General features: G+C 33.2%; 55 protein-coding genes (1 of these 55 only partly in view). 6 read left to right on the top strand and 49 right to left on the bottom strand.

The features are described 5' to 3' along the window. Positions 1-483: ExeA family protein (locus ACECE_RS27815; protein ID WP_010249194.1), on the top strand; the 483-nt coding region annotated here is incomplete at its 5' end. Between the two features lie 78 nt (positions 484-561). On the opposite strand, the gene ACECE_RS31210 is transcribed toward ACECE_RS27815, so the two are convergent. The 3 genes from ACECE_RS31210 to ACECE_RS0216335 form a co-directional block, all read right to left on the bottom strand. Beyond that, positions 562-1,773, bottom strand: coding sequence for a hypothetical protein (locus ACECE_RS31210; RefSeq protein ID WP_010249193.1), 1,212 nt, complete (start codon positions 1,771-1,773; stop codon positions 562-564). Between the two features lie 424 nt (positions 1,774-2,197). After that, positions 2,198-2,593 carry a phBC6A51 family helix-turn-helix protein gene (locus tag ACECE_RS0216340; protein ID WP_010249190.1) on the bottom strand — a complete coding sequence of 132 codons (396 nt, stop codon included), beginning with the start codon at positions 2,591-2,593 and terminating at the stop codon, positions 2,198-2,200. Positions 2,594-2,704: 111 nt separating this feature from the next. Next, on the bottom strand, positions 2,705-3,061 hold the full coding sequence (locus ACECE_RS0216335; RefSeq protein ID WP_162862565.1) for a hypothetical protein: 357 nt from the start codon (positions 3,059-3,061) through the stop codon (positions 2,705-2,707). Positions 3,062-3,221: 160 nt separating this feature from the next. Here ACECE_RS0216335 and ACECE_RS0216330 point away from each other — a divergent pair, with 160 nt between their 5' ends. Continuing rightward, positions 3,222-3,641: a hypothetical protein gene (locus tag ACECE_RS0216330; RefSeq protein WP_010249186.1), complete on the top strand. Its 420-nt coding sequence runs from the start codon at positions 3,222-3,224 to the stop codon at positions 3,639-3,641. Between the two features lie 142 nt (positions 3,642-3,783). Here the strand turns inward: ACECE_RS0216330 and ACECE_RS31205 are convergent, their stop codons facing one another. The 10 genes from ACECE_RS31205 to ACECE_RS0216280 form a co-directional block, all read right to left on the bottom strand. After that, complete coding sequence (locus ACECE_RS31205; RefSeq protein WP_162862564.1) at positions 3,784-3,921, bottom strand: hypothetical protein; 138 nt, start codon at positions 3,919-3,921, stop codon at positions 3,784-3,786. 93 nt (positions 3,922-4,014) lie between these two features. Continuing rightward, positions 4,015-4,377, bottom strand: coding sequence for a GIY-YIG nuclease family protein (locus tag ACECE_RS0216320; protein WP_010249184.1), 363 nt, complete (start codon positions 4,375-4,377; stop codon positions 4,015-4,017). A gap of 40 nt (positions 4,378-4,417) precedes the next feature. Continuing rightward, complete coding sequence (locus tag ACECE_RS0216315) at positions 4,418-5,026, bottom strand: GIY-YIG nuclease family protein (RefSeq protein ID WP_010249182.1); 609 nt, start codon at positions 5,024-5,026, stop codon at positions 4,418-4,420. 191 nt (positions 5,027-5,217) lie between these two features. After that, positions 5,218-5,394 carry a DUF5659 domain-containing protein gene (locus ACECE_RS32385; protein ID WP_407636671.1) on the bottom strand — a complete coding sequence of 59 codons (177 nt, stop codon included), beginning with the start codon at positions 5,392-5,394 and terminating at the stop codon, positions 5,218-5,220. Positions 5,395-5,396: 2 nt separating this feature from the next. Further along, positions 5,397-5,597: a hypothetical protein gene (locus ACECE_RS0216305; RefSeq protein ID WP_010249181.1), complete on the bottom strand. Its 201-nt coding sequence runs from the start codon at positions 5,595-5,597 to the stop codon at positions 5,397-5,399. A gap of 205 nt (positions 5,598-5,802) precedes the next feature. Next, complete coding sequence (locus ACECE_RS0216300; protein ID WP_010249179.1) at positions 5,803-8,556, bottom strand: hypothetical protein; 2,754 nt, start codon at positions 8,554-8,556, stop codon at positions 5,803-5,805. Positions 8,557-8,948: 392 nt separating this feature from the next. Next, entirely contained in the window at positions 8,949-10,670 is a 1,722-nt protein-coding gene (locus tag ACECE_RS0216295) for a DEAD/DEAH box helicase family protein (protein WP_162862563.1), read from the bottom strand. 66 nt (positions 10,671-10,736) lie between these two features. Further along, positions 10,737-10,925 carry a hypothetical protein gene (locus tag ACECE_RS0216290; protein WP_010249175.1) on the bottom strand — a complete coding sequence of 63 codons (189 nt, stop codon included), beginning with the start codon at positions 10,923-10,925 and terminating at the stop codon, positions 10,737-10,739. A gap of 757 nt (positions 10,926-11,682) precedes the next feature. Next, positions 11,683-12,354, bottom strand: coding sequence for a 3'-5' exonuclease (locus ACECE_RS27805; RefSeq protein ID WP_010249173.1), 672 nt, complete (start codon positions 12,352-12,354; stop codon positions 11,683-11,685). Positions 12,355-12,395: 41 nt separating this feature from the next. Then, complete coding sequence (locus tag ACECE_RS0216280) at positions 12,396-12,935, bottom strand: hypothetical protein (RefSeq protein ID WP_010249171.1); 540 nt, start codon at positions 12,933-12,935, stop codon at positions 12,396-12,398. 180 nt (positions 12,936-13,115) lie between these two features. Here ACECE_RS0216280 and ACECE_RS0216275 point away from each other — a divergent pair, with 180 nt between their 5' ends. Then, positions 13,116-13,328, top strand: a complete 213-nt coding sequence (locus ACECE_RS0216275) for a helix-turn-helix domain-containing protein (RefSeq protein WP_010249169.1) — start codon at positions 13,116-13,118, stop codon at positions 13,326-13,328. A gap of 23 nt (positions 13,329-13,351) precedes the next feature. On the opposite strand, the gene ACECE_RS0216270 is transcribed toward ACECE_RS0216275, so the two are convergent. The 7 genes from ACECE_RS0216270 to mgtE all read right to left on the bottom strand — a co-directional run bounded on the left by ACECE_RS0216270 (position 13,352) and on the right by mgtE (position 21,914). Next, positions 13,352-14,983: a recombinase family protein gene (locus ACECE_RS0216270; RefSeq protein WP_010249167.1), complete on the bottom strand. Its 1,632-nt coding sequence runs from the start codon at positions 14,981-14,983 to the stop codon at positions 13,352-13,354. A gap of 44 nt (positions 14,984-15,027) precedes the next feature. Beyond that, entirely contained in the window at positions 15,028-15,261 is a 234-nt protein-coding gene (locus tag ACECE_RS0216265; RefSeq protein WP_010249165.1) for a hypothetical protein, read from the bottom strand. A 365-nt stretch (positions 15,262-15,626) separates the two neighbouring features. After that, entirely contained in the window at positions 15,627-16,166 is a 540-nt protein-coding gene (locus ACECE_RS0216260) for a hypothetical protein (protein WP_010249163.1), read from the bottom strand. Beyond that, the gene (locus ACECE_RS0216255; RefSeq protein ID WP_010249161.1) at positions 16,159-17,157 is read right to left on the bottom strand and encodes a zinc ribbon domain-containing protein; all 999 of its coding nucleotides are present in this window, start codon (positions 17,155-17,157) and stop codon (positions 16,159-16,161) included. The genes ACECE_RS0216260 and ACECE_RS0216255 overlap by 8 nt, the downstream gene beginning before the upstream one ends. Positions 17,158-18,322: 1,165 nt before the next feature. Then, positions 18,323-19,054, bottom strand: coding sequence for a glycerophosphodiester phosphodiesterase (locus tag ACECE_RS0216250; RefSeq protein ID WP_010249160.1), 732 nt, complete (start codon positions 19,052-19,054; stop codon positions 18,323-18,325). A gap of 304 nt (positions 19,055-19,358) precedes the next feature. Further along, on the bottom strand, positions 19,359-20,213 hold the full coding sequence (locus tag ACECE_RS27800; protein WP_010249157.1) for a TerC family protein: 855 nt from the start codon (positions 20,211-20,213) through the stop codon (positions 19,359-19,361). A 360-nt stretch (positions 20,214-20,573) separates the two neighbouring features. After that, on the bottom strand, positions 20,574-21,914 hold the full coding sequence (gene mgtE, locus ACECE_RS0216240; protein WP_010249154.1) for a magnesium transporter: 1,341 nt from the start codon (positions 21,912-21,914) through the stop codon (positions 20,574-20,576). 264 nt (positions 21,915-22,178) lie between these two features. Between mgtE and ACECE_RS0216235 the strand changes: the two genes are divergently transcribed. The 3 genes from ACECE_RS0216235 (at position 22,179) to ACECE_RS0216225 (ending at position 24,364) form a co-directional block, all read left to right on the top strand. Then, on the top strand, positions 22,179-23,297 hold the full coding sequence (locus ACECE_RS0216235; protein WP_010249152.1) for a sodium ion-translocating decarboxylase subunit beta: 1,119 nt from the start codon (positions 22,179-22,181) through the stop codon (positions 23,295-23,297). 15 nt (positions 23,298-23,312) lie between these two features. Next, positions 23,313-23,564, top strand: a complete 252-nt coding sequence (locus tag ACECE_RS30685; protein WP_010249150.1) for an OadG family protein — start codon at positions 23,313-23,315, stop codon at positions 23,562-23,564. 164 nt (positions 23,565-23,728) lie between these two features. Further along, positions 23,729-24,364 (top strand): 3'-5' exonuclease, encoded by a 636-nt coding sequence (locus ACECE_RS0216225; RefSeq protein ID WP_010249149.1) that lies wholly within the window; start codon positions 23,729-23,731, stop codon positions 24,362-24,364. Between the two features lie 91 nt (positions 24,365-24,455). On the opposite strand, the gene ACECE_RS0216220 is transcribed toward ACECE_RS0216225, so the two are convergent. From ACECE_RS0216220 to ACECE_RS0216080, 29 genes are all read right to left on the bottom strand, one after another. Continuing rightward, complete coding sequence (locus tag ACECE_RS0216220; protein ID WP_010249148.1) at positions 24,456-24,695, bottom strand: YgiT-type zinc finger protein; 240 nt, start codon at positions 24,693-24,695, stop codon at positions 24,456-24,458. A 27-nt stretch (positions 24,696-24,722) separates the two neighbouring features. After that, positions 24,723-25,883 (bottom strand): CapA family protein, encoded by a 1,161-nt coding sequence (locus ACECE_RS0216215; RefSeq protein ID WP_456049026.1) that lies wholly within the window; start codon positions 25,881-25,883, stop codon positions 24,723-24,725. 209 nt (positions 25,884-26,092) lie between these two features. Next, complete coding sequence (locus ACECE_RS0216210; RefSeq protein WP_010249146.1) at positions 26,093-26,932, bottom strand: DUF4097 family beta strand repeat-containing protein; 840 nt, start codon at positions 26,930-26,932, stop codon at positions 26,093-26,095. 206 nt (positions 26,933-27,138) lie between these two features. After that, the gene (locus ACECE_RS0216205) at positions 27,139-27,741 is read right to left on the bottom strand and encodes a hypothetical protein (protein ID WP_010249145.1); all 603 of its coding nucleotides are present in this window, start codon (positions 27,739-27,741) and stop codon (positions 27,139-27,141) included. A 67-nt stretch (positions 27,742-27,808) separates the two neighbouring features. Continuing rightward, a complete protein-coding gene (locus tag ACECE_RS0216200; protein ID WP_010249144.1) occupies positions 27,809-28,414 on the bottom strand; it encodes a DUF6115 domain-containing protein in 606 nt (201 codons plus the stop codon). 78 nt (positions 28,415-28,492) lie between these two features. Beyond that, positions 28,493-28,798, bottom strand: a complete 306-nt coding sequence (locus ACECE_RS0216195; RefSeq protein ID WP_010249143.1) for a hypothetical protein — start codon at positions 28,796-28,798, stop codon at positions 28,493-28,495. 31 nt (positions 28,799-28,829) lie between these two features. Then, on the bottom strand, positions 28,830-30,464 hold the full coding sequence (locus ACECE_RS0216190; protein ID WP_010249142.1) for a DUF342 domain-containing protein: 1,635 nt from the start codon (positions 30,462-30,464) through the stop codon (positions 28,830-28,832). 60 nt (positions 30,465-30,524) lie between these two features. Next, positions 30,525-31,295, bottom strand: coding sequence for a FliA/WhiG family RNA polymerase sigma factor (locus tag ACECE_RS0216185; RefSeq protein WP_010249141.1), 771 nt, complete (start codon positions 31,293-31,295; stop codon positions 30,525-30,527). Positions 31,296-31,379: 84 nt separating this feature from the next. Further along, positions 31,380-31,784 (bottom strand): hypothetical protein, encoded by a 405-nt coding sequence (locus ACECE_RS0216180; RefSeq protein ID WP_010249140.1) that lies wholly within the window; start codon positions 31,782-31,784, stop codon positions 31,380-31,382. A 43-nt stretch (positions 31,785-31,827) separates the two neighbouring features. Further along, positions 31,828-32,313 carry a chemotaxis protein CheD gene (locus tag ACECE_RS0216175; protein WP_010249139.1) on the bottom strand — a complete coding sequence of 162 codons (486 nt, stop codon included), beginning with the start codon at positions 32,311-32,313 and terminating at the stop codon, positions 31,828-31,830. Then, a complete protein-coding gene (locus ACECE_RS0216170) occupies positions 32,313-32,933 on the bottom strand; it encodes a chemotaxis protein CheC (protein ID WP_010249138.1) in 621 nt (206 codons plus the stop codon). Before ACECE_RS0216170 ends, ACECE_RS0216175 begins: the two co-directional genes overlap by 1 nt. A gap of 5 nt (positions 32,934-32,938) precedes the next feature. Next, on the bottom strand, positions 32,939-33,403 hold the full coding sequence (locus tag ACECE_RS0216165; RefSeq protein ID WP_010249137.1) for a chemotaxis protein CheW: 465 nt from the start codon (positions 33,401-33,403) through the stop codon (positions 32,939-32,941). A gap of 15 nt (positions 33,404-33,418) precedes the next feature. After that, positions 33,419-35,509, bottom strand: a complete 2,091-nt coding sequence (locus ACECE_RS0216160) for a chemotaxis protein CheA (protein WP_010249136.1) — start codon at positions 35,507-35,509, stop codon at positions 33,419-33,421. Beyond that, positions 35,509-36,585 (bottom strand): protein-glutamate methylesterase/protein-glutamine glutaminase, encoded by a 1,077-nt coding sequence (locus ACECE_RS0216155; RefSeq protein WP_010249135.1) that lies wholly within the window; start codon positions 36,583-36,585, stop codon positions 35,509-35,511. Before ACECE_RS0216155 ends, ACECE_RS0216160 begins: the two co-directional genes overlap by 1 nt. A 3-nt stretch (positions 36,586-36,588) precedes the next feature. After that, positions 36,589-37,260 carry a flagellar brake protein gene (locus tag ACECE_RS0216150; protein ID WP_010249134.1) on the bottom strand — a complete coding sequence of 224 codons (672 nt, stop codon included), beginning with the start codon at positions 37,258-37,260 and terminating at the stop codon, positions 36,589-36,591. A gap of 54 nt (positions 37,261-37,314) precedes the next feature. After that, positions 37,315-38,226: a MinD/ParA family protein gene (locus tag ACECE_RS0216145; RefSeq protein ID WP_010249133.1), complete on the bottom strand. Its 912-nt coding sequence runs from the start codon at positions 38,224-38,226 to the stop codon at positions 37,315-37,317. Beyond that, a complete protein-coding gene (flhF, locus tag ACECE_RS0216140; protein WP_010249132.1) occupies positions 38,227-39,411 on the bottom strand; it encodes a flagellar biosynthesis protein FlhF in 1,185 nt (394 codons plus the stop codon). Between the two features lies 1 nt (position 39,412). Beyond that, a complete protein-coding gene (gene flhA / locus ACECE_RS0216135; protein ID WP_010249130.1) occupies positions 39,413-41,437 on the bottom strand; it encodes a flagellar biosynthesis protein FlhA in 2,025 nt (674 codons plus the stop codon). Between the two features lie 53 nt (positions 41,438-41,490). Further along, positions 41,491-42,693: a flagellar biosynthesis protein FlhB gene (gene flhB / locus ACECE_RS0216130; RefSeq protein ID WP_010249128.1), complete on the bottom strand. Its 1,203-nt coding sequence runs from the start codon at positions 42,691-42,693 to the stop codon at positions 41,491-41,493. Then, positions 42,690-43,475 carry a flagellar biosynthetic protein FliR gene (gene fliR, locus ACECE_RS0216125; RefSeq protein WP_010249126.1) on the bottom strand — a complete coding sequence of 262 codons (786 nt, stop codon included), beginning with the start codon at positions 43,473-43,475 and terminating at the stop codon, positions 42,690-42,692. Before fliR ends, flhB begins: the two co-directional genes overlap by 4 nt. Positions 43,476-43,536: 61 nt before the next feature. Continuing rightward, positions 43,537-43,806, bottom strand: a complete 270-nt coding sequence (gene fliQ, locus ACECE_RS0216120; protein WP_010249124.1) for a flagellar biosynthesis protein FliQ — start codon at positions 43,804-43,806, stop codon at positions 43,537-43,539. 28 nt (positions 43,807-43,834) lie between these two features. Next, positions 43,835-44,644: a flagellar type III secretion system pore protein FliP gene (gene fliP, locus ACECE_RS0216115; protein ID WP_407636670.1), complete on the bottom strand. Its 810-nt coding sequence runs from the start codon at positions 44,642-44,644 to the stop codon at positions 43,835-43,837. Further along, complete coding sequence (locus tag ACECE_RS0216110; RefSeq protein ID WP_010249119.1) at positions 44,598-45,104, bottom strand: flagellar biosynthetic protein FliO; 507 nt, start codon at positions 45,102-45,104, stop codon at positions 44,598-44,600. Before ACECE_RS0216110 ends, fliP begins: the two co-directional genes overlap by 47 nt. 53 nt (positions 45,105-45,157) lie before the next feature. After that, the gene (locus tag ACECE_RS0216105) at positions 45,158-45,520 is read right to left on the bottom strand and encodes a response regulator (RefSeq protein WP_010249118.1); all 363 of its coding nucleotides are present in this window, start codon (positions 45,518-45,520) and stop codon (positions 45,158-45,160) included. Positions 45,521-45,686: 166 nt separating this feature from the next. Further along, entirely contained in the window at positions 45,687-46,919 is a 1,233-nt protein-coding gene (gene fliY / locus ACECE_RS0216100; RefSeq protein ID WP_010249115.1) for a flagellar motor switch phosphatase FliY, read from the bottom strand. A 1-nt stretch (position 46,920) separates the two neighbouring features. Then, on the bottom strand, positions 46,921-47,910 hold the full coding sequence (gene fliM / locus ACECE_RS0216095; protein WP_010249113.1) for a flagellar motor switch protein FliM: 990 nt from the start codon (positions 47,908-47,910) through the stop codon (positions 46,921-46,923). Between the two features lie 13 nt (positions 47,911-47,923). After that, on the bottom strand, positions 47,924-48,433 hold the full coding sequence (locus tag ACECE_RS0216090; RefSeq protein WP_010249111.1) for a flagellar basal body-associated FliL family protein: 510 nt from the start codon (positions 48,431-48,433) through the stop codon (positions 47,924-47,926). Positions 48,434-48,623: 190 nt separating this feature from the next. Further along, positions 48,624-48,824, bottom strand: coding sequence for a flagellar FlbD family protein (locus ACECE_RS0216085; RefSeq protein ID WP_010249110.1), 201 nt, complete (start codon positions 48,822-48,824; stop codon positions 48,624-48,626). A 346-nt stretch (positions 48,825-49,170) separates the two neighbouring features. Beyond that, positions 49,171-50,189: the 3' portion of a flagellar hook protein FlgE gene (locus ACECE_RS0216080; RefSeq protein ID WP_010249108.1), read on the bottom strand. 301 nt of this gene lie beyond the right edge of the window; only the last 1,019 of its 1,320 coding nucleotides appear in the window; its start codon lies beyond the right edge, outside the window; it ends in the stop codon at positions 49,171-49,173.

Genomic DNA, 50,189 nt, shown 5'->3' with positions numbered 1-50,189 from the left:
CAGTTAACCCGTGAGCTATCGAACCTCATAGAAACACAAAAGAGGATACCAGTGATAATATCAGACGAAGCACATCTTTTATCAAGAGAAATGCTAGAGGAAGTACGGTTTCTCTTAAACTTTAAGATGGATTCATACAATCCAATGAGTTTAATTCTAGCGGGACAGAGTGAACTTAGAGATGTTCTGAAAAAACAGATATATGAGGCAATATGCCAAAGGATAGATATACGTTATCACCTTACCCCTTACGATCGGCAACAAACCGGAGAATACATCAAAAAGCATCTTGAATATGCAGGAGAAACCAGGGATATATTTACCGAGAAGGCTATTGGCGAAATTTATGACTATTCTCATGGAGTAGCAAGGAAAATCAATAAAGTATGTATAGCCTGCCTGATGCACGCAGCACAAAGGCAAACAAAGTTGATAGATGATCATGTAGTAAGGCTCATAATTGAAGATGAATTCAATTGGTAATTAATTACCCTGTTCGGTGAAGTATCGGACAGGGTTAATGAGCAAAATATACGGACACAAAATTTGGGCAAAGAGCGGTCAAACAGACCGAGCAGCGACATTTGTGAAAGTATGTGATTCTATTTCTTCAGGAGATTCTACACGATTTGATTTGAATTTCTTTTCACCGATATTAGAAGCATCATTCATTTTCTCTTGCATGAAAGACTCTTTGTTTTTCCAGTATTTAATAGCTAAATCATTAAACCTATCCCATTTATCTTCCCAAAGTATAGGGAAATCCATTTCTAATTTGTGTTTTAAATAAAACTGGTAACCATCTTCAACAGGATTTTCAAGCTTATTGTTATAAACAATTCTTTTACATTCAGCCCACAAACCAGTATCAAATATATCTTCAACTGTTTGATCAGGTTCTAATAATATTGCACGTCTTAACATTGTTATATAGTCTTTGGCTTGCATAAGTCTACTAATTAAACATGAGTTATGCATTATAGTACCAATACATATTATTTTTGTGGCTGATTTTATTTTTTTACCATCTCTAATTACTGCTGTATCACCAAACTCTTCTATTTCATCATTCCACTTTTTCCACTTCTTTTCCCTAGCTTCTTCTGATAATACATCGTTTGCATCTTGATAGTCATCAGCTATAAATACTGTTGGTCTAGTTCCTTTATAGTTCATACCTCTAACAGAACTTCCAGAAGATACAGCTTTAATACAAGTTTCATTAGTTAATTCAATTTCTTGCTTGTTTACTGTGCCAAACCTTTTATTTATTAGCTTCCCAAATGTATATTCTATATATGGGTTCTCTTCTAATTGCTTTCTCACGTTGCCAATAAATTGAAAAGCATCTTCTTCTTTTTTTGCACCTATAACAGTGAATTTAGACAATCCATAACAATGTAGCCAGACAGTTAATGCTAAGTCACATGTTGTTGTTTTTGCTGTGCCTCTAGGGATTATTATATTTGCTTTATCAAACTCATCTTTAATAAATTGTCTCTGTAATAGATCCCACACTTCATAATGTACTGGAGCTAATGAACGTTGACTATTATTATCTGAAGGTACAAAGGTATTTTGAAGGAACATTAAGCAGAAATATTCTATACTACGTTTACCAAGAGAGTAAGCTACTCCATATGGTTCCCAAAGATTGTTTTTGTGTTTTTCAAGGATTTGTTTTGCTTTTTCTGATCCATATATTTTTTTCAGGTATTGAATTAATAGTTGTTTATTGTATTTAGTATCAAATATATTTTGTGCTTGCTGCAATAGCTTACCTCCCTTCTTGGACATTAAAAAAAGATAGTCAGTTGACTACCTTGAAGTTGAAAATTTAATAAAAAAATTGTGGAAGTAACCCCACCCCTATTTCACTATTTGGGAAAATAGAAGTATACCCCTAATTTCCAGTTGAAATTAAAGAAAGACATATTACAATTACACGAAATGTTCATTTTGTATCTAATCTTTCAATCTCGATCTTGATTTAAGACGATTTAAAACCTTGAGAGCCGATTTATGTTATTTAAAACAATTAAAAAAACGTGCAAAATTACAAAAAACTGATCTCTATTTTTCTTTAATTTGCTTTGATTTGCTATATGATTTGTTCTTAAAAAACACTGCGTTTTACCAGTTTATGGTAAATTAATTGCGATAAATTTTCTATTTTATTCCATTATTTCCATCTGAATTATTGTTCTTCTTCATCTTCTTCAAAGTCTTCTAATATGTCTGAACCGGATATACTTTGTTTTGCTTCTGCTGTTATATCCAGCTTAGATGTAGTTTTCCCTAGAACCCTATCTATTAGATACTGTGCAGCATCTAGTCTTATCTTCTCTGACTCTGCTGTACTGGCTAATACATCAACAGTTTGGATATATTTGTATAGATTAGCTTTAATATTGTTTTCGCCGTAAGTTTTAATTTCTTGTAATCGTGAGTCTAGTTCAGTACTAAATTCCGTATTCTTCATCCAATCATATATACATTGCCTACTAACTCCCACAATTTCAGCAATTTCAGTCTTTTTTCTATTATTTTCTATCAACAAAGCAATCGCTTTTAATTGCCTTTCATCTAACATATTTCACTCACCTTCAATCTTTACATTTTTACAATTTTTCAATTAAAAAGACCTGCATTTAAGCAAGTCTTAATATAAATATATTTATTCTATTAATTTTCTTCATATATATTACTCATTCCACTTAAACTTAATATACTTATCATACTTTTGATTAAACTCTTTGATTAGTTCAAATATTCTAATCTTATCTTCAGCATTAATCATGTCCTTAACTATTCTATCCATATCATTGCTTTCATCATCTGATATATTACAATTATTCACAATATGTTTATTACAGATTTGTGCCGAATAAGCAGCTCCTGCTTTTACTTTCTCAATTTCTCCAAAATTAAACATATCAGTATTAGCTAATCCAGCTGGGTCTCCATACCTATTAATCATATTATAACTATTAATACTAAAAGCCTTTCTGATAAACATTTCAAATGTTAAATTCATTTCAGGTGTCATCTTATCCTCCACATAAACACACGTTCTTTTTCCATAATTATCATATCATTATGAAAATATAGTGTCAACATATGTTTTACTTATTAATCAAAAATGTATTAACTTCTATTTTTATGATATAATTCAATTGAATTCTATTGGTTAATACACATACAATTATGGAGGTCTTATTATGAAGCTTGAAATTAGATATGTAAATCAATTTAATCCACAAAACAGTTCCTTATTCTATATTATTGAATTATATATAGATGATAATAAGCATTTGTATCCATTTCATTATAATAATCTATTAAACAAACAATTTACCTGGATTAATGCCTTAAATTTATTATCTGAGGAATATTTAAAAAATAATAATATAGAGTACATAATTGAAGCTGAAACAAACGAATTAATCCCTATTGGTCTTGTTGACTTTATTAATAATACTGGTAACAGCACTTTACCTATTTTCACAGATTCTTCATCTTATTTATATAAAGTTGATCAAGTTATAAATAATATAATTAAAGCAATAAAAATAAAATATAAATCAGTAGAATTAGAAGAAAAATTTAAACAGAGAATAACTGATATTAAGGAAATCTAAAACAATAAGCCAATAGAATTCATTCCAGCTCTTTAAAGAAAAAGACCAGCCACGCCACTTCAGCCAGTCCTTTTCTATATGCAAAGTTTATCAAAACTTATAATAACATGCTTTTGTGAAGATTATGTGAACTTTAGAAAATTTATTTATTCTTTTTAAAATCTTCTCTACACTCATTAATCAATCTTAATAGTTCCCTATTATTTTCCATAATTTCATGTAGTAAATCTTTCATTTCTTTAGTATCATTTTTCAATTCTTCTTTATCTTGATTAGCCATAGCTTAAACATCTCCTTTATTTAGTGCATATTGCACAATAAAATTCTCCTTTTATTTAACACATTGCACAAATATACTTCTCCTTTATTTAAATCACAAATACTTCAATATATCTTTATCAAACTCAACAACTGGTTTACCTAAAGAAATATATTTCAATCCAACTTGAAACACAGCATTGTTGCAAATCGGTTTATGATGCAATATACATATCATTTCCGCAAAAAATAATCTTATCTTGCTATCATCCCAAGTCTGATGTATTAATTCAAATTCCAGATCCTTCAGATCTCTAACATTCTCATCAACATACTTCTGTAGTTTCTTTTTATGTTTGCCGGATTCCAGTTTCTTTAAATGCTCCTTAACACGTCTATTAAAATCATTCGAACTCCCTATGTACAACAATTTGCCTTTATGTTTGATAGAATACACCCCATAATTAAATTCTTTCATATATGACCTCACTAAAAAGGAACTGGAATAAACCCAGCTCCTAAAATCCTACAACATCAATAACTTCAATATTATTAATATCATCAACCTTAACAACATAATCTTCTAATACAACATGTGACCATTTAAGACTAGTTTTAATTTTTGAAACATAAACACTATTAACACCCATTATTTCAGCTATATCCTTATTTCTCATTCCCATTGCAAGCATAGCTTTAATCTTCACGATATTGCCTGTATCTGTATTGCAATGAGGATTATTAGTACCTTGATTAGCCAAACTTCTGTTAATACTTTCTCTAATTCTTGCTAATTCATCATTTTGATTTCTCAATGGTCTACCAGCTTTATTCTTATTGCAAATAGTTGCTTTATATTTTTTAATATAATAATCTTCAGCCTTTTTAATTTGAGGATTATTAATATCATTAGAAATATATCTTAATGTTTTATATTCTATTTTATCTCCAGCATCATAAGCATCCTGTAATATCTGTTTATTAGTGTTATTATAACCACCATTTTTCAACATTGTTTTGTGCCTAGATATACAATCTCTTATATCTCCAGAACCTACATATCTAATTACATCACCAACTACAACTGCATATACACCATACTGTTTAATATTTTTGAATTGTTTCATTAAATCCACCTTGACCCTTTCGTTTTTAACAGATTTGTTTGATTTGATAAAATAATTTGAAAATACCTATTGACAATTGAGCATAATAGGAGTAGACTAATTACAGTAGTTCATATTATGCACATTTTTAAAAAACAAAAAAAAATAAATAAAGAGTACTTTGGTAATTGAAGTACCCTTTTAACTATGTATTATTTAGTTAAATCACTAAATGCTTTCTGAAAAGCTTCAGTATTCCTAAACTTAAAAACATAAAACCTTTTATCCTTAATATTTCTAGTAATCATAGGTCTAAAACCTTGTAACATTAAACTGGCTGCATACCTCATATTATAAACATAAAAATAATCGCTATTATTCGGCTCCATTACTACACCTCATTATCATATTTATTCAAGAACTGCTCTAATACATCCAAACTACTGTCCCACAGATCTCTCTTATTTTTACGAAACCTTGATATAAGTGAAACATCCAAATCACACTGTTCACATACCCAACAGGCTTTTCGTCCTGATTTCTCAATGAATGAATTCAGCCTTTCCCTTATTTTTTGTTGTCTTTCTTCCATTTGTTTTACCTAACCTTTCTAAATTTAAATTTGATTAAAATATTTTTGTAAAAACTATTGCAATCACCAATCTAATTTGATATAATTAAAATGGGTAGTTATAATTAATTTACATTATATTCATATAGAAATTATAGAAAAAACCATGCAACCCTTAATATGACTAGATTACATGGTTTTTAATAATGCCAAATTCCGTAAATTTTTATAACGACTTAAAACAACTCATAAATTTTTCTCTGTGAGATTGATACAAACTATTCAACAACTTTCTTCTATATTTACTATTCATACCGTTTTTAGCCAATGCTTTGGAAATAAGTATTTGCATTGTTTTGGGTTTGATTTTTAACCCTGATATATAATTAACTACATCTTTTTGTAATAATTGCTCTTTCTCTTTCCACTTTTTGTCATCCTCTTTAGCATAACTATTTTTAGCTAAATCGTTATGTTTTTTAACTGCATCATCATATTCTTTTATTTTTGCTTTAATTCTATTCATCTGCCTATCTTCAGCTTTGCCACAAATAATATTTATAAAATTAACACTAGAAATAGTATCTTTAGTTTTACTAGCATTTTCTATATCCGAATCAAGAACATCTTGCAAAAAGTTCATTGGGCATGGACATTCAATTAAAATATCTTTTTTTACTTTAGAAGTTACATATTCCCAAAATTTAGGTTTGGCTTTTACCATCCTTTTAAATTCTTTACCTTGCTTATTTTTTCTTATAACTTCTATCTTTTTATTCATACACTTTAACTTACTAATTCTTACTATTTCTTTTCTAATATTTATGGCATATTTGCGTTTTGAATTATCTATTGCACATTGGGCAATTACAGACATAATGCATACAATTTCAGCCAAATCATTAGTTTTATCCATCCAATACCAACTCATAGCTAATTGTGCAAGATTAGAACTCAATCCAATATCATATTTTGATTTAGCCAATTCAGAATCAATAGTTATCAAGCTATCTATACTATTTTTCCAAGGTCTCTCTTCAGGCTTAATCTTATTAACAATACATGGAAAATTTCTAAATACTCTTTTTGCCGATAATACAGCTATTCTATTATTTGTAACATAACAAAAATCACTGTCCTGGTCTTCTCCATTCTTTAGGTCTTGTTCCTCTGTAGAAATTAGATTTACAGCCATTATATTATTGTTAAAATTAAAATACTTTTCCATTAATTCATGCTTGAAATTCTTATTATATCCACAGTTATTAGGCGAGTTATGAGGATTTCTAAAACTTGCAAGATATTCACCAGCTTCAAATAATGGGGCATAAACACTAATATATTCATCATTAATAGGTAATGTTATATCTTCATATCCTTCTTTTAAAACACCATCTTTAACTGGAACTTTGCCTATTGAATGTAAAAGCATAATATAGGGATTGCCTACAACTGTTAAATTATCTCCCGAACATAAAACTTTGCCATTACGAACGGTTTTAATATATTTATTTATGGTTTCATTTTTAAATGTTCTAAAAAATGCTGATTTATCAAACTTGTTTATATTTTTATATAAATCAATCACCATTTGATTAGCATTTAGTTCATTTGCATTTCTTTCAAGATACTGCAAAAAGTATTCATTGTCTGATTTTAGCCTATTAATAAATCGTATAGTATCCTGCAATAACTCCCTCATTTCATCAATCTCTTTACCTTTTTTCAAGTATAAAGTATTAACATGTTGGTAACTCATGCGTTGATAACATTTACCATCTTCAAATATGTTATTATACTTACTAACATGATCTACTTTTGCTACTCCAAATACATTACCATCTTCTGAAACTTTTTGTCTCCATAAATCATAACTAGCTCCAATATCTTGAAACTTTTCCCACTTCATAGAATTTTCTGTGGTTATTAATAGAATTTCAGATACCTTAATCTCATTGCCGTATCTATCAGTAACAGTGGCAGATTCATAATTATCTTTAAAAGAGTCTTTCATAAACTGAGTTATATATGTTCTAAATCCACAGGCCTTGAAAAAATGCTGTCTTAAAAGTTTAAAAGAAGAATTATCTGTTTCTAACCAAAGCGAATCATCAAGTAATGCCTGACCGTCAAATAAGGTATTAGATACTTTATACAATTCAGGAGAAACATAACATTCACCTTTATTAGTTTTAACTATATTACAATTTGTTTCAAAAAAGCTTACTATATCATCAACAACTAATATATTCTTATATGGATCTATAGTTATTTTATCAATAATATTTGAAGAAGTTAATGCTTCATAAGCTGTCATTTCAACAACTTTTGCTTCACCTTCTGGCAATTCCAACCCCATTCTTTGCCACTTTTTAATATCGTTATATAATTTTTTATTGATAAAAACTGCATCACCAACACGACTTTTTGAAGGCGTCCTATACCATAATGTATATTCAACAATATCTTTCTTATCAGAAATTTTACCTTTAAATTCAAGCTTAAAACCATCTTTATAAAGTTTATTTCTTATTTTATCTGTATTCATTTTGGCTTCAGTAACAACTACTTTATCTTCTATTTGCATAGTACTAATTTTTACTTTATTGTTTTTTAAACAGTCTTTTAATTTTTTTATTTCATCTATTTTTGCTCTTTTATCTGTTCTTTTGCTTATTGATTTCTTATCTTTTTCCAAAACTTTAATATCCTGTTTGATTTTTTTATTTTGTTCTTGTAAGTTTTTAATTTCATCATCATTGAGATTATCTATCAATGGAGTATAACCATATGTAAATTTAACGGTAACAATATCTCTAGTTGTTTCTTTATTTACTTTTAAACCTAAAGCAGTTAATTTATCCTGTAATAAGCTGTTTGTGAATACTCCGTTATATTCTTTTTTTATTTCTCTGCCTTCTAAATTATTTTTTAAAATATCACTACCTTCAAGATTCATTATTTTAATACCGTTTATCATATATATCCTCCTCAGAAATACACTATTTGTTAATTTCAACGAACAGCTTCAGCTGTGAGTTAAAGGTTTTGCCTTTCCTATGGCTTGACAGCGGAACATGAGATGTTCCTTGTCTGCTACGTGCGTTGCACTACGCATATATAAATTTTATTTATTTTATTATTTTGTAACAATTTATGGATAAAGCTCTTATACCGACAACTTAATTAAGATTAAAAAATCATATTGATTTAATGTTTGTATAAAAACTCCCACTGACTTCTTTAAAATAAATAAATTATTAAGAAGTGACTGGGACTTTTTTAACATTCATTTTGTGTTATTGTAGCGTAGCTACGAACATAGAATGGGTCTCCCATTCGCTTACCTTTGGTACAGTAGCGGTTGAAAATTTAAATTACATCAGAAAAATCAATTATTTGTCCTTTTGGTTTTATGTTGTGCCTTTTGAAATAATTTAAGACTTCTACATTATTTAGAACTAATTGAGAGAAATGTTTTGGAGATACCTTTATATATTCACACAATTTCTTTTTGCTATAGTATCCAAATTGCCACTCTACTTCTCCTTTACGATTCTTCTTCTGATGTTGTAAATCTGTGAGTTGTAATGACTGAATATCTTTGCAGACTTGAATGAACTTCATTGCATATGAGCTTTCTTTTCTTATTTGATTATATTCATCCATTTTTGTTTTCTCATATTCAACTTCACTATCTGTATATGTTACAGTGGTATTTTTGAACATTTTCATTATTCTATCAATCATTTTTATATCATTATTTAGAATTAAAACTTTAGATTCCTTAGACATATTCCTATTGATTCTCTTTATAGCTTGATATATTTCATTAGCATTTCTGCATTGTCTGTATTCTTCGAATTGTTTTTCTTTGAATCTATACACCTTTTCATCATTGGCTCCAGAAACTATACCATCCCATGAATTTGTATTTGTATATTTAATTTTTGAAAAGTAGATATACTCTAAGATATACATTCTGAACGGAATATTAGGATTGTGACCTATTAAAATATTTTGTAAATCCATATATTCATTGCTGCCAGTTACATTACCAAAATGATTAATATAGTTTGCTGTAATACTCTTTTCATCATCAATATTTCCAATGTATAATGTATTATCTACTCCTAAGTCATTTATTATATTGTTAATTACAGTATAGAAATTCAAGGCTCTTCTTTTGCCGGATGAAGTAGAATTAGATTTCATTATTTCAAAATCCCACTTACTGTAGTTTAATACTTTTGCTTGCTTTTGCAAATGAAATAATTCAGGATTTAATTTATATGCCATGTTCAGATTGCCAGATCCATCTAATATAATATTGTTATCCAAGAACCAATATTGATAATCTAAATTGATACAATACATAGTATTCCCTTCTACAACACATGTTTGTTTATAGAAGTTCTTTATATTATCAATTTTCTTGCACAATTCATTTTTAGTATAATTGATACTTTTACAATACTCTTTGCTTAGACTCGATCTTATTAATGTTTTCAGTTTGTTTGCTTTCTTATCAACGATTCCAAAATCTATCTTTGAATTAAAGAATGAATTCTTTTCTCTTGGTAGAAGCAAATAATCTTCTATTTCAGCTATTAATTCAGCAAACAAATCTCTTAATGTCCTATTGCCAAGTAGAGTTTCAAAAGAATTAATAAATTCCTTATTAATGAATAATTCATTACCTTTTGCCATGTTAAGAAACTCGTCTATTATTAATATACTTCTGCCTTTTGAAAACAATTTTTGTGCTTTTGGATTAATAGATAGCTCCTTGTATTTTTCGTGTGTAATAATGATTACTGGAAAATCTAACAAGTCCTCTGTTATTGCTTTTGTATTCTTACTGTGAATCGATTTTGCAATAATTTGCTTTGCCAAATCATTTATTCTTTTTGCTGAGTTATCACAGTCTTCAGTCCTTTCTCTTACAAATAGAACTTTTTTTATTGTTGTTGCCAATGCTTCTTCGGCTGAAATACTTTTTCCAGTACCACATTCCAAATCTATTACCTTAAAATAGTTTTTGTTATTGCCATTGAGGATTTCATTCTTAAGATATTGTTTTTGTTTATCCAACCTTTCTTGATTACAGTTAAAGATTACCATTTCGATTCCACCATTCCCCCTCTACAATATTAATAATTAGCTTATGGATTGTTTTCTATTTTCCGACCACTCTTTAAGAGCTTGATTGAACTTTGGAGTTTTAGCAAATTTCCAAATAGTCCACCCTTCTTTATTGATGAATACGTTGAAATATTCAAATCCTTTTCTCATTAAATAGTCTTTCAATTTCACACTTGTACAATTAAAAGTAAAATCTCTAAACATTCTTCCTCCTCAATTTATTTACTCCTTGACAATACATCCTTTCCAATGATAAAATCTAACATAATAATATTAATGTTTGATTTAACATTTATTTGAAAAATTTATATTGACAACGTTAATTAGTACTGGTATACTAAATAGTGTAATCATTATGTTACATTTAACATTATATGGTAATAAAAATTCAGTTTTCAAAGAACAGTAAAGCTCAAAAAATAAACATAGTTAATTAAAGTGCGAATAGTTCCAATATTCGCTATTTGTGTTATAACACTATATTCCATTCTAGTATATCATGTGTTTTTATGTTTGTCAAATTTGTCAATTTCCTGCTTCGATTCCATTAAAATAATGCGATAAAACATGATTTTTATTCAAAGTTCGCTTCCACTTAATTTACTACAAATGCCTAACGCCGCTGTCTTCGAAATAAATCCTTTGTCTAGTGCTTCTTTTAGTTCTGGTATGAGTTTGCGTTCAATAGATAAAAGATTTTGTAAATCTCTTACTGATAAATTAAGTTCTTTTGCAATTTCTTCTTGAGTCAGTCCGCAAGGTTTGCATTCTGATTTTCTATCACCACCATTTTTAATCCAACTAACTCAACATACTCAGATACAGCTTTTCTAAACTTATTAGGGTTATTACTAAGTCTACCGAAATTAGATGCAATTAGTTGTCTAAGTTTTAAGCTTTCGTATTTATTCCGGCCGGAATATGAATTCTAGTATTTCTTAAACTCAAATCACCGAATTAATTATGTAGTTTGTAGTTTATTAACAAATACAATTTTTTGAAAAATATTAGCAGTATATTCTGCATCATTTAAAGCATTGTGAAAAGGTTTACTCTTTTGTATATTTAATTCATCTATTGCCTTTTTTAGACTTATCTGTTTTTCAGGATTAAATATTTTTTGGATGTCTAACATATTTAAATTTAGTGAACATTTTTGTGAATGGTATTTGAAATTATCTTCAAACACTTTCTGGTCTGAATTGCTCCAACCACAAAGTATATATTCCTTTTTTCCAATCCATTTTTCGAAACTATCCATGCACTCTACAAAACTAATATTATTTTTTAGATTCTCATCATTTAGCCCTGTAAGTTCTGTCACATATTTATTGATTTTTTGGTAAATACATGGAGTAATAAATTTATTGAATTTGTCAATGATTTTATAATTGTGATTCAGCATAATTGCTCCAATTTGGATTATTTCGGCAGGACGTTTTTCATATTTTGGAAATAATGTTTTAGCATAGTCTTTGTTTACATATTTATAGCCAGTACTAAATTCTAAATCCAAAACAATATAGCACTTTTTACAAATTAACCTTCTGATAGATGTAATTGGATTTATACTTTTTCCATCTAAAAGTTTTAATATTCTTTCTATTACTCCTCTTGCTTTACTTTTTGCCATGATCAAATCCTCCCTTATTTATTAGTAGCATTTAGCCCCAATTAAATTTCATCATCAAACTTTTCAACAATCCTTAAATTCATATCAGGATATTGTCTCTTTAGCATCTTCAAAACTTCTTCAGCTCTTTGTCTATTGGAAAACCATCTACATTTGAAGTCCAATTTATCAGAGACTCCATATGCACTTACAAAATGACCTTTTTCATTAGCAATAAAGAATAATACTTCTTTATAGTCGCTTTGTAGTTTTGAATATTCTTGGTAAGTCGCTCTATATGATTCCTTTGGTATAGGTGTAGAAAAATGAATTCCTTCAAGGTTATCAGTGAAATATTTTTCATTTGTATGTACAATGCTCAGTTCTAAATCGAGTTTAGCAAGTTCTTTTACTTCATTCAGATAGTTTAAAACGGATTCAGCTTTTTTTAAATCTCCGTAAAAGCACAAAGTATTTAGCAAACTACTGTAAGTATCACAATTCCATTTCTTTTTAACTATATCAATATAGATACAGCTGTCATCTAATAGGTTACCATACTGATCTTGAATTGTGAAAAATCCTTCGTACATACTTGTCATAATAAAAACCCCTTCCGAATTTGAATTTGTTATTAACTTTCTATAATTTATTTTAGCAAACGCTAATATTTTTGTCAATAGTTTTTCCTAATATTTTTTAGTCATCGCTAATATTTTTTATTGACAATTAATTGAAATTTGTGCTATATTAATAATATAAATGAAGTAGGAGTTGTTTATATGGGTATTTTTTATTACAAATTGTTTGATCTTCTTAATAGACGAAATCTAAAAAAAGGTGACTTAATGAAGCTGGCAAATATATCTTCACCAACTATGGCTAAATTAGCAAAAAATGAAACTGTGCAAACTGATATTTTAGAACGTATATGTAAAGCTCTTAGTTGTCAGCCTGAAGATATAATGGAATATATGGATTCAGACAAAAAATAAACTGCCTTTCGGCAGCTATTTTTTTACAAATTTGAAGATGAAAATCTTTCAAAATCAATATTTAAAACTGGCTTAACTTTATTTCTAAAAACATAAACTCTTTGGACTACAAATGATAACAATGCTTTCTTATCTTCAAAAGCAGCATTATTATATTTCAATGTCCAATTGTCTGTTAAGTCATTTTTATTAGATTCTGTATCTACCATTTTATTCAAATCATCTATTTGTTTATCCAATATTTGTAACCGATTTTCAATGTACTGTTTTTTCTTTTGTAAAGATTCCAAGGATTCTTTCAACATTATAGATGAAAATTTCACCTTGTCTTTGTCATACAGTTCACAATAAATAGTATTTGGTATCTCCTCTTTTAGAACCTCAATCTTTTTATTTAAATCCTTTAATTCCTTGTTATTATTATTTTTTTCTGCTGTTAGTCTATTATATTCTGACTTATATTTCTGGATAGTACTTTCGCTAGATTCATTTTTTGTTTCTTCACATAGATATAGAAAAACATCATTCTCTACTAATTGATCCACTTTATTACATCCATAAGTTGATTGACCTTCACAATCATGTCTTCCTTTAACTACTGAACTTGGACATCTATATCTATATGTTGCAAATTTAACTTCATATCCATTTTTTCTATTATATTTTTTATGATTTGCCCACACTGTCATTTTCTCACCACAATGTCCACAATAAACTAAACCGCTAAATAATGAATGGTCGCTTTTTGTAATACCTCTAAATTCTCCTATATTAATTCTATTTTTTACAACTTCTTGATTTTTATTCCATACATCTTCAGGTATAATTATTAAATGCTCTTGCAATGGAGATATAATTTCTTTTTCATATAATTCACTATACATGTGAAAATAACCTTTATACATAATATTATTAAGCATATAATTAATCGTAGAATATATCCAACCATTATCACTTTTTGCTTTATCTTTATATCCATGTGTATTTAAATAAGATGCTATAGATCTACCACCCATATTATTTTCAAATGAAAGTCTATATATTAATTTCACTATTTCTGCTTCTTCAGGGTCTATTTCAAAATCTAATATATTTTTACCTTTAAAATTAACAGATCCCTTATTAACTAATCTATAACCAAATGGTATTGTTTTCTTTCCTCCTCCTCTATATTGACCATTTTTAAGTTGTAATATTTGATAGTCTGTAGCTCTTTCAGACAACTTAACACTTTCAGATTCATTTTGCCAGAATGTTAGATAAGTCATTAATTTATCTACTTGAGTATGTGTCTTAATTTCTTCTCCAGAGCATGTCACAACTCTAATACCTTGGTCGTTTAAATACTTGATAACCATAGGAGATTCATCAGAAGTTCTTCCAATTCTATCTGATTTATATACAATCAATACTTCAAATTCTTTATTTACTGCCATTTTTTTAATAGCAATCAAAGCATCTCTATCTTTCATTTTGGTTTTATATCCTGATATTCCACCTTCAGTAAATTCTTTTATTAAGATTAATTGATTCTTATTCACAAACTCATGAACTAATTCTTTTTGTGCTGGAATATCCTTGTCTTCTTTAGATGTTTGTTTCTCTGTAGATACACGATATAAAGCGATTGCTTTTTTGTTTATTAAATCTAACATTTTCATCCCACTCCTTGTAAAAAATAAGGTTTAGCTGACAGACCTTACAAGTAATTTCTCACAAAATCTTTAATTCTTTTAACCTTTTCCGCAGAATTTTCAGGGGTAAAATAAAATGTAACCCATGTTTTATGCTTTTCATCATACCTTACTAATATTGTTTGATTGTCTTCAAAGGTTATTTGTATGAATTCAGCACCTCTGATTGTAACATTTTTACAACTAATAATTTTTCTTTTTTCATTATCTTCAGGTATTAAATCACTTAAATATTTCATATATTCACACCACCAACTATAATTATAATACTATTTTAACTTATATTACGTCATATTTCAACATATTCGTTTGTTTAGGTTAATTATGTTTAATTTCCACGCTTAATCTTCACCATACTTTAATTATTATTTATATTATTAATTAGTGTCTGAGATTTCTTTAAAGGATACTCTACGAAACTTTAAAAAAAAATCGTAGATTAAGCTGATATCTACGAAAATATATGACGAAGAAATTTAACTCCTTTTACGAAAATCTTTAATCTTTCGTAGAATGTAAAGTCTACAAAAATAAAACCACATTTAAAACCATTGATATCAAAGGCTTGAAATCTAGGATCTTAAATCTAGTCTCATTATGATTTTTATATTGTTAGTTTATGAATAAGTGTATCAGCTATTTTATCTACAGCCTTAGCATATCTAGCATCTTCACGAATGGTACGTTCATTGACTTTATGTTGTTCTGCTAATCTTTCTGATGTAGTTGGAAAGTGGGTATTTTCTCCTTTTTCCATTTGAGAATATTGATTACCTTTATGTTCTCCTTGTTTTTTCTTTTCTCTTTCATACTGTAATCCACGAAGATATGATTTTTGTTCTAATGTAATATTACGTCTACCAAGTTGTGTATCTATCATCTTTATATTGTTAGTATCCAAGTCAATAATTTTCTTAGCCTTGCCATAAGTATCATGACCAACTTTTGCTATTTTTGCAAGTTCATCACGAGTGTGAATTTTTTCATCCGTTTGGTCTGATTTCGGCAAAACGGTAGAATTTTGTTTTAAACTACTTAATTGTTTTTCTTCAGCTTTCTTCTTAAACACAGGTCTATACTTCTCAGCAATTTGTACTCTTTGAAGTGGTGAGAGGTTTCTTCTGCCTAATTGGGTTTCAACCATCCATTGAATTACATCTTCTATTATAGTCCATTATCTCAATATTACCATATTTAACATCACCACGAACTTTAGTCATTACTTCAAACTGCACATTTTCATTAGGTCTTATACCTTCTGATCCTACTGCATAACTTGTATCTGTTGTTAATACCTCTTTGTTTATATCCATATAAACAACTCTAACTTGAACAAACTTGTAAATATTATCACTATAGTTTTTAATTGAACCTGTATAATATGTATAATCACCTTCTGTTGTCATCGATGCTTTTTCTATTCTAAGAGGGTTTAAGTCATTTTCTATTTTTTTAGCTTCATCTTTTAATGTTTTCGTAAATAATTGGTCGATTTGTTTATCTACCTCATCACGATTATCAAAAGATAATGGATAAAAAGCGTACTTGTCATGTTCTATTTTCCATTTCAAATTGTCTTTAATATCTGTTTCTGAATAACCCGATTTTAATAATATTCTTAATGATTCTTGCTTTATTTTATTTAGTTCATTATAACAACCAGTTGCTGTTGCCTGTTCAAAATAACCAATACATTTTTCTAATGCCGTAAAGAGATTACTTGCATATATGGATTTTCTATCGTCTGTTGTAAATTCAGCCTCTCTTCCAGAGTTTAAATAAAAAGATGCATAACCTAATACCTCTAATTTATCGTTTATATCTTTTATATCATTAGTAATAAAAACACCACCTGCTTTTTCTTGTGCCTCATAATACTTACCTTGATTATATAAAGTCTTTACTTGATTAATAGTGTTTGCTTGAACAATACAAATAATAGTAATTAATAAAACACTTACAACAATCCCTATTCCAATCTTTTTCTTTACAGATAATCTTTTTTCACAATCTCTCTCTTTTTCATTAATAGGATTATCTACTTCAGGGTCTTTTAACGATGTTCCACAAGTACTACAATACAAAACAGATGATACATTTTGTTCTCCACAATTTGGACATATTCTGGAATTCATTTATTTCACCTCACAAATTAGTTAGCTTATTCCAAATAAATACTTCTACAAATATATATAATTACCTTCTATTGTATACACATATTTATATTACTAATTAACTATTTATACTTGAAAAGTGCATAAAGTTAATTAAAACACAATTAAAGAGTTTTTAAGGATTAGTAATAGATTTATATTACCTTGTATAAAAAATTGAAAATAGGGTTAATTTTTTGCAATTAACCTTGATTAAAACCACATATAAAATCCTTACTGGTAAGAATCTTATATCTGGTTTTATCTCAAACGAATATATGAACAAACATTCAATTGTAGTATTATTGTAGTATTTTCCTGTTTCACCACTCTGAAACCTTACAGAAAGCGACTTTCAACGCATTAATACATATTCCTCTTAATCAGTGGGCCCTGGGTTCGAATCCCCGATGGCGCACCAAACTTGAAAAGAAAAGACCATTGAAATCAGTAGATTTCGATGGTTTTTCTTTTCATTGAAAATAGAGTTAATGAGAAAAAGACCAGCCTATTTCAGACCAGTCCTTTTCATGCAAAGTTTATCGTAATTTTAAAATAGCACACTTATATGAACTTTATGTGAACTTTTACTTTATAATTTTAAAATCCTCATTTTTGAGGATCAATTAATTTTCCATGCATTTCCTCGAATTTTATTTTTAATCCGGATCATAATAATAGCGTAGGGTTCATGATGATCGAGTCAAGATTGTTATAAGGTCAAACTAAGGCTTTATAACAGTCGGCCAAAGGTTAATATCAGGTTTCGCCCTTTAGTTTGGCGCTAAGGCTTGGTATTAGCCGGCGGGCAGAGCATTATATGTTCTGTAAGGCTATATTGTAGTAACTAAGGTTATTGCAGTATGGTCGAAAGGGATATATAATATTCGAGCTAAGATTATCAGGGGTTTCGCAGGCATTAACATTACTGCATTAGCCTACCAACTGGTTTGGTAGTCCCTGTGAAGTAATTTACTATGCTGGAGGTTTGTTGCAGTCGAAAGATTGCAGCAGGTTTCTAAGAGATTTCTGATAGTTGAGCAAAGGTTGATATAAGTCTTGTAAAGCTTTATGGCAGTCGAAAGATTGTCATAGGGTTGTCAGAGATTTATATCAGCCGGAGTTAAGATCATTATGAGCTCTATATTTATACTTTTTTAACTACTTTGAGAGCAATATCCGGAACATTCGTTATAATACCGTCTACTCCTATATCTGCCAGCTTTTTAATTGCATCTGGATTATCAACTGTATATGTATTTATTTTTATATTATTTTGAGAAGCATCCTTTTTCATATCCTTCGTAACATTTTGATACCATGGATGAATTGCATCTGCTTTAATCCTCATAGCGTGTGTTATGGGCTTTTTTGCAGACGAGGAATATAAAATACCTGTTTTTATATCTTTGTTTATTCTTTTTATTTTTGCCAATGAAAATACGCTGAAGGATGACACAATAGTCTTAGTTTGTCTATCAAATTTCTTTATAAGCTCGGCAACTTTTTTCTCAATCGATGTAAATTGCAGCCATTCCCTTTTAATTTCAACATTTATCAATCCATTCCAACCCTTTAAATAACTAAAAACCTCTTCCAGTGTGCAGATAGGCTCATTTTTAAACTCATCTGAAAACCAGCTTCCAAAATCCAATGCTTTGAGTTGCTTTAAAGTTAGGGACCTTACCCTTCCATTTCCATTGCTTGTTCTATTGACATATGTATCATGTATTACTACAACATGGCCATCCCTTGAAAGTTGGACATCAAGTTCAATACCATCTGCACCTAATTGAACTGCTTTTTTGAAAGAGCTTAAAGTATTTTCCGGTGCATATGCTGATGCTCCTCTATGCGCTATAATTAATGGCTTATTCATGTTTTTTCCCCCACACTTTTTTCCTAAAATTATATGATCATTATCATTTATTAATACTTTATTCATTAAATAAAATTTAATTCTTATTAGTTGCCTAAAATCTACAATTCAAACACTTATACACTTGAATTATAGTACATTTACGACTGTTCTGCTATAGTTAAGCACCAAATAAAATCTCTGGTCTTTTAGTACCACTCTATTTTTGGACATTTGCTCGCTAGAATTACTCAGATAAAAAGTAAAGTCCTTGAAATCAAGGACTTTACTTTTTATTACAACTTTAGCTATTATTTATTATGATTTATGCAATTTTCTTTTCTTTCCCCTGTTCTTGGTGCGATTTACTCGTAAATAATACTGATGCAATAACACTACCTATCATAACTGTAAATATTATACCAAGTGACCAGCCAATAGGTATGTGAATTTCAAAAAACTCAACTAAAAGTTTTACACCTGTAAACGCAAGAATCAAAGCAACACCGTATTTTACATATTCGAACTTTTCATGCAATTTACCAAGCACAAAATACATATTCCTTAACCCCAGTATAGCAAATATATTTGATGTGTAGACAATACGAGGATCAAGGGTAATGGAGAAGATTGCAGGTATTGAGTCTATTGCGAATATTATATCTGTAAACTCTATCAAAATAAGAATTGCAAATAGAGGTGTTGCATATAAAATTTTATTCTTTCTTACAAAGAATTTCTCTCCCTCTAATTTGTCAGTAATAGGAATAATCTTACCAAGCACTTTTATTATTTTGTTGTTTTCAAAATCGGGATTTTCCTCTTTATTAATCATCATTTTAATGCCGCTTATTATTAAAACAAATCCAAATATGTACAGTACCCAATGAAACATACTAACAATTTTTATTCCCAACAAAACAAATATCAGTCTTAGAATAACAGCTCCCGCTATTCCATAATTTAAAACTCGCCTTTGATGTTGAGGCTTTATACCAAAGCTAGAAAACACCAGAATAAACAAAAACAGGTTGTCAATGCTCAAGCTTTGCTCAATAACGTACCCACCGAGGAACTCAAGTGCTTTCTGAGGTCCCATATAAAAATACACACCTAAATTAAATATTCCAGCAAGTCCCATCCAAACCAGAACCCATATTAATGCTTTTTTAGTAGACATAATTCAATCCTTTCTATTTTTCGATTTCACCAACATTTCCAATGCAATCCCACTAATTTTTGGGACATCATCCCCATAAATAAAGTAAGTTCTTATCCCCATCCTTTCAAACCTTTGGTTTCTAGTTATGTATATAGACACAAAAAAAGGCTTATAACATAACTCATTAATTCGTTATATTAAAAGTCTCGTTACCTTTTAGGCTACAAAACTAAATACTATTTACCAATATAAAAAATTTGTAATTACAAGCTTTTAACAATTGTATTTTATTATACCGAGCTATAAATTGTCAAGAGAACAAACATAATAGTTAAGAGTAATAAAACCGAAAGCCGTTGGTTAAAAGCCCTAACACCATTAAAAATATTTAGAAAATATCGTAGCCAAACCCAGGAAAAATGTAAATCCCATAACATCAGTTACTGTTGTAACAAAAACTGATGATGCCAAAGCCGGGTCTACACCTATCTTTTTTAGTATCATTGGAACCAAATATCCCGCAAATGTTGCTGCTATCATGTTGAGAAGCATCGCAGTACCGAGAACCACACCAAAAACTACGCTTGCTTCAATGATAAAGCCCAAAAAAGCTGCCGCAAGTCCAATGGATACTCCTGTAACTACACCAACTCCAATCTCTTTAAACAGTACCCTCTTTGCATTTTCATAGGTAAGCTCACCCAAAGCGATTGAACGCACAATAATTGTAAGGGTTTGCGTTCCTGTATTACCTCCCATTCCTGCTACTATAGGCATAAATGATGCAAGGGCAACAATTTTTTGTATTGTACCTTCAAACAAGCTCACTGTCAGAGAAGCCAGAAGTGCCGTTAAAAGATTTACAAACAGCCATGGTAGCCTTCTCTTCACAGAATCCGCAATAGCGCCCTGTATCTTCTCCCCTTCACTTATACCTGCCAATCTATAAATATCTTCCGTATCTTCATCTCTTACAATCTTAATAATATCGTCAACAGTGATTATTCCAATCATCTTTTCCATTTCATCAACAACAGGAATTGTAAGAAATCCGTACTTTTCAAAGATATGACCTACTTCTTCCTGATCCATATCAACGGTTACTCTAATTACATTTTCATTAACTATTTGTGACACAATCACATCAAAATTACTGATTACAATATCCCTTAATGAAACTACCCCCTTAAGCTTTCCAATTTCATCAAGAACGTACACATAATATGCAGTTTCTGCTTCAGGCGCTTCATCCTGCAAATATTTTAATGTTTCGCCAATAGTCATGTTTTCTTTTATTGCAATGAACTCCGTTGCCATTATACCACCGGCAGTATGAGGGTCATAGCTTAATAGTTGTTTAATTATCCCGGCTTCATCATCGTCAATCCTGACAAGCAATTCATCAGCTTCCTCCGGCGTAACCGTTCCAAGCAAATCTACGAGCTCATCAGAAGACATCTCTCTTATTACCTTTGCCTTTATCGGATCTGGGAAAAGTTCAAGAAGTTCTGCCTTTTCATCATCGTGAGCCTGATCAATAATCGATGCCAGCATATCCTCGGGCAGCTTTTCAAATAGTAATGATCTATCCCCTTCATACTGCCTAATGGCGTCAAGCAAATCTTCAGGATGAACATCTTCCAAAACTTCGGAAATATTACCCCTGCTAGGACTAATTAAAATGTCAATCAGTTCTTTTCTTCTAATTTCGTTGTACACACCAACACCTCCCCGAATATTGGAAGATAAAAATATTCCTAAATCATTCTATGTAGATACCAACATATTTTGCAACAAATCAATATTCAATAAGATATAAAAAATCCTAATACTACCACCAACACGCCAAATAAAGCATTTGCATTTTTTATATAAAATAATACCATAATAATTTAATATAATGTACTAAAATACTTGAAATAAACTCATAAAAAAAATATACTGTAGTTGGAAAAACTTTATAAACTAAAGGAGGGCTCTCTTGTGCAAGAACTACTAAAAGGTATTACCAATTTTACTCCAATGAACCTGATTATGTTTGCTATCGCTGGAATCCTGATTTATCTTGCCATCTCTAAAGAGTACGAACCTACACTTCTTCTACCAATAGGCTTTGGGGCAATACTGGCAAATATACCATTTTCAGCCGCTATCGGAGATGAAGGTGTATTGACTTTCCTCTATAATAACGGTATTTTGAATGATCTATTTCCTGTACTTATCTTTGTTGCAGTAGGTGCAATGATTGATTTTGGACCTTTACTGCAAAATCCATTTATGTTGTTTTTCGGTGCTGCCGCACAATTTGGTATATTCGCTACAATGATGATAGCACTTCTACTTGGTTTTGATTTAGGCGAAGCAGCTTCAATAGGTATTATAGGTGCCGCTGATGGTCCAACCGCTATCTTTGTAGCAAAAAGATTTATAACGGAAAACCCGGCTCTAGTAGGTGCTATTACTGTTGCTGCTTATTCGTATATGTCCCTCGTTCCTATTATACAGCCCCCTGTTATAAAGCTATTAACCACAAAAAAAGAGAGACTTATACGAATGGATTACAAACAGGTTAATGTTCCAAAAGTAGTAAAAATCCTTTTCCCTATCGTAATAACAGTAATTGCTGGTATTGTTGCTCCGGCAAGTGTTTCTCTCGTAGGTCTATTAATGTTCGGAAACTTGATTAGAGAATGTGGTGTTTTGGAGAGACTATCACAAGCCGCACAAAACGAGTTAGCTAATCTTGTTACAATACTTCTTGGGGTTACAATCGGTTCAACAATGACTGCTGAAGCCTTCTTAAGGAAAGACACTCTATTCATACTTCTCTTAGGTCTTGTTGCATTTATATTTGATACCGCAGGTGGAGTTCTCTTTGCAAAATTCCTCAATTTGTTCTTAAAGAACAAGGTTAATCCAATGATTGGTGCTGCCGGAATTTCTGCATTTCCGATGTCTGCAAGGGTAATTCAGAAAATGGCTACAAAAGAGGATCCAACCAACTTTATAATTATGCAGTCTATTAGTGCAAATGTATCCGGCCAGCTTGGCTCTGTTGTGGCAGGAGGAATGCTTTTAGCTTTAGTACCCACATTCTTTTAATTGAGGTGAAGTAATATGAATTCAAATAATTCAAAGAAAACTGTACTTACTGTTGCAGGTATAATTGTTGGCATTGCTTTAGTAGCTTTGTTTATATGGTATATATCAACCATTAGCATAAATTTAAAAAATGTATATAATGGTCTAAAAATATCAGGTATAGGGCTTGCTGGTGTTTTTGTTGTTTTGATCATCTTCTATGCATCCACAAAACTCATGATGTATATTTCTAACAAATATTCCAAACCTGACAAAACAAACTCCTAAATAGAAAAATGGGAATACAGTAACCATTGTATTTTCACAAGTATAAATTTATTAATTCTCTCCCATTTTTTCGTATTATGTGGTATAGTTTGAGTATTACTTTTAATTGCATGAAATAATGAATAAATCCATAGAATATAACTATATAGAAAGAAGAGAGAATAATGAATTATATAATATACGACCTTGAACTTAACAGCAAACCGTTTAAAAGCAAGCTTCCTAATGAAATTATTGAAATTGGAGCTATCAAATTAGATAGTGATTTAAAAGAAATTGATACATTTCAGGCTTTCATAAAGCCACACTATTTTAAAAAATTATTTCCTGTAGTAAAAAGGAAAACCAAGATCACACAGGAAGATGTTAATAACGCTGAAAGTTTCAAGGAAATAATTTCAAGTTTCCGCAAGTGGATTGGAGACAATTCCATATTGATCAGTTGGGGACATGATGATGTTCACCATTTGCTGGTAAACTGTAAGAACAACAAGATCACGACCAGCTGGCTCAAAAAAAATATTGATCTTCAAAAGCAGGTATCATCAATATACGAAGTTCCAGCAGGCCAAAGATACAGCCTTGAAAATGCCATTAATGTACTTGAAATTGACGTCGGTGAAAGCTTTCATAGAGCACTTGCCGACGCCAGGTATACCGCTCAAATCTTTTCCAAAACTTTTGATAGGTTGGATTTAAGCGTATTTAACTCATTAGAGGTTAAAAAGAAGTCAATTCCAAAACCAAAAGCTATAGTAGCTGAAAAAACTAAAATTGAACTTAGCGTTATAGATGAATAATGCGTTTCGGGTGAAGGTCTTCACCTGAAACGCATTATTCATCTCAAAATTTTTGCTATTCTTATTATAATTTATTACCTGACAATTTCTTTTATTTAGCTTTTGCCATTTCATCAAAGTTAAATAGAATCTTTTTTTCATCAAGACGTTTTTCACGTATTTCAATTAATACATCCTGGGCTTCCTTTGAAATAAAAGTTTCCTTACAGTTCGCGCAATAAAAAACAGGAGCGTTTGTCAACGTAACAATCTTGCCATTGATCTTTTTCTTGATGTTAATCCTATCTACCTTTGTAGGATTACTACAAAATAAACACTTGATTATTTTCACCAATACAGACCTCCTTTTTATTACCCCCTATCGTACTCCGGAACTCAAATCAAAAATCAGCTTGTCCTCCTTAATTTCACACTTTGTATTTAATTCCTTGCATAAAGCTACTTCTCTATCTAAAATATTCTTTGCATTTCCACCTTTTTGGGGCACAACCTGCATCTTGTCAATAGTCCTTACTGGAATTCCTTCCAAGCCAACCAACTTTTTATCCTTAAACTCCATGTTTATAATAAATGATTCCTGGTTTTCAGGATCATTCTGGTCAAAAATGAAATTGCCCAGGCTATAAAATATCGGTTTGCCCTTATACATTTCAATCCCTTGAAATTGGTGCGGATGGTGACCTAATATAACATCCACTCCGCTATCCATAAGATTATGTGCAAATTCCTTTTGGCTATCCCATACCCCAAAGTTTTCTTCATTTCCCCAGTGTAGAGATACCATTACTATGTCAACTTCTTTTCGTAATTTTTCAACATCACTTTTTATTGAATCATCAAACTTTATTGGTCTTTTCGCAACACCAGCTTTTTTTTCACCTGCAATAAACATAAGCGGCGGATTCCCCTTATAAGTTACTTCAGCCATGTCGGTATATGAAAGAAGTCCTATCTTGATGCCGTTCTTCTCAATAATTGCAGGCTTCCTTGCCTCATCAATATTTTTACCTGCTCCGCTGTAAGCCATTCCATGTTCCTTTAAAATTGCCTGAGTATCATACAAACCTTCTTCGTAATAATCCAATATGTGATTATTTGCAAGACTAAACAAATTAAAGCCTGCATACTCAAGTCCTTTAATTGCTTCGACCTGGTTTTTTAATACGAATTTTCCCCCCTGCTTGATTCCGACAAGTGAACGTGTCCTTGACGTTATAGGCTCTTCAAGGTTGGCAAATACGACACTCCCTTTTTTTAGAATATCGGCTACTTCAAGAAAAGGATAACTATAATCTTTATTAGACTTCTTAAGCTTTGTCTCTACACCCCTGCCAAGCAAAATATCACCCACTGCTACAATTTTTAAGGGTTCCGTTGAAGTCTGACTTGTAGGTTGAACTGTTGGTTTAATTTTAATGCTTTCATTGGACTGTGCTGAATAAGCAGATGTGCTGACTGAAGCACCAGGTATATCATCTTCGTTATCTACAACAACAGTTTGTAAACTCCTGTTGTTCAAAACATATAGTAATCCAATAGACCCCAACATAATAAAAAAGATAATAAAAAAAACTAATGTTCTTTTCCTCATGAGTAAATTTCCTCTTTTTATAAGATGTTTGAAAACAATAAAAGTGGCATTGAAAAATGCCAACATATTAAAAATTCCATTACCATGGTTTATATTTCTTATATTCTATTTTAGCATAAAAAAAAGGAAAAGCATAGTTAATATTTTCTTATCGCAATTCTGCCCATTTCGCTATTAACGCGAACTTTTACCGGCTTGTCATTTAGCTTTACTTCACTGCTCCTGGTACGGCCAAAATTCTCAGCATCATCAAATTCGTTTATTTCCAACTCTCCCACTGTTTCAAAACCCAATTTTGTATTGGAAGGAGCATATATATCTATATGTCCCTTGCTTGTATTAAAAATGTATTCTCCATTTTCATCAAATTCTGATTTTATACTTATATTTCCATTATACTTTTCAATTTTGGAGCATCCACTTATTTTACCACTTAAAACCTTCACATTTCCCATATTACCAGTAACATTCAAAACACCATCAAACCTATTTATTTCTAAGTTGGTATTATTAAGCTCCGCCTTTAAAACTCCCTGTATATCATCAAAAAACTTGATGTTTCCGGCATCAACTTTATAGTTCATAGTCTCTATTACTTTAGGCACATATATCTTTAAATCTACACTCCTGTCGAGAGCATTTTTATTTCCTCCATTACAGCGGCTTTTTAAGAATACAGAATTATTCTCATTTTTAATTTCCACCTCAAAATCTTCAAGTCTTTTTGAAAGTACTTCCTTTTTATACGCGCCCCGAACTCTCTTGGTTATTTCGAACTTTATATCACTGTTATTCCATGTGTACAACTCTATATCGCTTGAATCGCAGTTTATATCCAGATTATATGTCTGCTTAAGCTCTATTATTTGCTCTGAATATGAACTCACTTCAATTTTAGGATTAATCTCAGCTTGAGCAATACTACAGCCGCAAAGTATAAATGCCATTAAAATCACTATTATCAACTTTTGTCTCATCTTTCCTCTCCTCTTGTAATAGAAAATTTGTTTACAGTATAGCATTGGTTCTGCTCAAACATCAAATATTTCCCATTTATTCTTCTGCTAGTTTATACCTATAAAATTAAGGACAGTGTCAAATGGGGTTTTCCCCCATCTTGACACTGCCCCATATTTACAAATTTCTAATAAAGACCCATTAACCAAACACTTTACGATACTCTCTAGCCCTGAGTCATAGTAACTACCCTTGCAATAGAAGCATTAGTGCTTCCCTTTTTTATTTTAAAATCACCGACTTGAATATCACCTTCAAGATTCATTGCTATAAGATCATTGACAAAACCATCGGCATCATTAATGAGACCTAACTCAAGAAGCCTTTGGGCAACAATTTCAGATGTATAACCAGGCAGGATGCTAACAACAACATCCTCGTTAATATGATTGTTGGCAGTTTCTGTTTCTGAATTTTTTACTGTCTCTGTACCGGATGAACTATTCCCTTCGGACTTTACTTGCCCAACAGTTCCCTTGGGGGCATTGGTTTCTTTTGTCTCAGGTGCTGCTTTCTGTTCATCCTTTGAAGCATCATTTCCAACTGTGTTGCTTTTATCCTTCTCTTCTTTATTTTCCTTGCTTTGATCTGCTGCATCAACTATGAGTTCTTCGCTAAAAACCATACCATACTGCTTTGCTCTTTCAATTATTTCTTCCTTACTCATTTGCTGCTTATTTCCGGCCGAATAAATTATACTTATAAAAGCAGTTAAAACAATCCCTATACCAATTCCAAGCAAAATACTTTTTACATGAAAATTCTGCATAATACTCCCTCCTAACCACAAAAAAGCGCCTATGCGCTTTTAGAAAAAAATACTGTGTAGCTTTTTGCTATCGATTAACGCCAAGAATAAGTTGAATCTCACCTTTACCCATATTTAACTTTCGCGCTATTTCTGTTTCGTTCAAACCTTTTTGCGCAAGCGAAATAACTTCATTATGTTTGCTGTTTATAGGTATTACCTTATCCTTTACTTTTGTATGTGAAGTACTCTTTAAACTTTTTCCGACAGGTACATTAGTCTCTTCAAAATTTACCGGCACCTGATCACTCTTTTTACTTAAGCTATTGTCTACAACTCTATGCTTTACACCAACAGAATAACTATTTCCAGCCACCTCATTCTGTAATTTTAAGCTTTCATAGAAACAGCTAGTCTCTATCCTCATAGTTTCTATCAAACCGTCTGCTTCCTTAAAATTTGCAGTCATCTCGCTGTTCTTTTCTCCAATCTGGGTTACTACATAATCTGAAAACTTATTTAGCTCTTCAACCATCATCTCTGCATCCCTTATTATTCTGATCAGCTCTGCCTTTTTCTCGTCAATCCGAAGTTCAGTATCAAACGATTTCTTTCTGTCAAAGGCAATCCAAATAAGAGATACAACTATAAGAATTATACCTATGAACATTATACTTGTATAAAAGCCTGTCATAAGAACACTCCTTAAATTTATCCTTCGTAGGTTAATAAGATAACTTATAAATCAAAAAATATACCTTCCAATTGTTTCTTAAAGCTTGATATCAATTATACTGGTTTGCTCTTCTTCCAATGAACTGTCGTTATTATAATTTCTCTTTTTATTTCCTTTTTCCTTCTTTTCTTTTGAATTTTTATCTTTCTTTTCATTGATTTTTGATTTCTGAGTATTATCACGTGAATGTACCAGGTTGATACTATCTTCTGCTTTGTGCTGATTCAAATTAGTTTGCTGCTGTTGAATAGCATCATTTTTATGCTGATCTTCACTATGAATTTTAGACACTTCATTAGTCTTTGGGATTTGTACTTGAAAGTCAATAGGTTTAATGGACATGTTATATCATCCTTTCACCATAAAACCAAAGCTATGCCTTATCAATTGGTCCAACTTTTACATCCGCCCCATCCCTGTATATAGTGCAATATTGCAGATTTTCCTTTACATACATCATACAGGTGCCGATTGAAATTCTAGTTCCGGGATATATGAAGTTATGCGCCCTTACTTTTCCGTGCGCTTCTTCCTGAAGTCTTTGCTCTATAATGGCAATTTCCTGTTTTAGTTCATTGATTTTATTTGAAAAGTAAACCTTAGTCCTTACACTCTTTGCCATAATTTCCTGCTTTTCAGGAGTCAAATTACCTGTAGCCTCAATCTTCTTTAAAATGGTAATTGCCTGATCAGCCTTCTTTACATCCTCTTCTATTGATACTATTTCATCTCTTATTTGTTTATACCGCTCTTTTAATGACGGGTCAACACCAACTTCAATTTCTGTAACCGTAGCCATATATGACCCAATAACTTTTGCAATTATCTCCTTGCCAACCTTGCAAACACCTCCGATAAGAAGTCCTTTCTTACCGGATAACTCAAGCTTGTTTCCGCATTTTATATTGCTGTGCATTATAGCTTCAGACTTAATTTCTCCTTTAGCTTCAATAGTGCTGTTTTCTATATATTTTGCAATTATGTCTCCACCACTTATGAGAACGCCTTTTCCAATTCCCTGCATTCCTCTTCTTAAAATTATGTCTCCACCTGCTATAATTGTTGCACCCTCAACCACACCCCATACTTCAACTGTACCACCAGCTTCAATCGTGAAACCTGAAAGTACATTACCCCTTACAATAACATTGCCGATAAAATTTACGTTGCCGGTTGAGTTGTCAACATCAGCAGGTATTTCATAATTTGAAAAAACATTTACTTTTCCATCAATATAATTTACCTGACCATCAATTAATGCAATCAGGCTCTGTTCATCCTCAGTTATTTCAACATTTCTTCCTCTTGGAAGCTTCGCAGGCTTGCCGTCTAAAGCAGGTATATCAGTACCTACTACCGTTTTTCCAGCCACTCCCGCAAGAGGAGGAATAAGTGAACATAATACTTTTCCGTGCTCTACGCTTTCAATAATGTTCAAATCCCTGAAATCAACTCTTCCGTCTTCCAATATAGTTGGCTTTCTATCCTTATTTGTGTCAAAATAAAAATGGACTTTTCCACTCTGGCCGTTTATTGGCATTGTACCTTCAGCCATAACGATAGTTTCATCGTAAACGGGGTATTTTATTACGTTTTCCAGGTTTGTCTTGTTTATACCATAACATACGCCATTTTTATTCAAGGCTTCTATAACATCTTGAATATTAACCGCTCTACCTCCGTCAGGAGGACTTATTACAATTGCCGCCTTCATCTTATCCGCGGAAACTGTTACACTTACCTGGGCATCAATTTTTACTTCTTCTTGGGGTTCAGCTATACATAGCGGCATTCTATCAGCTTTTTGGCAGGCGAGATCAATAATTTCTTTTTTAAAATTCTTTACCTTTTTTCGAGTCAGTCTATCAACTATATCTCTGGATTCGACTCTTTTCCCTCTTCCTATAGAAGGGTGAACAATAAGATATATACCATTTTCTCTATATTCCAACTCATAAAACCCTTCATTAAGCTTATTGGAAGACGAACCGCCAGTATTATCCATCATACAGACTTCCCCCCTTTTCTTCAGTTTTAAGTTATATTTATAAAAATAAAGTAAAATTACCTACTCAGCTAGAATAGTTCTGTGACGTGCTAATTTTCCTCGAAGTCTTAGAATCGCCTTGGTGTGCAATTGAGATATTCTTGATTCAGACACTTTCATTATCTCACTAATCTCCTTTAAAGTCAAATCTTCAAAGTAATAAAAAGAAACAACTGTCTTCTCTTTTTCTGGAAGCTTACCAATAGCATCCACTAATATTTCCCTAAGCTCTGTAATTTCCATATACCCTTCGGGTCTATCTTCCTTACAACCTCCGGCTATATTAACACCAGCCTCATAATTCTGCTCCAAAAATTCTTCGAGTGATATTAATGAGGACAGATTTACTTCATTCAATAGTTTATAAAATTCATCCACTGAAACTCCAAGTTTTTGAGCTACTTCCTGGTCTGTTGCTGAATGTCCCAACTCATTTTCCACTTCAGTATAAACCCGTTCAAGTTCCTTGTTCTTTTGTCTTAACGATCTTGGTACCCAATCAAGTTCTCTAATGCTATCAATTATTGCTCCTCTTATTCTTAATGAGGCATAGGTCTCAAACTTAACACCCTTGTTAATATCAAACTTGTTAATCGCATCAATCAGTCCAAAAACACCATAACCGATAAGGTCATCATACTCAACATTTGATCCAAAATATATGCTTAGCCTTCCAGCCACATATTTAATAATGTGCGAGTATTCAATTATTAACTTTTCTTTAATAGCAGGATCCTTTGTATCACTGTATTGACGCCACATTTCTTGTTGTTTGATAGTAGATGTCGACATTTAAAATCCCCCATTGCCAGTATATTTTTATATTTATCAATCCATATACTACATTGTCCTAACAGCTAAATAAGTAATATCATCTTACCGACCGCTATCCTTAACATCCTTGTTTATTGTAACGCTGTTGACACTTAATGGTGTAAACTCTTCATCATAAAGTTTTTCATCTTTACCCATATTTAAATCAAGTTCGAAATTATTGTCATCAACCCTGTAATCAACTGTATGATTTTGTCCATCACCTATCTGGGCATTTTCCAACTCTTCCTTCTGTCTTAATTCTTCTTCCTTTCTTTTTCTTATTTCTTCATCAATTTTACAAATAATGCTTCTTATATATAAACCCAAAACAAAAAAGGCAATCAAACCTACAGACATTCTTATGTAGATTATTTTTGATTCAACACCTGTTTTATTACTTACCACTCCAATTATAACTGCCATTGAAGCTCCCAAAATAAATGGTAACTTATGGATATAATCCATTTCAAATCCCTCTCTAGGGGTATTTTGTAAAATTAGTAATAACTTATATTTCCTTTACACCATATCCTATAGTTTTTATAAGCAAAATACCATTAGATGAATTAAGTTCAATTGTTCTTCCATAATTTCCACCTGTATCTTCAGATATAAGAGGAATTCTTAGCAATTCAAGCCTTTCCTTGGCAGCTAAAACATTTCTTAACCCAATCCTCATTAAATCAGATGACTGTGAAAAATTAAACATCTGCGCTCCACCTGCAAGCTTCGCAACGATTTTGCTCCTATTGGCACCTAGTTTTATCATTTGGCCAATAAGGGCTTCAAGTGAAGAGTCTACAAACTTAGCAATATTTGTCATATTTTTGGCTTGTGTACTGTCTGGAAGCATGGCATGAGCCAAGCCAATTGTACATGTACTTCTATCATATAAGGCTATGCCAACACATGAACCCAAGCCTAATGTTGTTAATACAGCTGGATGGCATGCAGCCTGCAAGTCGGCCATACCAACTTTTATAGTGTTCTCCATCAGCTCATAACCCCTAATGCCCTTAATAGCACTTCATATGAATCAATATCCGGAACCAGAAAGAAATCCCCCAGTACCTTGGTAGTTCCTTCACTAAACTCTGTTTCAATATATAAAACAGTATCTCCAAGCTTTCCAAACTCTATTGCCGGAACACTTATAATTGCACCAGCCATATCAATTGCAATTTCCGGTACAGTTGGCAGTATATTAAGTCCCGTAAGAGTTGACAAAGCTGACATATAAGACCCGGAAAGTATATTTCCTAATTCCTTTAATGCAGACACTTCAATTTCATCAAAATCCGACCTATTCTCAGTAGGTTTCCCCATTAGAATATTTATAAGGATGTGAGCTGCATTGTTTTCCAAAATAAACATTATGCTTCCCGAAAGATCACCGGTCATTTTAAGCAGCAAACCAACTACCGGTAATTCCGCACCACCGAGCATTTCGTTTACTTCCTTAAATTCCATTACCTTTACTTTCGGTACTTCCATGTCAACCTTCTTATTGATCATTTTAGCAAGAGCAGTTGCCGCATTACCTGCACCAATATTTCCAATCTCTCTCAAAACATCAATTTCATAATTATTGAAGTTATCAAAATTCACTGTCATAGCGGTTACTCTCCCTGATCGTTATTTTCCGATATATCAATGATTTTTTCAAGGTTTAAGAGCGTTACTATTCTTCCGTCAACCTTACCTACTCCTAGGATATAATCCATTGAAAGGTCATTTGTAAAGTTTGCTACGTTCTCAATAGACTCTTCTGTCAAATTAAGGACCTCATCTACTTCATCTACGATTATCCCTAAAGAAATTTCATTTATTTTAATAATGATAATTCTTGTCTCTTCCGTCTCCTCGCTTACTTCCATTCCAAACTTGGTTCTAATATCCATTACCGGTACGATTTCTCCCCTTAAGTTTATCACACCTTTTACATAATCAGGAGTTTTAGGTACTCTTGCATATGGCATTATCTTTTCAATAGTCGTTACCTTTTGAATATCCACTCCATAGTTTTCCTTGCCCAACATAAATACGACATATTGCTTTCCTTCAACATTGATAACGTCTTCCATTTTTTCAACTCCCTCCTATATAGCCAGTGAATTTACATCCAATATCATAGCAACGTTTCCATCTCCAAGTATCGTAGCACCCGCTATACACTTGATTCCGTAAAGAAGTTTTCCTAAAGACTTTATAACAATTTCCTGTTGTCCAATCAATGAATCTACCACAAAACCAGATAATCTTTCACCCTTTTTAACGATAACAACAGTTAACTGTTTTGCACTCTTAGTATCATTCTTAGGTACTTCCAATATCTTATCAAGCCTTACAAGCGGTATAACAGTATTTCTGATCATAATTACTTCCTGTTTCTGTACCATCATTATCTGATCAGGAGATACCTTTAATATTTCTTTAGTGCTGTTAAGCGGTATAGCGTACTTCTCCTCACCTATTGTTACGAGTAAAGCTTGGATAATAGCCAATGTAAGCGGCAGCCTTATTATAAATTTACTACCCTTGCCCGATTCCGTTTCAACCTCTACAACCCCACCAAGCTGCTCTATTTTGGTTTTTACCACATCCAAGCCTACGCCACGTCCCGATAAATCCGTTATCTGATCCTGCGTACTGAAAGATGGCTTAAACAAGAAGTCTATTATATCCTTCTGTGATAACGTGTTTGCAATATCCTTTTTAACAAGGCCTTTTTCAATTGCCTTCTTTTTAACTTTTTCAAGATTTATTCCCTGTCCATCATCTTCAACTTCAATTACAACATTGTTACCATCCTGGTAAGCTCTTAAGTTGATTTGCCCGCTTGCTGGTTTGCCAATTTCTTTTCTTTTTTCTATAGACTCAATTCCGTGGTCAGCTGAGTTACGAAGAAGGTGAATTAACGGATCTCCTATTTCATCAATAACAGTTCTGTCAAGTTCTGTCTCCTCACCGGACATGTTGAGGACAATCTCCTTTTTCAGTTCCCTTGCAACGTCTCTTATCATTCTTGGGAACCTGTTAAATACCATTTCAACAGGCACCATTCTTACCTTCATAACAGCATCATGGAGGTTGGTTGTGATACGTTCAAGGTACTCTACAGCTTCACTGTAAGATTGTGATCTTTCTCCGCCTTCTAATCCTTCAAGTCTGGTCTTTATTATAATAAGCTCACTGACAAGATTCATTAAAACATCAAGCCTGTCAATATCAACCCTAACCGTCTTACCTGTTTTGGTCTTATGCGCTGAAGCACCCTGAGCATTTGTATCCTGTTTTGTCTCCGCTGAACAATCAGCTTCAGAATTTGTATTAGATTCACATGAATCAGTTTGATTTGAAACTGAACATTCTTCTTGCATTGGAGATGGCTGAAAATCAGTTGAACCTAAAGTATTAATAATAACTTCATCAATCTCTGCAATACTATTAATATCTTTTACAAAAACATCTGGCTCTTCTTTTGTTACGCATACAACAGTAAACTCAAAATCAAATTTTTCATCCTCTATGTCTTCAACTCTTGGTTCTGATTTTATTATTTCCGAATGTCTTTCAAGCGTCTGGAATATTATGAATGAACGTGCTGACTTTAGAACACAGCCTTTGTTTAGAACTACAGTGATCTTTAATACATTCATACCCATCTCTTTTGCTTTGTAAGCAACATTTTGCTCATATTGGTTAAGTTTGAACTGTGCTGTGGCATGAGTATTAATTTCAGCCTCTTGTTCAGTATTCTCAGTTTTGTGTACAGTTGCAGCTTTCTGTGCAGTCGGCTCTACCGCCTTTTTATTCACAGCATTGCCAAGCTCTGAGATTATATCGTTATATTCATTATTACCCTCACCCCCAGTATTCACTATATTCTCCGTATAGTTTTCGAGGGCATCCAGACACTTAAACAATATATCTACCAAATTAGGAGTTACTTTAATCTCATTACTTCTTAGCGCATGTAAAACATTTTCCATATCGTGAGTCAGTTTTGCCATTTTGTTAAAGCCCATAGTGCCAGCCATACCTTTTAATGTATGAGCTACCCTGAATATTTCATTCAAAGTAGATATATCCTGCGGGTTTTGTTCAAGCTGAAGCAATGATTGGTTTAACCCTTGTAAATGCTCTTTTGTTTCATCAATAAAAATTTCCAGGTATTGACTCATATCCATTATTTATGCACCCCCACAATTTTCATAATCTCACCGGTAATTTCATTAAGTGGTGTTACGACATCTACAACTCCTGTAAGGATTGCTACCCTCGGCATTCCAAAAACAACACATGTATTTTCATCCTGAGCAATTATTTTCGCCTTGTTAATATTCTTTAACATTTTAACTCCTTCACTTCCATCCCCGCCCATCCCTGTCATTATTACCGCTATAATATTCTTAAACCCTGTATTTGAAACCGACTCCATCATTACATCCACAGAAGGTCTATGCCCTCCTACGGGCGGATCTTTAGTCAGCTTAATTTTTAAATTATTGTCATCATATTTCTCTACTATCATATGGTAATCTCCTGGGGCTAAATATACATAACCTGTTTTTATTTTTTCATCATTTTCGGCTTCCTTTACGTTTACCTTACTAATACCATCCAATCTATCAGCCAAAGATTTTGTAAATCCAGCTGGCATATGTTGAACAACCAGAAATGCTGCGTTTACATTTTCAGGGATCAATGGAATAACATCTTGAAGCGCTTTTGGCCCTCCTGTAGATGTTCCAATTAGTACTAGATTAGAGATTGCATCATTAGCATTATTTTCAACCTGCATTTTTTTGCTTTTAGGATGCTTATTAATATTTAAATCGCGTAACGAATATCTCGCTATTTTTACCTTTTCTATTATCTCTTTTCTTTTTTCTTCCCCATTCATATTAAATATATTTGATGGTTTTGTTATAAAATCAATAGCACCATCAGCAAGCGCCTGAATAGTGGCTTCTGCCCCATCTTTTGTAACACTGCTAAGCATAATAACAGGTATTTTTCCAAGCCTGTTAAGCTCCCTTAAGCATTCAAGCCCATCCATTTCAGGCATTTTTACATCCAGGGTAATTACGTCCGGTCTTAGTTCTACAGCCTTTTCAAGTGCATCAATACCACTCTTTGCGGTATCAACCACCTCAATCTCCTCATCACTGCCGAGAATATCCGATATAACTTTTCTCATAAAGGCCGAATCATCAACTACCAATACTTTAATTTTCTCTTTATAATGTTTCTCCATAGCCATAAATCAACCCTTTTTTAAAAGTCTTCTCTGCTCTTGGAATATATAGCCAACAACTTTTTCTCTTACAATTGCGTCAATCTTCTCAAAAACAACTCCTATTTCGTATCTGTATATTCCCTGTATAGTGTCGTATTTTGTAAGCCTTACAACTCTTCCAAAGAAATTAATTTTACTTGTAATAAACAATTCGCACTCTATCAATTTATCCTGCTCGACTGGTTCTTTGAGGCGCATACACAAGCCACCGCCGCTTATATCCCTGGTTACTGTCTTTATAAATTGAATGTCTTCCTTAAATTCCTGTTTCGGTAATTGAACCTCTCTATAGTTAACAGGCACACAACAGTCAAACCTGAAAAACTCTCGTCTTTGAACCTTCTCAATCTGACCAATTGCCTGAATCTTCAAAAGTGCCAAATTGTGCTTACTTTCCCTATCAATAACTATCGCTTCAAACTCAAAGAGATTGTTCTCTTTTATAAATGAAATTATCACTCTTGTACCAATCTGTACAGGATACAACCTTCCTTCATGTATAGGGGCAGCGATAAAAACAGTATCGTTACCTACAGCCCACTCAAACTCACTGACAAAGGGCTTGTCAATCCTTCTTCCATCGTACCCTAAAAGCTGTAATTCCAGTTTTAATCCTAAGTTCAAATCACTATATTTCATTTTGATCCCCCATGCAGATTAAGGTATCACCCGATTAAAACCTTTCTATTGCCGTTAAGTGTTCAATAGATTAACCAGCCTGCTGACAAAACTTTTTATACCCGTGTTCTCCATACCAGACTTATCATTCTTAACATCTAAAATCTTGGAGCTGATATCTTTTATATGTCTTGATGCCTGACATTTTGGAAAACTTAGTGCAAAAGGTTGCTGCATTTTTACTGCCTTTATAACCATTTCATCCTGGAGTATGTATCCTAGCGGTTCTAACTTCAATTCTAAAAACTTATCAGTTACTATAGATAATTTATTGAGTATATCATTGGCTTCATTTGCACTTTCCGCCCTGTTTACTATAACCTTTATTTTCTTGTCCTTATCCCTATTGGATACCATCTTTATAAGCGCATAGGCATCGGTAATGGAAGTAGGCTCAGGTGTTGTCACAAGGAGAACCTCATCCGCTGCCATTACAAAGCTCATAACATTATCCGACAGGCCTGCACCAGTATCAATGAGTATTACATCGGACAGTTTGTCTAGCAGTGAAATGTTACCTAAGAACTTTTCGAGCTGGACCTTATCAAGTTTCACGAGTTCCTCAACACCGGAACCTCCCGAAACAAATCTTATATTTTTAGGTCCCTCTGACAATACTTCAAAAATGTTCTTATTATCATATATAACATCCACAAGTGTGTATTTAGGTATTATACCAAGCAATACATCAATATTTGCCAGACCAAAGTCAGCATCCAAAATTGTAACACGTTTTCCCATCTCACTAAGCGCTATGGCTAGGTTGACTGTTATATTGGTCTTCCCAACACCACCCTTACCGCTTGTCACAGTTATTACCTTAGCTGTTTTCTTTCGCATGTTGTTAAGGAGATTCGCCTGACTCACAGCCTGTCTCAGTTTTAAGTTGTCTATTATTTGCCTTAGTCTTTCTGCCTGGTCCATCATCTACGAAATACTCCCTAATAGATTTTTTGTGATTTTATCGATATTAGCAACTTCAATATCATCAGGCACACTCTGTCCGATAGTAACATAAGACAAATTTCTATTGGTCAACCGCCTTGCATTCAAGATAATTCCAAGGGCTGGTGTCTCATCTAATTTGGTAAATATCAACTTATAGTCTTTAAGGAAATCATAACTTGCCAGTATATCTCTGCAATTTCTCACCCCTGTAGTAGTGCTGAGCACGAGGAACACTTCATCTGCGTGTGAAGCATCAACCAGCATTTTAAGTTCATCAAACTGAGATTTATTTCTATAACTTCTTCCTGCAGTATCAATAAGTATAATATCCTTATCCTGATACTTATCTTTTGCATCATTAATTTCATTTATGGAGTAAATTACTTCCACTGGCATTCCCAGTATCTCAGCATATGTTTTAAGTTGTTCTACTGCTGCTATCCTATAGGTATCGGCTGTTATTAGACCGACTTTCTTTTTTTGATTAAGAGAATAATTTGCTGCAATTTTAGCTAAAGTAGTTGTCTTTCCCACTCCCGTTGGTCCTACAAATATTACCACGGTAGGTTTGCCATCCTCCCTCAGCTTAAGTGTCTCCGGTTTGCCAAGTATACCGGAAATCAGGTTATATAGTACCGCTCCAGCATCATTGATATTTGCGTTATCCTTAACCCTGCTCTGTATAATATCAATTAACTGCTTTGCGATATCACCTTCAACTTCATTTTTTAACAAATTATTATAGAAAAGTTCTGCAATCTTCGGCTTTACTTTGTCTTCAGGCTGATCTACTTTAACTGCCATCTTTTCATTTCCATGACTGACTTGTTCGTAGATCTTTTGAAGTACAGATTCCATATTGTTTACTTTATTCTCCAACAGAGCTATCTTTTCCTCTTTTTCTTTCAAATTACTTTGTTCTTCTACATTTTTTTCTTGAACCGGAAATCTGACTTCACTTTTTGGGGGCTCCTTCTTGTTTTTCGTTCCATAGAACTCATCTACTGCTGCAAGCACTTCAACCATCGGCTTGGCAAATACTTTTAAAATTCCCTTTTGCCTGACTTTTCTGGTGTTTAAAATGACCGCATCGTTTCCAAGGTCCATTTTAACTTTTAATATTGCTTCCTGAGTATCTTTTCCCATGTAACGTCTAATCTTCATCTTATATACTCACCATCCCAACTGATTGAACCTCTAAATGCGGATCAAGCTCATTATATGATAATACGACCAAACCGGGTATTGCTTGCTCTGTAAGCCTTCTAAAGTATAATCTGACTATCGGTGATGCAAGTACTATTGGCTGCTGTCCAAGCTTCATAAGTCTTTGAACCTGATTTGACAAATTACTTATAATCGAGTTTGTTGTATTTGGCTCGAGTGTTAAATATGATCCGTGTTCAGTTCTCTGTACCGCATCAAGTATTATCTGTTCGAGCTTTGGATCCAGGGTAATTACATTTGATTTTTTGTCTCTTATAAACTTCTTGGATATCGCCCGGCCCAATGCCTGTCTTACGTACTCAGTCAGCATATCGGTATCATGGGTCACAGGAGCATAATCCGCCAGCGTTTCAAGTATTGTAACGATATCCCTTATGGAAACTCCTTCTTTTAGGAGGTTTGCAACAACTTTTTGAATTTCTCCTATAGTCATCACTTTAGGTACCAGTTCATCAACTATTGCTGGATAATTCTCCTTAACTTTTTCGATAATCGTTTGAACTTCCTGCCTGCCGGTCAATTCATGCGCATGAGCTTTTACAATTTCAGTAAGATGTGTAGCAATTATGGATGGAGGATCAACCACCGTATATCCGAGCATCTCAGCCTTATCCCTCTGAGCTTCATTAATCCATACTGCTGGTAAGCCGAAAGCCGGTTCAGTTGTCTTAATACCCTCTATCTCTTCCTCAACAAATCCCGGACTCATCGCTATAAAGTGGTCAAGCATTATTTCTCCACTTGCTACCTCAACTCCTTTAATTTTGATAACATATTCGTTAGGGCTTAGCTGAATATTATCTCTTAGCCTTATAATCGGAACAATCATACCAAGTTCAAGTGCCAGCTGTCTTCTTATCATTACCACTCTATCCAATAAATCCCCACCCTGATTTACATCAGCCAAGGGAATAATTCCATATCCAAATTCAAGTTCTATCGGGTCAACCTGAAGTAAATTAACAACATTCTCAGGTTTCCTGATCTCTTCTACCTCTTTTTCTTCAATCTGAGTTTCTTCCTGCTTCTGGTCTTTCTGTTCCTTTTTCGTTAATTTTATTCCCAGAATCATAAACACAGCTGCCAGTGACATAAAAGGTATGGTTGCAAGCGGAAAAGCCAACAGTGCACAGAAACCAGCCGCTATGAAAAACACCTTTGGGTTGTACAATATCTGCTTTTTAAGGTCATCACTCAGGCCATTGTCTGATGTAGACCTCGTAACAATAAGACCTGTTGCAAAAGAAATAAGCAGCGATGGAATCTGGCTTACAAGACCGTCTCCAATCGTCAGTATTGAATAATTCTGCAGGGCAAAGGTTATATCCTCGCCTCTCATTATCATTCCTATTATAAGTCCGCCCACTACGTTTAATATCGTTATAACTATACCTGCAATGGCATCTCCCTTTACATACTTGGTAGCACCATCCATTGCCCCGTAAAAATCCGCTTCTCTCTGAACCTTTTTTCTTCTTTCTCTCGCCTCAGCTTCATTAATCAGCCCGGCATTAAGGTCTGCATCTATTGCCATCTGCTTACCAGGCATTGCATCCAGCGTAAATCTTGCAGCAACCTCTGATACTCTCTCTGTTCCCTTTGTAATAACCAAAAACTGTACTATTGTTATAATCAAAAAAACTATAAATCCAACTACCAGATTATCCTGCGCTACAAACTTTCCAAAACCTTCTATTACTTTACCTGCCTCACCGCTTGCCAATACGAGAGTTGTAGATTTTATATTCAGCGAAAGCCGATAAATCGTTGTAAATAGCAGCAGTGAAGGAAATATTGACATCTGCAAAGCTTCTTTAGAGTATATTACATTCAGCAGAATAACCAGTGCTATTGCAATATTGAAAGCAATAAGAACATCAAGCACTCCTGCGGGGATAGGAATTATCATTATTAATACTATTGATACTATTAAAATTGCAACAGCCATATCCCCAAACTTCATGCTAAACCATTCCCCCTTTTTATTTTCTCTATTTTCTCTATAATAAAATGCCTTTATACAACTCTTCCTTTATTCTTAAGGCTATATACAAAGGCGAGTACTTCTGCCACTGCCTGAAACAATTCCGGAGGTATTCTCTCTCCAATGTCCACTGATGCATAAAGGGTTCTTGCCAGTGGCTTATTCTCCACAATTTCTACCTTATTTTCCTTAGCTATCTCCTTTATTCTTAAAGCTATATAGTCCTGACCCTTAGCAATAACTATAGGCGCATCTGAAACTTTAGGGTCATATTTTATCGCCACAGCAAAGTGAGTCGGGTTTGTTATTACAACATCTGCCTTCGGAATATCCTGAAGCATTCTTCTAAGTGCTATCTGACGTTGCTTTTGTCTTATCTTTGCCTTTACTTCAGGATTACCTTCTGCTTCTTTATTTTCTTGCTTTATCTCCTGTTTTGACATTTTGAGGCTTTTTTCATATTCCCACCACTGATACCCATAATCCAAAACCCCAAGTATCAACATGGCTATACACATCCTTATTGCAACGTTAATTGAAGTAACACATATATAAGCAGCTATGCTGATAACATCCATATTCATTGTGTTTAAAATATTCTTTGCTTCATCTGCCAGGTACGAATATCCGATATACCCAATTACTACTATCTTTAAAATCGACTTTACCAATTCTGTTACAGACCTGAGTGAAAAAATTCTTTTAAATCCACTTAAAGGGTTTATCCTGCTAAATTTAAACGCAAGTGTCTTTGTTGTAAATAAAAAACCTACCTGAGCATATCCTGATACAATGCCTGTAATAAGTGCTACAGCGAATACAGGAGCTACAATTTTTAAAAAACGCAATAACAAGTCTATGAATAATTTTATCAAACCTTCTACAGTAAACAAATCTGTTAGCTTCGAATAATCGGCAAAAACTATTTTAAAGTATGCATATATCTGCTCATACATATAACCGCCGGCTATTTTGACAGTTATAAACAAACAAAGCAGAACTATAGCAGCAGTCATTTCCCTGCTTTGAAGAACCTGTCCTTCTTCTCTTGCCTTTTCTCGCTTCTTTGGTGTTGCTTTTTCTGTCTTATCACCGCTGTCTGCAAAGAGCTGAAGATTAACAGGCTGTAGTCTCAGCGGTTTTAGGGATATTCTTTTCTTTCTGCTTCCCAATATACTTTCTGATATGTCAATAGCATCCAAATCTATGTTGTGCTCATCAATTAGCATCTTCATTTTGGCCCCATATTCTTAAGGAAATTAAGCATTTCGCTATCCATTCCTTTAATAAGCGTTTCGACAATGGATATAAACAATGGCATAGTCAAAACCATAACAGCCAATCCCAATATGATTTTCAAAGGCATACCAACTACGAATACATTTAACTGCGGTACTGTTTTTGAGATAACACCCAATGCAACATCTGTTATTAGTATTGCAGTAAGCATTGGCGCTGCAATTTTAAAAGCTATCAGAAATATTCCACCAAAAATTTCTAGAATCCTACTCTGCAACCCACTTCCAAACACTGCCTGCCCTAAAGGTACATATTCATAACTACTGAACAGTGCTCTTATAAGAATATGATGTCCGTTGCATAGTATAAAAACCAACATACAAAGGATGAAGTAAAATGTCGAAGTTATCGACACTTGAATATTACTTATAGGATCAATAACATTAACTACACCAAAACCAATCTGCATGTCTATCAATTCGCCTGCTATATATATCGCGTTAAAAATTGTGTATGAAACGTAACCCAATGTAATTCCGACAACAAACTCTCTTATAACCAACGCTGCAAATTCATAAATGTTATTGATAACGATATTCTGGTTACTTATAGTATTTACAAGTATTAATGCCAGCATAAATGAAAAGCCTATCTTTAAGTAAGTAGGAATGTTGGCTCTGCTAAATATAGGAGCAATAACAAAGAGCCCAGCCATCCTTATAAATATTAATAGGAATACTTCTATACCGTTTACCAAAATTCCTTCTGTTAAGATCAATTTAAATCCTCCAGAATATAGATATATAGATAATGAACACCAAAGTTAAACCTATAAATTCTTATCTTATATATTGATTTATATTCATATAAATACCTTGAGTATATTCCATTAACATTTTTAACATCCAGGAACCAAATATTGCTATTCCTGCAAGTACAGCCAATATCTTTGGAATAAAAGTAAGTGTCTGCTCCTGGATCTGCGTAGTTGCCTGAAAAATACTTATCGCCAGGCCCACAATTAAACTCAAACCTAGCATAGGGGCTGATACATAAATAACCGTCATTATAGACTTCTGAGCCAGTTCAATTACCATACCCTGATCCATTTTCCATCCCCCTCTATTTTTAACACAACTATGTTACAAAACTATTCACAATCATTTGTGATAAAAGATTCCAGCCTCCAACCATAATAAAAAGCAATATTTTAAACGGAAGTGAAATCATTACCGGAGAAAGCATCATCATTCCCATAGACATCAACGTACTTGAAACAACCAGATCAATTACAAGAAAAGGTAAATATATTAAAAATCCCATTTTGAACGCAGTTGTCAGTTCACTTATCAAAAAAGCAGGAATTATTGTAGTGAGCGGAAGATTTGGCACTTCTTGCTCTTTTATTGGAGTCTTAGTTCCCGAAAGCGATACAAATAATGCAAGATCCTTCTTTTCCGTTTGTTTTAACATAAAAGTCTTAATCGTTTTAGATGATCTTTCCAAAGCAACTTGCTGAGTTATTTCCTTATTCGAATAAGGCTTATATGCAGTTTCATTTATTTCGGTAATTACAGGATTCATTATAAACAAGGTTAAAAACAAAGCTAGCCCAATCAACACTTGATTCGGCGGCATCTGCTGAGTTCCCAAAGCATTTCTTAAAAAAGATAGAACAATTATTACCCTCGTGAAGCTTGTCATCATCATCAATATCGAAGGCGCCAATGACAAGACAGTCAGCAGCAGTAAAACCTGCACACTTGAAGTAAAATCTTCGGGAGTATTGGAAGTTCCCACACTCACATTAACTTTGGGCAACGTTAAATCAGGCTCAGCATATACATTTGACGCCAGAACTACCAAAACTATAAGTAATAGCGTAACAGTTACAAAGTACTTAACCTTGATTCCCATTAGTGTTTTCATCTCCGCCTTTGGTATCATACTTTCCTACTCTTGATGTTATCGTCTTTAATTTTTCAAGATTATGCCGAAAACTTTTATCCTCGTTACTACTACTATCTTCTGACTTTACATCTCCCTTAGTGCTCTGCTTGCCTTTAAAGTTCTGAATATACTTTTCAAAAATTTCTTTAAAATCAAAGGAATTTCCACTACCTGAAATTTCCTCTTCAGTATAGCCCCCCATATCAACTTTTGTAAGCAGTTGAACATTCTTACCCGATGCACTTATCAGCACAAATTCTTCGCCAATCTTTACAAGATGAAGCTTGCTGTCGAGTCCTAAGCTAACTGTTTCAACAATATTGACATACTTCCCTTTCATAGCCCTTCCCGACTTATTACCAACAAACTTGGTAGTAACATATGCCAAAAAGAGTATCGAGCCAAAAACAATAACAAACACAAAAATGCTAATCAGCATGTCACCAAAGCCGCTCATTTGATACTCCTTGTCCAGCTTTAACAGCTATAGTTTTGTTTACGTTACAGGTATTAACCCAATACTTTCTTAACTGCTTCTACAACTCTTTCTGCCTGGAATGGCTTTACAATAAAATCCCTTGCACCCGCCTGGATAGACTCAATTACCATTGCCTGCTGCCCCATTGCGGAACACATTATTATCTTCGAATCAGAATTGATCTTTTTTATTTCTCTAACAGCTGCTATTCCGTCTACTTCCGGCATAGTTATGTCCATTATTACCAAGTCTGGAGTTAACTCCTTAAACTTATCGATAGCACGTGCTCCATTTTCAGCCTCACCAGCAACTTCATAACCGTTTTTTGTAAGGATATCCTTAATCATCATTCTCATAAACGCTGCGTCGTCAACAATTAGAATTTTTTTACTCATTATATATCCCTCTCCTTAAATTATAGTCTTTACTACTTCCGGATGGTATTGTAAACAAAATGCCTAAATGTATTTTGAAATTTTTGATTGCTATTTCAATAAGTACTCACCCAACCAATAGATATGAGGCACTGAAGTTCTTGCCGAAGTTTTCTTTTCGGCATTCCTAAAGCCTCTTTGAAGGATGTATAATATCGGTAATTCTTACACCAAAACTTTCATCAATTACAACAACTTCCCCTTTTGCTATCACTTTACCGTTTACAAGGATATCTACGGGCTCACCTGCCAGTTTATCCAACTCGATTATAGAACCTGGTCCAAATTCCAAAATATCCTTAATAAGCCTGTTGGTTCTCCCTAATTCTACCGTGACCTGCAATGGCACATCCATTATAAGTCCAATATTCTTTCGTTCAAAAGATATCATGCCATCATCAAATGCTTGGAACTGTGCCGGCTGAACATTAATGGGTTCTCTGAACCTCCCCTGCTCCTGCGGAGCCTGTCCATAAAACGGCTGTCCCATCCCCTGCTGCATTGGAGGATATTGCTGTGGTGGATACTGCTGTTGGTATTGTTGCTGTGGATACTGCTGTTGCTGAGGATATTGCTCCGTATACTGCTGTTGTGGCTGCTGAGGCGGCGGTTGTACCTGTGGTGTATTTTTAACAGAAGATGCACTGCTGTTATTATTCTGCGGTGGCGCAACAGCTTCTGAATTTGCATTTATAAGGTTATCAACAAGAGATTTGGCAAATTTTAAAGGTATCAACTGCATTATCTCACTATCTACCAACTCCCCGATTACCATCTTGAATGCAATTTTGACTAACCTATCCTCTGGTTGAAAAACATCTTCCTGCTGGTTATCAAATGTCATACAAAAAGCTCTTGGAGGAGATATATCCACTCTTTTATCAAACATTGATGACATTGATGTTGCCGCTGAACCAATCATCTGGTTCATAGCCTCGCCAATCGCACTTAAGTGAAGATCTGTAAGTTCTCCTGAAATATTGCTTCCATCACCACCCATCATAAGGTCGGTAATTACTTTTGCATCATTTTCCTTTAGAACTAGAAGATTTGCACCATTAAGTCCCTCAGTATACTCAATTTTTACAGCAACATAATTTGTTCTGTAATGTTCTGATAACTCTTCCCATGAACATACAGTAACCTGAGGAGTAGTAATCAGTACTTTGTGTCCTAAAAGGGCATAAAGCGTAGTAGCTGATGTACCCATGCTAATATTGCCTACTTCGCCTAGTGCATCAACTTCCTGACTTGAAAGTTCAGACTCGCCGTCGTTAGCACTGGCATTACTACCGCTATCAGGAATTGATCCTCCATTTAGCAAAGCATCAATTTCAGCCTGCGATAACATGTCACCCATGCTACTCTTCCTCCTCTCCTCTTACAACTTCATTAACCTTTATTGCAACCCTGTTCTTCTTTACTCCAGGAGTGCCATAAAACTTTAAAAGGTCACCAACCAAAATTTCAAGATTTCCACTAACACTGGAATCTAAAGGTATTACATCCCCTGGCTGCAACTCCAAAAAGTCATTTACCAGAATTGTTGACCTTCCTAAAACTGCTCTGACTGGTACCTTGGTATTTTCAATTTTAAGCTCAATAGTATCCTTGCTTTCATTTGTTTTCTCTTTCTCACTATTAGAGAACCAGAACTTTGTACTAAGTTTTGATACTATCGGTTCAACCACCATATGCGGTATGCAGATATTAATCATTCCCTCAACATCGCCTATTTTTGCACCTAAAGTTATTAATGCTACCATTTCGTTTGCAGATATTATCTGGGCAAATTGTGCATTAGTCTCAATTTTTTCAAGCCTTGGTCTTATCGCAATAACATTTTCCCATGGCTCCCTCATAAGGTTTAGAACTTGAATAATAATTCTTTCAATAATGGCAAGTTCAACCTCAGTAAATTCTCTAATCTTTTCCATTGGAGAACCCTTACCACCAAGTATCCTATCAATTAATGCATACGCAATGGGAGGAGCCATCTCAAAAATAATCGATCCCGATAAGGGAGAAAAATCAACAATAGCAAGTACTGCCGGATTTGATATTGAATTATTGAATTCATAATATGCTATCGCTTCAACTGAAATAACTGCAACCTGCACAAGTGTCCTTAAATAACCTGATAAAAAGTTTGTCAGCAGTCTTGCATAGTTATCATGTATGATATTGAGCGTTTTCATATGGTCCTTGGCAAACTTGCTCGGCCTTCTAAAATCGTGATTTCTTATCTTCTTCTCTTCGGGTGTTGTGGTCATATGCTGGACATCAATTTCTCCAGTATTCAGGGCTTTGAGCAGCTCGTCTATTTCATTTTGTGATAGAATATCACCCATTTATAACCACCTCCTACTGATAGAACCAATATTCAAATATAATGCTGTAAACAAGTTCACCATTAATTGTTTCATTTTGAAGTAAATAATCATTCATCATTTTCTTAAGATCAGCTCTTGCCTTTTCTTTAGCATCTGTTTTTTTGACATCATCAATAGTCAAACCCTGGAAATATGTACCTACCATTTCCGAAAGCTTGCTCTTATTAGATTCAATCTTCACCGTTGTACTCTCAATACCATCCAACTTAGTATAATACTGCACTTGTAGATTAACTAAAATGATATGAATACTGGTATCTTTTTCACTGCTCTTCAAATTAAAGGCAATGTTTTTATCAAACATTTGATGCAAGGATAATTCATCATCTTTTGGAACCGTTATTTTCTTTTCCGGTTCTGCAGCCTTATCACCATCGCTTCCGCGCACAAAAAACACATATCCTGCCAATAACACAAGAGCTAATGAAAGAAATGCTACTATACCGATAAGAACGAAAAAACCACTACTTTTACCCTCCAACTTTATGCCCCCTTTATCCTTAGAAAAACTATACAATCGGGCACAGCTATATAACTTTGAAACTTAAATAAACAGCAGGTTAAATCAATGGTCTTCTTGATAAGAATATCTTAAAAAATATCCCTTATTAATGCTCGTAAGTAACAATACATATTAAACCAATTTTTTTATTGAACTCCCATAAGATCAGTTAATTATTAGATAATAAATTACAGAATATTTTCCTTTTATATTGTATTACTTTTTCGACTACTTCTTCAACATTTTCCGCAACTACAATCTTTTTGCCGGTCGTTGTAGAAATAACAGTATCTGGTGTTCCTTCAAGACTTTCAATCAGTTCACTATTTAGGACAAATTTTGATCCATTTAATTTAGTCAATACAATCATAATATTTTTACCTCAAAAACTCAATAGAAAATTTATTTTTTTTGCAAAAATATAAGTTTTTTTGTTGAAATTTATTATAAATCGGTGTTGATTTACTACTTATTCTTCATAGGTCCCGGATATTCCTCTAAAATTATTAGAATTTCTTTTAAAAATATTTGCCAATTACAAATATTCTAAAAAGTTTGTTTATGGAAACAAACTTTTTAGAATAACACATAATTTATACGCTTTACTTTTTTATGTTACTAATTTAATAATCACACATAATGAAAAAATGAACTTCCTCTTTTTGTGCTCCGCACATAACTTAGAAAAAATTACGTTGCGGGGCACTATTCCTTAATTATCTCTTTAAGTTAACCAATTCCTGCAGCATTTCATCAGATGTTGTAATTATTCTGCTATTTGCCTGGAAACCTCTCTGGGTCACTATCATATCAGTAAATTCAGTAGATAGGTCAACATTTGACATTTCAAGTGTACCTGGATTTAAGGTTCCAACTCCTTCAGACCCTGCCTTTACACCTTTCTTGAAATCGCCTGAGTTCGTTGTAGGTATAAACATATTATTACCTGACTTCTGGAGACCTGCAGGGTTTTCAAAACTTGCCAGTGCAATTAATCCTAAAGGCTGCTGCTGTCCATTGCTGTATATACCCGTTATTATTCCATCCGAACCTATGCTAAAACTTACAAGCGTTCCTGTGGAATAACCGTCAACACTTGTAGGTTTTGCCGAACTGTCAGCGGAATACATTGTAAGTTTTGAGAAATCAAATAATACATCTATCGGCTCTGAGCCTACACTTTCTGGCGGAATTATGGATATAGCAGGATTTACGGAGGTCCCTGAAGCTATTATCTGACCTTCACTGTCAAACGAAATTGTTCCGCTGGCAGATGATGCTGTTGATCCCGAACCTGTGTCAATAGCCCAATTCCATTCACTACCGCTGCTGCCAACGGATATTTTCCACAAATCTACATTTATACTGTAAGAATTACCCAAAGAGTCATAAACCGTCATTGGAACACTAAACTGTACATTTCCTGCTGAAGCTCCGCTTCCTAATGATTCGTATGAAGCATCAAGGTTACCGGCAAAAACAGACGAAGTAGTAGCCTTTGCAGCTATCATTCTCTTATTTTTGTTTGGAATATCCGAATAAAGGTTTATAGGCTCAATAGGATTTTCGGTGTCATAATTATATGTTCCATCGGTTTCTCTGGTATAAGCCTGCCATCCGTAAACATTCATTCCGCTTCCTGTTACCAGGTTTCCTGTCTTATCAATGCCAAAATTGCCGGCTCTTGTAAAACGATATGTATCAGCACTTCCGCCCTTTACAATGAAAAAACCAT

Source organism: Acetivibrio cellulolyticus CD2 (assembly GCF_000179595.2).
Classification (GTDB): domain Bacteria; phylum Bacillota; class Clostridia; order Acetivibrionales; family Acetivibrionaceae; genus Acetivibrio; species Acetivibrio cellulolyticus.
This window is presented reverse-complemented; position numbering and strand designations above follow the sequence as displayed.

Excerpts from the sequence above, each read along its gene's own strand:
- ACECE_RS0216150 (WP_010249134.1), bottom strand. The coding sequence starts at position 37,260 with ATGAAATATAGTGATTTGAACTTAGGATTAAAACTGGAATTACAGCTT.
- ACECE_RS31205 (WP_162862564.1), bottom strand. The coding sequence starts at position 3,921 with ATGGCTAATCAAGATAAAGAAGAATTGAAAAATGATACTAAAGAAATG.
- fliY (WP_010249115.1), bottom strand. The coding sequence starts at position 46,919 with ATGGGTGACATGTTATCGCAGGCTGAAATTGATGCTTTGCTAAATGGA.
- ACECE_RS0216205 (WP_010249145.1), bottom strand. The coding sequence starts at position 27,741 with ATGCAGAATTTTCATGTAAAAAGTATTTTGCTTGGAATTGGTATAGGG.
- ACECE_RS27805 (WP_010249173.1), bottom strand. The coding sequence starts at position 12,354 with ATGGCAAAAAGTAAAGCAAGAGGAGTAATAGAAAGAATATTAAAACTT.
- ACECE_RS0216085 (WP_010249110.1), bottom strand. The coding sequence starts at position 48,824 with ATGATTGTATTGACTAAATTAAATGGATCAAAATTTGTCCTAAATAGT.
- ACECE_RS0216110 (WP_010249119.1), bottom strand. The coding sequence starts at position 45,104 with ATGAGCGGCTTTGGTGACATGCTGATTAGCATTTTTGTGTTTGTTATT.
- ACECE_RS0216200 (WP_010249144.1), bottom strand. The coding sequence starts at position 28,414 with ATGACAGGCTTTTATACAAGTATAATGTTCATAGGTATAATTCTTATA.
- ACECE_RS0216330 (WP_010249186.1), top strand. The coding sequence starts at position 3,222 with ATGAAGCTTGAAATTAGATATGTAAATCAATTTAATCCACAAAACAGT.
- ACECE_RS0216190 (WP_010249142.1), bottom strand. The coding sequence starts at position 30,464 with ATGATGGATAATACTGGCGGTTCGTCTTCCAATAAGCTTAATGAAGGG.
- ACECE_RS0216170 (WP_010249138.1), bottom strand. The coding sequence starts at position 32,933 with ATGACAGTGAATTTTGATAACTTCAATAATTATGAAATTGATGTTTTG.
- ACECE_RS27800 (WP_010249157.1), bottom strand. The coding sequence starts at position 20,213 with ATGTCTACTAAAAAAGCATTAATATGGGTTCTGGTTTGGATGGGACTT.
- ACECE_RS0216280 (WP_010249171.1), bottom strand. The coding sequence starts at position 12,935 with ATGACAAGTATGTACGAAGGATTTTTCACAATTCAAGATCAGTATGGT.
- ACECE_RS0216290 (WP_010249175.1), bottom strand. The coding sequence starts at position 10,925 with ATGTTTAGAGATTTTACTTTTAATTGTACAAGTGTGAAATTGAAAGAC.
- ACECE_RS0216265 (WP_010249165.1), bottom strand. The coding sequence starts at position 15,261 with ATGAAATATTTAAGTGATTTAATACCTGAAGATAATGAAAAAAGAAAA.
- ACECE_RS0216270 (WP_010249167.1), bottom strand. The coding sequence starts at position 14,983 with ATGTTAGATTTAATAAACAAAAAAGCAATCGCTTTATATCGTGTATCT.
- ACECE_RS0216160 (WP_010249136.1), bottom strand. The coding sequence starts at position 35,509 with ATGGATATGAGTCAATACCTGGAAATTTTTATTGATGAAACAAAAGAG.
- ACECE_RS0216210 (WP_010249146.1), bottom strand. The coding sequence starts at position 26,932 with ATGAGACAAAAGTTGATAATAGTGATTTTAATGGCATTTATACTTTGC.
- ACECE_RS0216145 (WP_010249133.1), bottom strand. The coding sequence starts at position 38,226 with ATGATGGACCAGGCAGAAAGACTAAGGCAAATAATAGACAACTTAAAA.
- ACECE_RS0216250 (WP_010249160.1), bottom strand. The coding sequence starts at position 19,054 with ATGAATAAGCCATTAATTATAGCGCATAGAGGAGCATCAGCATATGCA.
- ACECE_RS0216260 (WP_010249163.1), bottom strand. The coding sequence starts at position 16,166 with ATGGTTGAAACCCAATTAGGCAGAAGAAACCTCTCACCACTTCAAAGA.
- ACECE_RS0216165 (WP_010249137.1), bottom strand. The coding sequence starts at position 33,403 with ATGGAAGACGTTATCAATGTTGAAGGAAAGCAATATGTCGTATTTATG.
- fliM (WP_010249113.1), bottom strand. The coding sequence starts at position 47,910 with ATGGGTGATATTCTATCACAAAATGAAATAGACGAGCTGCTCAAAGCC.
- ACECE_RS30685 (WP_010249150.1), top strand. The coding sequence starts at position 23,313 with ATGAATTCAAATAATTCAAAGAAAACTGTACTTACTGTTGCAGGTATA.
- ACECE_RS0216315 (WP_010249182.1), bottom strand. The coding sequence starts at position 5,026 with ATGAAACAATTCAAAAATATTAAACAGTATGGTGTATATGCAGTTGTA.
- ACECE_RS0216320 (WP_010249184.1), bottom strand. The coding sequence starts at position 4,377 with ATGAAAGAATTTAATTATGGGGTGTATTCTATCAAACATAAAGGCAAA.
- flhF (WP_010249132.1), bottom strand. The coding sequence starts at position 39,411 with ATGAAGATTAGACGTTACATGGGAAAAGATACTCAGGAAGCAATATTA.
- fliQ (WP_010249124.1), bottom strand. The coding sequence starts at position 43,806 with ATGGATCAGGGTATGGTAATTGAACTGGCTCAGAAGTCTATAATGACG.
- fliP (WP_407636670.1), bottom strand. The coding sequence starts at position 44,644 with ATGATACCAAAGGCGGAGATGAAAACACTAATGGGAATCAAGGTTAAG.
- flhB (WP_010249128.1), bottom strand. The coding sequence starts at position 42,693 with ATGAAGATGCTAATTGATGAGCACAACATAGATTTGGATGCTATTGAC.
- ACECE_RS0216340 (WP_010249190.1), bottom strand. The coding sequence starts at position 2,593 with ATGTTAGATGAAAGGCAATTAAAAGCGATTGCTTTGTTGATAGAAAAT.
- ACECE_RS0216300 (WP_010249179.1), bottom strand. The coding sequence starts at position 8,556 with ATGATAAACGGTATTAAAATAATGAATCTTGAAGGTAGTGATATTTTA.
- ACECE_RS0216225 (WP_010249149.1), top strand. The coding sequence starts at position 23,729 with ATGAATTATATAATATACGACCTTGAACTTAACAGCAAACCGTTTAAA.
- ACECE_RS0216105 (WP_010249118.1), bottom strand. The coding sequence starts at position 45,520 with ATGAGTAAAAAAATTCTAATTGTTGACGACGCAGCGTTTATGAGAATG.
- ACECE_RS0216180 (WP_010249140.1), bottom strand. The coding sequence starts at position 31,784 with ATGGATTATATCCATAAGTTACCATTTATTTTGGGAGCTTCAATGGCA.
- ACECE_RS0216305 (WP_010249181.1), bottom strand. The coding sequence starts at position 5,597 with ATGGAAGAAAGACAACAAAAAATAAGGGAAAGGCTGAATTCATTCATT.
- ACECE_RS32385 (WP_407636671.1), bottom strand. The coding sequence starts at position 5,394 with ATGGAGCCGAATAATAGCGATTATTTTTATGTTTATAATATGAGGTAT.
- ACECE_RS0216275 (WP_010249169.1), top strand. The coding sequence starts at position 13,116 with ATGGGTATTTTTTATTACAAATTGTTTGATCTTCTTAATAGACGAAAT.
- ACECE_RS0216155 (WP_010249135.1), bottom strand. The coding sequence starts at position 36,585 with ATGGCTATGGAGAAACATTATAAAGAGAAAATTAAAGTATTGGTAGTT.
- ACECE_RS0216195 (WP_010249143.1), bottom strand. The coding sequence starts at position 28,798 with ATGTCCATTAAACCTATTGACTTTCAAGTACAAATCCCAAAGACTAAT.
- ACECE_RS0216185 (WP_010249141.1), bottom strand. The coding sequence starts at position 31,295 with ATGTCGACATCTACTATCAAACAACAAGAAATGTGGCGTCAATACAGT.
- flhA (WP_010249130.1), bottom strand. The coding sequence starts at position 41,437 with ATGAAGTTTGGGGATATGGCTGTTGCAATTTTAATAGTATCAATAGTA.
- ACECE_RS0216255 (WP_010249161.1), bottom strand. The coding sequence starts at position 17,157 with ATGAATTCCAGAATATGTCCAAATTGTGGAGAACAAAATGTATCATCT.
- ACECE_RS0216175 (WP_010249139.1), bottom strand. The coding sequence starts at position 32,313 with ATGGAGAACACTATAAAAGTTGGTATGGCCGACTTGCAGGCTGCATGC.